Source organism: Pseudaquabacterium terrae, from assembly GCF_013266755.1.
Lineage (GTDB): Bacteria > Pseudomonadota > Gammaproteobacteria > Burkholderiales > Burkholderiaceae_C > Pseudaquabacterium > Pseudaquabacterium terrae.
In genome coordinates, this window is record NZ_JABRWJ010000010.1 from 108,227 (window position 1) to 165,897 (window position 57,671).

Sequence of the window (57,671 nt, forward strand, 5' to 3'; positions counted from 1 at the left end):
GTTCTTCTCGAGCTTGGCGGCCAGGCCCGCGACCATGCGCTCGACGTCCGGCGTGCCGGTGGCAGCGGTGCTTTCGGGGCCGGTGGGGCTGGCGGGGCCGGCGGCCATGCCGCGGTGCGTGGCGTCGTCCGGCGCGCCGCGCGCCGCCAGCGCGGGCGGCGCCGCCTGGGCCAGCATCGCGGCCGGCGTGCCGAGCAGCGCGTAGAGGCCGCTCGCACCCAGCGGCAGTGCCAGCGCGAGCAGCAGCATGGTTGCCGCAGGCGTGCCGCGTGCCGCAGGCGTGCCGCGTGCCGCAGCCGCGGCGCCGGTCGCGCCGTTGTCGTCGAGCAGCCGGCGCTGCAATTCGTCGCGCGCTTCGCGCGCATCGGCCGGCGCCAGCACGCCGGCGGCGAGGTCGCGTTCGAGCTCGGCCAGCTGGTCGCGCACCACGGCGACGTTCAATGCCGCGGCGCTGGAGCGGCCGGTGCCGGCGCGTGCCGCCAGCCATGGCCGCAGCAACACCAGCAGCGTGATCGAGATCAGCCCGACCGCGGCAAACAGGAAGGTCCCCATCACGCATCTCCTCGCAGCAGCCGCGCGGCGCGGGCGCGGTCAACGTCGTTCAAGGGCGCCGGCCCGGTGTTTTCGCGGCGGCGCAGGATCGCCACCATCGCACCGGCGCCGATCACCAGCAGCAGCCCCGGTCCTCCCCACAGCAGCCAGGTGCTGGGTTTCAGTGGCGGGCGATAACGCACGAAATCCCCGTAGCGGGTGACGAGGAAGTCCATCACCTCGGCGTCGCTCTTGCCGGCCTTGATCAGCGTGCGGATCTCGCGCCGCAGGTCCTGCGCCAGCTCGGCGCGCGAGCCGGCGAGCGACTCGTTCTGGCACACCAGGCAGCGCAGCTCGTCGGCGATGCCGATCAGGCGCTGCTCGACGGCTTCGTCGTCGGCGAGCGGCTCGGCCGGCTTGGCCGATACGGCCAGTGCGCAGGCGGCCAGCAGCGCTGCGAGCCAAGCGGCCGCCGCGGATCCGGCTCTGCCGGTCCGCTGGCGTGCCTTGCAGGCCGCGCTGGTCCTTGCGGCCCAGCTCCTCGCCAGGCGCGAAAGGTCCACTGGACCTTTCGCGTCCGGGCTCGGCCCCCTCGAGGGGGAGAGGGCGAAGCCCGAGGGGGCATCGCCGAAGGCGCTTCGGGGGTGGGTCATTTCCTTAGCTCCTTGACCAGCGGCATCAGCTTGTCGCGCAGCACCGCTTCGGTCAGCGGGCCGACCTGCTTGAAGCGGATGATGCCGTCGCGGTCGATCAGGTAGGTCTCGGGCACGCCGTAGACGCCGTAGTCCATGCCGGCGCGGCCGTCGCGGTCGACCGCCGACAAGCGGTAGGGATCGCCGTGTTGCGCCAGCAGGCGCTGCGCGTCGGCCGGCGCGTCCTTGTAGTCGAGGCCGACCAGCGGTACGTCGCCGCGCTTGGCCAGTGCCATCAGCACCGGATGCTCCTGGCGGCACGCGCCGCACCACGATGCCCAGACGTTGAGCAGCCAGACCTGGCCGCGCATCGAGGCCGGCGTGAACGATGCCGCGGTGGCCTGCAGCTGCGGCAGCTCGAACAGCGGCGCCTGGCGGCCGATCAGCGGCGAAGGCAGCTCGTGCGGGTCCCTCGTCAGGCCCCGGGCCAGGAAGCCGGCCAGCGCGAGGAACAGCGCCAGCGGGATCAGGTAGCGCTTCATGCGGTGACTCCTTGCGGGACGGCGGCCTCGCGTTGCAGCGTGCGCTTGAGTCGATAGCGCCGATCTGACGCGGCCACCGCGCCGCCCAGCGCCATCAGCACGCAGCCGGCCCAGATCCACGAGACGAAGGGCTTGATGTAGGCCCGCACGCTCCACGCGCCGTGCTCGTCGAGCTTTTCGCCGAGCGAGACGTAGACGTCGCGCGTGAAGCCGCTGTCGATCGCGCTCTCGGTCATCGGCATCTGCGAGGACGCATAGGCGCGCTTCTCCGGCTGCAGCACGCGCAGCACGCGGCCGTCCTGCGCCAGCTCGAGCTCGCCGCGCTGCGCCGTGTAGTTGGGCCCCGGCACGCTCTGCACGCGCAGCATCTTCAGCGTGTAGCCGCCGATCGCCAGCGTGTCGCCGGGCGCCATCTTCACATCCTTCTCGATCTCGTAGCCCTTGACCAGCGTGATGCCGGCCACCAGCACGGCCAGGCCGAGGTGCGCCAGGTGCATGCCCCAGAACGACGCCGGCGGCCGGCCGGCGCGCAGCCGCTCGCGCAGTTGCACCGCGGTGGAGGCGGCGATCCACAAGGCGGCCAGCAGGCCCAGCCCGACCAGCGGCGTCCAGTGGCCCATCGCCACCGGGATGCCGATGGCACCGGCCACCGCCAGCAGCGCGGCCCAGCGCAGCCGGCGCGCCATGTCGCGAGCGTCGAGCCGCTTCCACTTGGCCAGCGGGCCCAGCGCCACCAGCGCCAGCAGCGGCAGCATGATCGGCAGCAGCACGGTGTTGAAGTAGGGCGGGCCGACCGAGAGCTTGCCCAGCCCCAGCGCATCGATGAACAGCGGGTACAGCGTGCCCAGCAGCACCGAGCCGGCGGCCACCAGCAGCAGCACGTTGTTGGCCAGCAGCAGCGTCTCGCGCGAGAGCAGCGCGAACACGCCGCCTGAGCCGACCTTCGGCGCGCGCCAGGCGAACAGCGCGAGCGAGCCGCCGACCACCGCGACCAGGAAGGCGAGGATGAAGACGCCGCGTTTCGGATCGCTGGCGAAGGCGTGCACCGAGGTCAGCACGCCGGAGCGCACGAGGAAGGTGCCCAGCAGCGACAGCGAGAACGCGGTGATCGCCAGCAGCACGGTCCAGTTGCGGAAGACGCCGCGCTTCTCGGTGACGGCCAGCGAATGGATCAGCGCGGTGCCCACCAGCCAGGGCATCAGCGAGGCGTTTTCCACCGGGTCCCAGAACCACCAGCCGCCCCAGCCGAGCTCGTAGTAGGCCCACCACGAGCCGAGGCCGATGCCCAGCGTCAGGTTGAGCCACGCCACTGTCGTCCATGGCCGTGACCAGCGCGCCCACGCGGCGTCCAGCCGGCCGGCCAGCAGCGCCGCGATCGCGAAGCCGAAGGCCACCGAGAAACCGACATACCCCATGTAGAGCATCGGCGGGTGGAACACGAGGCCCGGATCCTGCAGCAGCGGATTGAGGTCACGCCCGTCGGCCGCCGCCGGCAGCAGGCGCTCGAACGGGTTCGAGCTCAGCAGGATGAAGAGCAGGAAGCCGCTGGCCACCAGGCCGAGCACCCCGATCACGCGCGCGACCATCTGATCGGGCAGCTGGCGCGACAGCAGGCTCAGGGCCAGCGTCCAGCCGTTGAGCATCAGCAGCCACAGCAGCAGCGAGCCCTCGTGGCCGCCCCACACGGCGGCGGCGCGGTACAGCGCGGGCAGCTGCGAGTTCGAGTGCTGCGCGACGTAGAGCACCGAGAAGTCGTTGGCCAGGAAGGCCAGCATCAGGCAGCCGAAGGCGAAGGCCACCAGCGCGGCCTGCGCCTGCGCGGCCGGCCGCGCGAGTGCAATCCAGCCGCCGACGCCGCGCTGCGCGCCGACCAGCGGCAGCGTGCCCTGCACCAGCGCAACGAGCAGCGCGAGGATCAGGGCCAGGTGGCCGAGCTCGGTGGTCATGGACGGGCTCCCTTCTTGTGCGCCTGATCAACCGCGTGCTGCGCTTCCGGCGGCATGTAGTTCTCGTCGTGCTTGGCCAGCACCTCGCTGGCGGCGAAGCGGTCGCCAGCGAGGCGACCCTGCACGACGGTGCCTTTGCCCTCGCGGAACAGGTCCGGCAGGATGCCGGTGTAGTGCACCGGGATCTCCTGGGCCGTGTCGGTGACGACGAAGTGCACCGTCATCTGCTCGCGCCGGACGCTGCCCGGCTTGACCAGGCCGCCGACGCGGAACGCGCGGTCCTTCGGCGCCTCGCCGGCGCTGATCTGCGTCGGCGTGTAGAAGAAGGCGACGTTGCTGTTCAGCGCATTGAGCACCAGCGCCGACGCGGCGCTGACGCCGGCCAGGCCGCCGGCGATCAGGGCCAGCCGCAGGTGGCGCGGCTTCATCGCGCGGCTCCGAGGCGGCGCTCGCGCTGCACGGCACGCAGCGCGGCGCGGCGGCGCTGCCGCAGCTGCCACGGCTCGATCAGCATCGCCAGCGCGCAGGCGCCGACGCTGCCCCAGACGTAGAAGGCGTAACCGCCCATCGCGAAGAAGTCGCCGACGCTAAGCCACTGCATGGTGCTGCACCCATTCGGTATGACGCTCGCGCTCGAGGATGATGCTGCGCACCCGGGCCAGCGCGACGGCCACCGAGTACAGCCAGAAGGCCAGTGCCATCAGCAGCATGGCCCAGAGCATGGTCTGCGCCATCGACGGCGAGCGCGTCATCGACACCGACGCGCCCTGGTGCAGCGTGCTCCACCACTGCACCGAGAAATAGATGATCGGCACGTTGACCACGCCGACGATCGCCAGGATCGCGCCGGCCTTGTCGGCGCGCCGCGGCTCGTCGATCGCCGACTGCAGCGCGAGGAAGCCGAGGTACAGGAACAACAGCACCAGCTCCGAGGTCAGCCGCGCGTCCCACACCCACCAGGTGCCCCACATCGGCTTGCCCCACAGCGCGCCGGTCCACAGCGACAGCGCGGCGAACAGCGCGCCGGTGGGCGCCAGCGCCGAGGCCATCATCGACGCCAGCCGGATGTTGAACACCAGCCCCACCGCGGCCCAGAAGGCCATCGCCAGGTAGATGAACATCGACAGCCAGCTCGCCGGCACGTGCACGAAGATGATGCGGTAGCCCTGGCCCTGCTGCGCATCGGTGGGCGCGACGAAGAAGCCGAGCCACAGGCCCGCGGCGGCGAGCACCAGCGCGGCCAGCGCGAACCACGGCTGCAGCCGGCCCGCCAGCGGGTAGAAGCTGCTCGGCGACGAGAAATGGTTGAGTCGCATGCTTGCTCACTCCATCGCAATGCGCAGGGCGGCGGTGGTCGCCCAGGGCGCGAACATCGCGGCCAGCACCAGCATCGCGCCCAGCACCGACCAGTGGGCATTGACCTGCAAACCCGCGATGTACGCGTCCACCGAGCCGGCGCCGAACACCAGCGCCGGCACGAACAGCGGCAGCACCAGCAGCGACAGCACGACGGCCGCGCCGCGCACGCCCAGCGTCAGCGCCGCGCCGATCGCGCCGACCAGGCTCAACAGCGGCGTGCCGATCAGCAGCGAGGTCATCAGCACCAGCAGCTCGTCGCCGTGCAGGCCGAACTGCAGGCCCAGCAGCGGCGCCAGCAGCACCAGCGGCAGGCCGCAGGTGAGCCAGTGCGCCGCCACCTTGCCCAGCACCTGCATCGTGAACGGCTGCGAGGACAGGGCCATCTGCTCGAGCGTGCCGTCGGCATGGTCGGCCGCGAACAGGCGCGGCAGGCCGAGCAGCGTGGCCAGCAGCGCGGCGACCCACAACACGCCGGGCGCGATGCGCCGCAGCTGCTCGGGCTCGGGCCCGATGCCGAGCGGGAACAGGCTGACGACGACGACGAAGAAGAACAGCGTCGTCAGCAGCTCGCTGCGCCGGCGCGTGGCGAGCAGCAGGTCGCGTTGCAGCGCGATCAACGCAGCGTTCACAGTTGCAGCTCCCGGCCGTTCGGCAGCGCCACCGGCTGGTGGCTGGTCAGCACGACGATGCCGCCGCCGGCCAGCTGCTCGCCGATCAGACCGCACAGCAGCACGATGCCCTCGGCATCGAGCGCGGCGAAGGGCTCGTCGAGCAGCCAGAGCGCGGCCGGGCGCAGCAGCAGCCGCGCCAGCAGCACGCGGCGCTTCTGCCCGGCCGAAAGCTGGCGCACCGGCAGCGTCTCGCGGCCGCTCAAGCCGACGCGCCGCAGCGCGGTGACGAGCGCCATCTCGCCGGCGGCCATGCCGTCCAGCGACAGCGCGAGCGCCAGGTTCTCCAGCGCCGTCAGCTCGTCCTTCAGCGCCGCCGGATGACCGAGGTAGACCAGCGCGCGGCGATAAGCGGCGTTGTCCGGTCGCACCTCGTCGCCATACCAGCACACCACGCCGCGATCGGCCGGCGCCAGGCCGGCCAGCGTGCGCAGCAGCGTCGTCTTGCCGGCGCCGTTCTCACCCTTGACGTGCAGCCAGCCGCCGGCGCCGATCGTGAAGCTCAGGCTGTCGAACAACGGGCGTTCGCCGCGGCAGCAGACCAAGTCGGTGGCAGTCAGCATGGTGGGCGTTGGGGTGATCCTTGGGACGCATCATTTCGCCGCTGCGGGGCCGAAGGGTTGATCTCCGTCAAATGCGGGTGGTCGATGTTTTCGGTGGCCGAGGCGGCAAAGCCGGGCGCGGGCTGCGCGGCCCGCACCCGGCTTTGCAGAACCACCGAGGTGCGCGAAGGGCGTCAAGACCGCGGCGTGCGGCCGCAGCCGCACCAGCTTTCAGAACCCGATCGCCAGCAGCCACGCCGCGGCGGCCAGCGTGATCGCCAGCGCTCCGCCGTAGCAGGCGAGCTTCGACAACACGCCAGTGCGGATCCCGACGTCGTGCAGGCTGTGGAAGATGCGGTGCGCGGCATGCCACGCGAACAGCGCGATCAGCGCGAACAGCAGGCCCTTGCCGGCCCAGTGCTGTGCGAAGGCCAGCATGCGCGGGTAACTCATCAGCTCGCGCGGCAGCAGCCACCCGAGCGGCACCAGCACGCCGGTGATCAGCACCAGCACCGGCCCGAACAGCGCCGAGAGCATGCCGCCGGCGCCGAACAGCGCCCAGAAGATCGGGGCGTTGGAGCGTTTGCTCATCGCGTTCCCCAGGCCAGCGCCAGCACCACCAGCGTGACCAGCAGCGCGGCGGCGAGGCCGGCGCGCGTGATCGTGCTCGCCGGCACGCGTTCGCCGCGCACGAACAGCAGCGGCATCGTCTTCGGCATGATCTGGAACCAGCTCAGCGTGTGGTAGGCCATGCCGAGCAGCAGCAGCAGGTGAAAGGCGATCGACCACGGGCTGCGCAGCCATTGCAGCCAGCCCTCGAACGCGGCCTGCCCCTGCGCCAGCCGCCAGACGCCGGCGAGCAGCACCAGCGCATAGGCCGCGACGCCGAGCGCCGTCGCTTCGCGCACCATGTAGCGCATGAAGAACGGATCGCGCCGCCACCAGCCGGCCATCGGCCGCACATAGGGCTTCGGCCTCATCGCGAGTCTCCGCGCGGCGCCACGAAGCGCAGGAAGTAGTCCTTCGCGCTGGCGACCTTGTTCTGGTTCACCGCGTTCGCCGGGTCGACCCCCTTGGGGCAGACCCCGCTGCAATAGCCCACCGCCGTGCAGCTCCAGACGCCTTCCTCGGCGTTGACGAGCGCCATGCGCTGCGGCCGCGCGCCATCGCGCGAGTCGGCGTTGTAGCGGTGCAGCAGCGCCATCGCCGCCGGGCCGATGAACTGGCTGTCCAGCCCGTACTGCGGGCAGGCGGAATAACACAGCAGGCAGTTGATGCACGAGCTGAACTGCTCGAACTGCGCCAGCTGCTGCGGCGTCTGCAGGTATTCGCCTTGATCCGGCGTGCGCGCTTCCTTCGGCACGATGTAGGGCGTGATGCTCTGCAGCTTGCCAATGAAGTCGCCGATGTCGACCACCAGGTCGCGCTGGATCGGAAAGTGCGCCAGCGGCTCGATGCGCAGCGTGCCGGCGGCCGCGTAGTCGCGCAGGAAGGTCTGGCAGCCCAGGCGCGGCTTGCCGTTCACCATCACGCCGCAGCTGCCGCAGATCGCCATCCGGCACGACCAGCGGAAGCTCAAGGAACCGTCGATGTCGTCCTTGATCGCCTGCAGCCCTTGCAGCACCGACATGTCGTCGGTCCAGGGCACGTCGAAGGCATCGAGGTGCGGGTGCGCGTCGCGCTCGGGGTTGTAGCGCAGCACTTCGATGCGGATCGTCGGTTTCATCGTGCGGCCTCCGCGGCGTGGCGTTCGGCTTCGGCGCGCTCGCCGGCCGCACCGTAGGCGCGCGTGCCGGGCGGGCTGCGGGTGATGGTCACGTCGGCGTAGTCGATGCGCGGCGGTGCGTCCGCGCCGCTGTAGCGGGCGAGGGTGTGCTTCAGGAATTTCTGATCGTCGCGGGTCTCGAAGCCGTCGAGCCGCTGGTGCGAGCCGCGCGATTCGCGCCGCTCCAGGGCCGAGTGCGCCATCGACTGCGCGACGTCGAGCTGGAAGCCGAGCTCGATCGCCAGCAGCCACTCGGTGTTCCAGGCGCGCGAGCGGTCGTCGACGTGCACGCGGCGATAGCGTTGCTTCAGATCGGCCAGCGTGTCGCAGGTGGCCTGCATCTCGGGCCCGCTGCGGTAGATGCCGCAGCCGTTCTCCATGCTGCGCGCCATCTCGCCGCGCAGCGCGGCGATGCGCTCGCTGCCGGCCTGGCCGACCAGCGCCAGCGCGCGCGCTTCGACATCGGCGGCTTGGGCTTCGAGCAGCGCGCTGTTCGGCACCGCAGCGCTGCGCGCGTAACGTGCGGCCTCGATGCCGGCCACTTTGCCGAAGACCAGCAGCTCGGTCAGCGAGTTCGAGCCGAGCCGGTTGGCACCGTGCAGGCCGACGCTGGAGCATTCGCCGGCCGAGTACAGCCCCGGCAGCGGCGACGCGGTGCGCGCATCGGCGGCGATGCCGCCCATCGTGTAGTGCACCGCCGGCAGCACGGGAATGGGCGCTTTCGCCGGGTCGATGCCGAGGTATTGCTCGGCCAGCTCGCAGATCTGCGGCAGCCGTTCGCGCAGCTTGCGGTGGCCGAGGTGGCGCAGGTCCAGGTGCACCGATTCGCCGTGCGGCCCGTGCACGGTGCGGCCCTTGCGCTTCTCGTGCCAGTAGGCCTGGCTCAGGCGGTCGCGCGGCCCGAGCTCCATCGCCTTGTTGCGCGGCGTCGGCTCGGCCGGCCCGAGGCCGTAGTCCTGCAGGTAGCGGTAGCCGTCCTTGTTGACCAGGAAGCCGCCTTCGCCGCGGCAGGCCTCGGTGAACAGCAGGCCGGTGCCCGGCATGCAGGTCGGGTGGTACTGCACGAACTCCATGTCGCGCAGCGGCACGCCGTGGCGGTAGGCCAGCGCCATGCCGTCGCCGGTGACAATGCCGCCGTTGGTGTTCTCGCGGAAGACGCGGCCGGCGCCGCCGGTGGCAATGATCACCGCCCGGGCCTCGATGCGCCGGAACTCGCCGCTGGCGATATCGATCGCGACGATGCCTTGCGCGCGGCCGTCGTCGACCAGCAGGTCGACGACGAAGTGCTCGTCCAGGCGCTCGATCCGCGGGTACTTGATCGAGGTCTGGAACAGCGTGTGCAGCATGTGGAAGCCGGTCTTGTCGGCGGCAAACCAGGTGCGCTCGATCTTCATGCCGCCGAAGGCCCGCACGTTGACGTGGCCGTCGTCGGTGCGGCTCCACGGGCAGCCCCAGTGCTCCATCTGCACCAGCTCGCGATGCGCCTCGGCGACGAACGTCTCCACGACGTCCTGGTCGCTGAGCCAGTCGCCGCCGGACACGGTGTCGTTGAAGTGGTGCTCGAGGCTGTCGTGCGCCTGCGTCACCGCCGCGGCGCCGCCTTCGGCCGCCACCGTGTGGCTGCGCATCGGGTAGACCTTGGAGACCAGCGTGATGCGCAGGCCGGCGTCGGCCTCGGCGACGGCGATCGCCGCGCGCAGGCCGGCACCGCCGGCGCCGACGATCACGACATCGCTGCGCAGGGTTTCCATTTCAGTTGCTCCAGCGCCGTACCGCGCATGCAGAGACCGAGCGAGCCAAGGCCACGGGGTACCCGCTGCCGCTCGTGTCCCCCGGTCGCTCCGCTCCCTCCTCCTCTTACCTCGCTGCAGCGGGCACCCCATGCCCTTGGCAAGCGCGATGCTGTGGCGTGCGAAGGATGAATACCAGAGACGTGCCGGATCAGGACGGCAGGGTGCCCTGTGGAGCGAGGTAAGAGGAGGAGGGAGCGGAGCGACCGGGGGACACGAGCGCAACAGGGCGCCCTGGCGGCCTGATCTCGCTGAGGCCTCAATCGCAATGGCAGCTTCATTTCAGCGCCGATAGACGAGCTGCTGGTACAGGCCGCCGAACCAGGTGCGCTTCGATTGCGGCTGCGGCGTGCCGGCCGGCAGGAAGGACTGCACGTCGTTGCGCCACAGGTCGATAGCATACGGCTCGAGCTTGTCGAACACCAGCCGCATCAGCGGGCGCAGCGGATGCAGAGCGATCGGGCGGTGGTAGTCGACGATTACCAGCTTGCCGCCCGGCTTGAGCACGCGCATCGCTTCGCTCAAGGTAGCGCGGCGCACCGCCTCGGGTTGCTCGTGCAGCAGAAAGAACAGCAGCACCTGGTCGTAGCGGGCGTCGTCGCAGTCGAGCGACGACGAGTCGCCCTGCAGCAGCGCGACGCGCCGGTCGGCGGGCAGCTTCTGCGCCAGGTTGCTCAGCTGCACCGGCAGGATGTCGACCACGTCGAGCGAGGCGTCGGGCGCCAGGCGCTGGCGCAGCTTGGGCGTCAGGTTGCCGTAGACGCAGGCCACCTGCAGGGTACGGCCGCTCACTTCATGGCCTATTGCGTCCAGCGCTGCGTCCCGCAGCCGGCCGTAGTGGTTGAACAGGATCAGGTTGACCAGCCACTCGCGCTCGAACACTTGCACCGCGTTGGGATGCACGTAGGCCCACCAGTAGACCTGCTCGAGGTAGCGCGGGATGGGTTGCGTGCGCGGTGCGACGAGGCCCATCGGTTCGAGGGCGGCTTCGATCGGAGGAGGTGACATCGGACAACCTTTCCGGTGGTGGCGCTTCACGGCGCCGGCGTTGAAGTGACTGCAGCGTAGGCCGCGCGCTGCGGCGGCGGTTGATCGGCATCAACAAACGAACGCCGACCGCAGCACCTACCGCGCGCCGTCGACCGCGCGCACTCAGAACCGATAGCGCAGCACCAGGCCCAGCAGGTGCACGGTGCCGCGCGGCGGCTGCTCGCCGAAAGCCAGCAGGTTCGGCACCGTGGCCGGCTGCACGCCGTCGAGCTGCCAGTCGCGCGCGGCGGTGCGCTCGTAGCGATAGCTGCCATGCAGGCTGAGCTGGTCATTGAAGCGCCACTGGGCGAACAGCTTCAGGCTGTCGAGCTCGGTGGTGGCGGCCGGGAAGGGCGGTGCCGAGGCGCCGGTGCGCACGATGGTTTCGCTGCGTGCGCGCGAGACCGCGAGGTTCGCGCCGAGCTCGAGCCGGCCCTTCAGCGCGCTGTACGTGACGCCCGCGCCAATGAGTGCGACGCGGTCTTTCACGCGACCCGTCCAGTCAGGGTTGCCGGCGCTCTGGCTGCCGGCCTGCACCGACTGCACCGCGTCGGCCTGCGCGAACAGGCTCAGCCGCGTCGCCTCGCTGACGGCATAGGCCAGGTCGGCCGAGACGTCGGCGCTGCGTGCATCGGTCAGGCCCACGGCCGAGCGGGTGTAGTCGTCGACCGCCACATCGACCGCAACGCCCAGCGCCAGGTTCTCGCCGAAGCTGAGATCGCTGCGCAGCGCGGCGCTGCTGCGCCGGCGGTCGGCCTGGTTGAACTTGCGCAGCAGCGGGTTCTCCGGCGGCTCGATGCCCTCGACCGGGCGGTAGTCGGACGCCTTGCGCTGGGCGTGCGCGAGCTTGAGCGTCATGCCCACGTTGTCGCGCACCTGCACGCTGCCGCGCAGCCACAGCGTGTCTTCACGCGTGATGCGCGCTGCCTGCAGCGTGCGCTCGATGCGCTCGTGCTCCAGGCCGCCGGCGAGCTTCAGGCTGCCGGGGCCGCGGTGGTCGGCGCCGAGCCTGAAGCGGTCGCGCGTGAAGCCGTGGGGCAGCGTGGTGCGGGTGCCGACGCCGCTGAAGAGGTCGGTCGCCACCAGCGGCATCGTCAGCGCCGGCGTGCGGTTGTCGCGCTGATTGCGCGTGACGCTGGCATGCACACGCAGCGCGGCCAGCGGCTGCGCGCTGACACGCAAGTTGGCGTCCAGCGTGTCGACGCGGCCGTGCAGCGAGGCCGCCGGTAGCGCGGGCACCGTCAGCGCAGGGTTCAGCGTCGCGGCGACGAAGGGTTCGTCCTGCGTCAAGCGGCCGAAGGCCAGGTCGCCGCTGAAGCGCAGGCTGCCGCCGGGCGACCAGGCCGCGGCGGCGATCAGCTGGTGCAGCTGGTTGTCCGGCGCCAGCGCGAGCTGGCCGGCCGGCGCGCTCAGCGTGCCCATGCTGAACGGGTTCGACCAGGTCAGCGCCGGCGTGTGACTGCGGAAGATCGACGCGTGGTAACCGAGCGTGGCCTGCAGCGCGTGGCCGCTGTACGCCGCGGCGAGCTCGAGCCGGTCGGTCACCTGGTCGACCGGCAACACCAGCTGCGAGGTGGTCGAGAAGAACGAGCCGGCACCGCGCTGCGTGCCTTCGCGCCGCTCGTGGCGCAGGTCGGCGCGCCAGCTCCACGGCCCGGCCGTCGGCAGCGTGGCGCCGAGGTCGAGGATCTTGCGGTCGTAGCCGATGTCGACCGGCTGCAGCGTCGCGGCCAGCGGCATCGCGGCCGTCGTCGGCGCCGGGAAGCCGGCCGGCAGCGTCAACACGGCGCCGCCGTGGCCGAGGAAGGGTGTTGTGGCGCTATCCGTCAAATGACGCGGCAGCTGGCTGTAGCCGAAGCGCAATGCATAGCGGCCCTCGCGGCCTAGCTCGGCGGCGAGCGAGCGGCTGTCGAGCCCGAGATCGGCGGCCGCGAGGTCGGCGAAGAGGCCGTCGGCGCCGCGGTGGCGCAGCGTGCCGCCAAGCAGCACGTGGGCGCCGGAGCGGTCGTAGCCGCTGTAGTCGGCGAACTTTGCCGACTTGCCCGACTGCAGCGCGAGGCCGGCGTCGATGCTGCCGCTCGAGCCGGCCTCGAACGGGCAGGTCTCGCACTTCCAGGCGGCGGTGTCGACGGCGAAGGCGGGTGCCGCCAGCGCGCCGAGCGCACCGAGCAGCCACAAGGGGGTGTGAGACTTCATCGCGCGCCCGTTCATCTCAGCAGCTTGGTGCCGGCAGGATGGTTCGAGCCGTGCACCTGCGAGTGGCAGTTGGTGCAGCTGCCGGCGAGCAGGAACACCGAGCCGCCGGCCGCGGTGCCGCCGCTGGCGGCGGGCAGCGCGGCGCCGGTGCGCGCCACCGCCGGATGCCCGGCGACGCTGTGGCATTGCTGGCACAGCAGCGGCGGGCTCTTCGTCAGCAGCGCGTTGCGCACCGAGCCGTGGGCGTTGTGGCATTGGGTGCAGTCCTCGGCCGCCGGCGCGTGTTCCCATAGGAACGGGCCGCGCTTGTCGGCATGGCAGCTCTGGCAGGTCTGCGTCACGGTCGGCCGCTTCAGCATCGCGGTCGCGCTGCCGGCGTTGTGCGTGTCGTGGCAATCGGAGCAGGCCATGCGGCCGGCCTTGACCGGGTGCGCCGAGGTCTTGTGGAAGTCGGCGCGCTGCTGCTTGTGGCAGGTGAAGCAGACCTCGGGCTGGCTGGCTTTCGTGCGCACCGCGTCGTTGCCGGTGTGCAGCTTGTGGCAATCGGTGCAGGCGACGTCGCTGCGCGCGTGGGCGCCGGCGTGCCAGGCGCTGCGCTGTTCGCCCTGGTGGCAGGCGAGGCAGGCGGCATTGCGCTCGGCCACCGGCAGGAAGGAATCGGGCTTGAAGCTGTTGGTGGTCAGCTTCTTCTTGCTGCCGCCGGCCGAGTGGCGGCCGCCCGGGCCGTGGCAGGCCTCGCATTGCAGCCCACCGGGGCCGAAGGGCGCGTGCGCATTGCCGCGCTGCGCGTGCTTGCCCTTGAAGATGGCGGCCGCGGTGAAGGTGTCGGTGTCGCTGTCGGCGTCGTGGCACTTCAGGCAGGTGTCGGCGCCCTTGGGGCTGTACTCGGTGTCGTGCCGGGTCCAGTCGGCAGCGTGAGCAGTGAGGCCGAGCGCGAGCAGCAGCAGCGTGATGAAGCGTCGAAGCAGGATCATGGCGCGGCCGCTCATTTCACGCGATGGACGGATTTGACATCGAAGACGCGGCCTTCGCCGTGGCACAGCACGCAGCCCTCCGGGTTGGCGGCGAGGGTCGCCGTCGTCGCGCCGAAGCTGCCGCCGTTGGCCGGGTCCTGCATGTGCAGCCGGGCGACCGCGCCGTCGTGGCAGGAGGCGCACACCGCCACCGTCGGCGACGTGCGCAGGTTGTCCGCCGCATCGGTGCGCGAGGCGCCGGTCGAGCTGGTCGAGCCGAGGATGCCGGCCGCGGCCGGCGCGGTCCACGCACCGGTGAGGCGGTAGGTTTCGCCGACGTGGCAGGTTGCGCAGTCGCTGAGCCTGCCGGGGAAGTTGACGTGGCCGAAATCGTTGACGCTGCCGCCGAAGCCGTAGACCACCAGGCCCTTGCTGCGGAAGCCGCCGGCGTGCAGCCCGTGGATCATCGTCTTGAAGTCGATCGACTCCTCGGCCTTGCCGTCGGCGCCGCCGCTCAACACGCCGTTGCTCGACGGCCGCCGCGCCGCGTCGGTGGCGTTCGGGTTGTGGCAGACGGTGCAGGCGCCGATCTCGTTGCTGCGGTTGTTGCCGTGCAGGCTCAGGCTGTCATGGCAGACGTTGCACCGGGCGATGTCGACGACGCTGCGCCGCGCGACGACGCTGCCGCTGACCGCGGCGTCCCTGAACGCCGTCTTCACGGCGAGGCGGTCGGTGTACTGGCCGCGCGTCGTGACGTCACCGGCGGGGTGGCCTTCGAGCGTGACGCGCAAGGTCCCCGCCAGGCCCGCGGGCAGCGCGACCGGCGACGTGACGGTGTAGGTGCCTGCGGCACCGGCCGGCACCGCGGCGGTCAACGCGTTGATCGTCACCGGCTGGCCGAAGGGCTGGCCGCTGCCGTCATTGCCGAACTCGGCGGTGGTCCAGGCGATCTTGATCGCCAGCGTGCTGGCGCCGCCGGAGGCCGTGAAATGCGGGTCGGTCTTCAGGTCGTAGGGCGCGCCGCCGGCCGTCGGATCGGTCACCGAGAAATTCACGACCGGCTTCGCGCCCGGCGTGGTGCCGCTGACCGACACGATGTTCAGCTGGAAGCGCGCCGCGGCGGCCTTCAGCCGGGCCGGGAAGTCGTGCGCGATCGCGACGTCCTTCGCGTCCTTGAACTTGCCCGCGGCGTGGCACAGCACGCAGCCGGCGTTGTCGGTGGCGACGCCGCCCGGGTGTGCCTTGGTCTGGTAGGGCCTGGTGGGGTCGGGTGCGCTGCCGAAGTAGACGTTGTCGTGGCAGCTGCCGCAGGCTTCGATGCTGGGCTGGCTCTTCCAGTGGTCACCCTGCGGCGTCGCATTGGCGGCGCCCGGCGTGCCGTCGTGGCAACGCGTGCAGTTGCGCACGTCCTGCGTGAAACGCACGGAGGAGAAATCGGCACTGCCGACCTTGTACGGCACGCCCGCACGCACGCTGGGCAGCGCGGCGCCGGCGGCGTTGTAGTGGATGCGGTGCACCATCACCTTGAAGTCGACGTTGGCGCCGCCCGCGGCCGAAGTGCCGCCGTTGTGGCAGGTCACGCACAGCTTCGTATCGGTGCGGTTGCCGTGCGCCTTCAGCACGTTGTGGCAGGAATTGCAGGTGACGCTGGCGGCGATGTCGCGCTGCAGGTTCACCGCGCCTCCGGCGGGCACGAGGTCGAGCACGCCGGTGGCCTCCGGGTAGCTGCGGTTGGCCTGCTGCACCGTCACGCGGTGCGTCAGGCCGGCGTCGAAGCGCAGGTCGATCGGCTTGCCGTCGGCGCCGGTGCAGGGCGCCGGGCAGGCGTTGGCGGCGGGGCTCGTGATGTCGGTGGCAAACGTGTATTTGTAGCGGCCACTGCCCAGGCGTTCGAGCATGCCGAAGGCATAACCGTTGGCAACGCGCTCCTGGCTGCCCTGCACCAGGCCGCCGCTCGAGCGGTTGATGTAGTTCTGCCAGCGCGCTGGCTCGCCATCGCCGATCGGCATCAACTTGGCGATGTTGAAGCGCAGGTCGGCCGGCTGCAGGCCGGTCATGCCGGCGCCGGCGTGGTTGGTCACGGTGAATTCGATCACCGGCTTGCCGGCGAAGCGGGCGCTGTCGACGCGGATCGTGATCGACTCGGCGGCGGCGAGCGCGGCGGGGCCGGTGTCGATGGTCGGCGGCCGCACCGGGTCGGGCGGGGGCGTGCCGGCCGCCCCGCCGCCACCGCCGCAGGCCACGAGGGTGGCAGCCAGCCAGGCCGCTGACAACAGCCTAAGCACGCGGCTTTCCTTTCTGCCTGGCGATCACGCGACCCTTGATCTGCAGGTACACGCCCGCCGGCAGCGCCTTCGTCAGCACCAGGTCGGCCTTGGTCAGGTACGGCCGGTGCGCGACGATGCGCTCGGCCTCGGCGTCGCCGATGCCGGGCAACGTCTTCAGCTCGGCGCGGCCGGCGCTGTTGATGTCCACCAGCGCCGGGGCTGCCGGAAGCCTGGCCGCCGGCGCGGCGGCCAGGGCGCCGCCCGCGGCCAGCACCAGTGCGGCGAGCACAGCGCGAACGATCGTGCGTTGCATGGCTGCCTCACTTCTCGTGCATCACCTTGATGTCGGCGACCTTGCCTTGCGCGTGGCACAGCATGCACTGCTCGCCGCGGGCCAGCGCCTCGCTGCGCGGCGCGTAGAACGAGCCGCCGTTGGTGCGCATGTGCGAGATCGCGAGGCTCGAGTCGTGGCAGGCGACGCAGGCGGTGGCGATCGGCGAGTTCACCAGCGTCGTCGGTGCCGCCGCGGTGGTGGCGCCGGTGCCGACGTTGAAGCTGAAGCCGCCGCCGTAGGCGAAGTCCTTGGTGATGTACGGCGACATCGAGAACAGGCTCAGCGCCGATGCCGTCGAGCTGAACGTGCCGGTGGCCGCGCCGCGGTGCAGCCGGTTCGGCAGCGCATTGGCCGATGCCGTGGCACTGAAGTCGTAGGTGCCGGGCAGGTGGCAGCCCTCGCACTGCTTGAGCACGCCCGGGTACTTGATGTCGGCGAACGATTCGGTGGTGCTCAGCGCGTGCCAGGTGAAGGGCACCTCGCGCTTGTTGCCGCCGTGGATCGAATGCACGAAGCTCGTCGAATCGGCCGCCCAGCCGCTGCTGGTGCGGTTGGGCGTGTGGCACCACGAGCAGGTCGTGCCGTCGTTGCGCTGGCCGCCGTGGAAGGCCTCTTCGGTGAAAGTGCCGAGCTCCTGGTGGCAGTTGTTGCAGCGCTTGTCCTCGACCACCGCGCGCCGGCCGCTGAAGCCGTCCGCCACCTTCTGCGCATTGGGCGCGATGACGATCAGGCCGCCGGTCTTGTTCGGCATCGCCGGGTTCAGGCCGCTGGTCGCGGTGGCCGCGGCGACCGGATAGTCCGCCAGGTTGGTCTGCGTCAGCGGCAGCGTGTTGATCACGCTGTACGAGTAGCCGAGGCCACCGGTCAGCATCACCGCGCTGGCGGGAATGGTCGCGCCGGTGAGCGTGGCGGTGTAGTAGCCGTCGGCATCGGGGCCGGCCAGCGTGCCCTTGGCGGTGCCGCTGGCGCTGCCGTTCCACAGGCTGCGCAGGTAGCTCGAGACGCTGGCGTTGAAGTCGGCCGGCGCCGCGACGCCGTCCTGCGGCACCGCGAAGACGAAGTACACGCTGGGCGCGCCCATGAAGTTGTCCCACAGCTCGGCCTTGGCGCCGGTGTTGAAGTCGGCGCGCGCGCCGTTCTGCAGCATGCGGAACACCATCACCGGATTGCGGCCCGCATTCAGCGCCACGCTCTTGATGTCGTAGCTGACCTTGATCGCGCCCGGCGGCAGCCGGCTGGTATTCGACGCGATCCACGCCGCATTGGTATTGCTGTTGGTGCCGCCGGCGAGCAGTGAATTGCTCGCGCTGGGCGGCGTCACCGGAAGGTGCGCCAGGTCGATCGCGGCGGGCTTGTGGCACAACGCGCACAACGAATCGTCGCCCTGCGCACCGCCGACGTGGCCGTGCGTGCTCGACGCCAGCCCCTTGGCCGCGTCGGCGATCGTCACCCCCTTGCCGGTGGCGAAGTTGATGCCGTCGTGGCAGGCGCCGCAGGCCAGCCGGCTCGGCACGTTCTTCCAGTTGTCGCCCTGCGCGGTTTTCGCCGTGGAGGTCGTGCTGCCGTCATGGCACTTGGTGCAGTTGCGGATGTCCTGCGGGAACTTCACGTGGTTGTACTGAACGCCGCCGTAGTTGTAGTTCTGCTTCGCGAGGTGCGCACCCATGTGCGTCTTGTGGATGTGGTTCGGCAGGTCGCCGACCGCGCGGCCGTCGACCACCTCGGTGTTCGACGTGAACTTGCGCGTTGCCGCGTCGTACTTCGCTTCGCTGCGGCCGTACTTGCGCTGGTCGGTGTGGCAGACGACGCAGTAGCGCGTCTCGTTGCGGCTGCCGCCGTGGAAGCCGGCGCCGGAGCTCTCGGGGCTGTCGCCGGGAATGCCGCCGAGCTTCTGGTGGCATTCGTTGCATTTGGCGGTGGCGACGATCTCGCGGCTGGCATCACCCGCACCGACCGGCTTGCCGGTGGCCGGGATGAAGTCGTGGATCGCATCGACCGGCTTGACCAGCGGCACGCCGGGCGTCACCTGCACGGCGTTGGCGGTGTTGGTGCCGGTGCCGGGCGCGTTGCCCGACAGCTGCAGCGTCAGCCGGTGCGTCAGGTTCGCGTCGTACGTCAGGTCGCCCAGGTCGGCCTTGTTGTTGCTGCCGCTGACCGTCATCGCCGCCACGGCGTCCTTGACCTTGGTGACGTCGCGGTAGAACATGTACTTGTAGGTGCCGTTGCGGTTGTCGACCAGCGTGCCGGTGTTGTCGGTCGTCGGTCGCGTCGGTGCGGCGGCCGCGGTGGTCGACGGCACGGTTGTCACGATGTAGCTGACCCACTTGCTCGGGCTGCCGTTGCTGCCGGGGACCAGCTTGGCGAGCGAGAACGCGATGTTCGGATAACTCGCAACGGACGCGGTGGCGGACTTGGCCGTGCTGCCAAGCCCGATGATCGCGTTGCCGTCGACGTCGGTGACCGCGAAGTCGACCGTCGGCGGTCCTCCGGCGATCGTCACCTTGCCGATCGTCACCTTCGGCGCCAATGCGGCGAAGGTGGCTGGCGGCGTGTTCGCCGTCAGCGTGACCGGCGAGGTGCCGGTGGGCATGGCGACCGGCGGTGGCTCCGCGGTGGGCGGTGGCGTGGTCGGCGGGGGCGGTGTCGATTCACCGCCGCCACCGCCGCCGCAACCGGCGATCAGGGCGAAGGCCAGGGCGGCAAACCCGAAGCGGGCGGAGCGGGCGAAGGCTGGCTTCATGGCGTCCTCCAGGACGGAGTTACTTCGTTGCGTGGACCGACAGTTCCTGCGGACCGGGGCCTTCCGGCTCCTTGTGCGCGATGCCGAAATGGCAATCGATGCAGGTCTTGCCGTCGGTCTTGGCCTTCTCGTGGCGCGCCCAGGCCTTGGGCGATTGCGCGTCCTGGCTCATTGCCGCCGCCGTGTGGCAGTTGCGACATTCGAGCGAGTCGGTGCGCTTCATGCGGGCCCACACCCGCTTGGCCATCTCGTAGCGATGGGCCTCGAACTTCTCTTTGGTGTCGATCTTGCCGACCATCGCGCCATAGAGCTCGCCGGTCGCTTCGATCTTGCGATAGATCTTCGGCCAGAACTCCTTGGGCACGTGGCAGTCGGAACACACCGCGCGCACGCCGCTGCGGTTGGTGTCGTGGATCGTGCCCTTGAATTCCGCATACACGTTGTCGCGCATCTCGTGGCAACCGGTGCAGAACTTCTCGGTGTTGGTCCACGACAGGCCGGCGGTGGCGCCGGCCATGCCGCCGATGCCGACCACCAGGCCGAGCACGGTGGCGACGAGCGCCAGTTTCAGCGGCGCGTGGCGCCCGAGGCGCGCACGCAGCCGATCGAGCAGCTTGAAGCCCATCGCCCACTCACTGCGACAGGATCCACTGCACGACGTTCTTCACGTCGGCCTCGTTCTTGGTCTTCAGGTTGTCGTGTTCCTCGTCCTTGCCGTCGACCTTGACCTTCGGGCTGGTGGTCAGGTGCACGACGAGCTTCTGCTCCGCGTCGCCCTTGCCCTTGTACTTGGCGGCGGTTTCCTTGAACGAAGGCCCTTCCTTCTTCGCCGCAACCGAGTGGCATTTCATGCAGTTGCTCTTCTTGGCCAGGGCCTCGGCGGCGGCCACGTCGGCGGCCTGTGCTGGCAGCGACAGCGCGACAAGGGCTGCGGCGAGCAGGGCGAGGGCGGACGGTCTGGCGTTCATAGGTTCTCTCCGATCAGTTAAGGCGTTAGACATCGATGTGAACCATGCCCTCTTGCTGCAGGACATTGTTCGGGATGGGGTGTGCAGGTGCCTTGCGGCACGTCAATGGATCACCAGCAAGGTGAACGGGTAGACGTAGGCCTGCAGCGTCACGAGGATGCCGACCAGGCAGGCCAGCGCCAGCGAGTGCATGAAGACGTAGCGCAGGATGTCGCCCTCGTGGTTGAACCAGCCGGTGGCGGTGGAGGCGACGACGATCGATTGCGCGTCGATCATCTTGCCCATCACGCCGCCGGAGCTGTTGGCCGCGCCCATCAGGTTCGGGCTCAGGCCGAGCTGCTCGGCCGCCACCTTCTGCATGCCGCCGAAGAGCACGTTCGACGCGGTGTCCGAGCCGGTCAGCGCGACGCCGAGCCAGCCCATCAGCGTGCCGAAGAACGGGTACAGCGCGCCGGTGCCGGCGAAGGCCAGGCCGAGCGTGGTGTCGAGGCCCGAGTAGCGCGTCAGCGTGCCCAGGCCCAGCATCAGCACGATCGTCAGCAGCGAGTAGCGCACCCGCCACAGCGTGGCGCCGTAGGTCTTGAGGATCTGCAGCGGCTGGTACTTCATCAGGAAGCCGCCGATCAGCGCCGCCAGCAGGATGCCGGTGCCGGTGGCCGACAGCAGGTTGAAGGTGTAGACCGCGCTCTCGGCGGTGGCCTTGGGCACCACGGGCGGCACCTTCTCGATCAGCTTGTGCAGGCCGTCGATCGGGAAGGCCGGCGCGAACAGGCCGTTGAGCGCGTTCTTCACCGGCGGCAGGCCCCAGATGAAGACGAACACCGTCAGCACCAGCCACGGCAGCCATGCCCGCAGCACCGCCGCGCGCGGGTGCTTCGTGAACTGCTTGACGCCCAGCGGTGCCGGCCCGGGCGCGGGTTGCGCCGCGGCGCCGGTCGTCTGCTGCATCGCGAACGCCGGGCCGCCGGCACCCGCGAGCGCGAGCCCCGGCGCGCCGGATCCGCCTGTGGCGCGCTGCGCCTGCTCGGCCGCGGCCTCTTGCGCGCGGTGCTGCTTCAGCGAGGTCGAGGTCCACACCGTCTTCGGCTTCCACACGCGCAGGAAGGCGACCAGGCAGACCATCGAGCTGATCGCCGCGATCACGTCGACCAGCTCGGGTCCGATGTAGTTCGAGACCAGGAACTGCGGGATCGCGAAGCTCACGCCCGAGACCAGGATCGCGGGCCAGATCTCCCACATCGCCTTGCGACCGGCAAAGGCCCAGATCAGCCAGAACGGCACCAGCACCGAGAAGAACGGCAGCTGGCGGCCGACCATCGCCGAGATCTCCATCACGTCGTAGCCGTGCACCTTGGCCAGCGTGATGATCGGCGTGCCCAGTGCCCCGTAGGCCACCGGCGCGGTGTTCGCGATCAGCGACAGGCCCGAGGCGGCCAGCGGCGAGAAGCCCAGGCCGATCAGGATCGCGGCGGTCACCGCCACCGGCGTGCCGAAGCCGGCCGCGCCCTCGAAGAACGCGCCGTACGAGAAGGCGATCAGCAGCAGTTGCAGCCGCCGGTCGTTGGTGATGTTGGCGATCGAGTCTTCCTGGATCTTGCACATGCCGCTGTCGTCGGCCAGGCGGTGCAGGAAGATGATGTTCAGCACGATCCAGCCGATCGGCAGCAGCCCGGTGAAGCCGCCGAGCATCGCGGCCTTGCCGGCCATCTCGGCCGGCATGCCGTAGGCGAAGATGGCGATCGCCAGCGCGGCGACGAGGCCCGCCGCCGCGGCGATGTGCGCCTTCAGGTGAAGAAAACCCAGGCCCACGAGCATCACGACCACCGGCACCGCGGCCAGCGTGGTCGAGATCAGCATGCTGCCGAACGGGTCGTAGATCTGCTGCCAGGTCATTGCGCGCTCCTCTGTCCTGCTTGCGGAATCACGGTGAGCGTGCGAATGCCCTGCGCGCCGCGGACCAGCACGCCCTCGATGTCCGCGGTGGCCGAAGGTCCGGTCATCAGCACCGCGTAGCGCGCGCCGAAGAACGCCTGGTCGCGGTAGACCTGGTGCAGGTCGGCGACGATGGCGGCCGGATCGAGCAGCACGACCAGGTGCTGCGACAAGAAGCCGAGCGCGTTGACGCCGAACTCACATTCGCTCAAGCCGACCGAGCCGGTCTCGGCGACGCCGAAGGCCGCGCGCACGACGCCGACGTCGACGTCGTCGAGCGCCGCCGGCGGTTGCGTCGGATCGGGCCGGCGCGTGCCTTCGGCTTCGGGCACGGCCGAGCAGATCACGCGTGCATCGGCGAAGCGTTCACGCAGCCAGGCGTCGAGCGACTGGTCCGGCGCCGGCGCGGCGACCGTGCCGCCCATGCGCGCCAGCGCGGCCGCGAAGTCATCCCACGGCGAATCGATGACGCGCGGGAACTCGGGGCTCGCCGGCAGCGCTTCGGCTGCCGGATGGTTGGCGCGCACGCGCGCCAGGATCAGGCCGCGGCTGTCGATCATGCCGAGCCTCCGCGCGTCTTCAGGTACCACTGGCGGAAGGTCAGCGGCGGCGCGGCCGGCACCTCGCGCTGGCGGCCCCAGGCGTTGAACGGGTTGTAGATCAGCGTGCGCGGCAGGTGGTCGATTCCGGCGGCCGCGGCCTCGACGGCGGCGCGGTACAGGCGCGGGCGCGCCAGGATCTTGCCGGCCACGCGCATCGCCTCGCGCTTGACCAGCGGCAGCTGGCGCCGCTCGGCGATGACCTGGCGCCACTTGTAGATCTGCTCGTGGATGTTGATCTTCACCGGGCACACGCTGGTGCAGCTGCCGTTGAGCGTGGAAGCGAACGGCAGCGCGCTGTACTTGCGCAGGTTGAAGGTCGGGTCGATGATCACGCCGATCGGGCCCGAGTAGGTGGCGCCATAGGACAGGCCGCCCGAGCGCCGGTACACCGGGCAGGTGTTCATGCAGGCGCCGCAGCGGATGCACTTGAGCGAATACCAGAAGTCGGGCATGCCGAGCCGCTCCGATCGACCGTTATCCACCAGCACCACGTGCAGCTCGGCGCCGGGGCGCGGTGCGCGGAAGTGCGAGGTGATCTGCGTGATCGGCGAGCCGAGCGCGCTGCGCGACAGCATGCGCACGAAGACGCCCAGGTGCTCGAGCTTCGGGATCAGCTTCTCGATGCCGATCGAGGCGATGTGCAGCGGCGGCAGGTTGGCGCTCAGGTCCGCATTGCCCTCGTTGGTGCAGACTACGAAGCTGCCGGTCTCGGCCACCGCGAAGTTGGCGCCCGTCATGCCGGCGCCGGCGGCCAGGTACGAAGGCCGCGTGTGGCGGCGCTGGCTCTCGGCGAGGTAGGGCACGTCGTGGTTGGCCGGGTCGGTGCCGATCGTGCGGGCGAATACTGCGGCGACATCGCTGCGCAGCTTGTGCACCGCCGGCACGACGATGTGGCTCGGCGGCTCGTCGTCGAGCTGCTGGATGCGCTCGCCGAGGTCGGTCTCCATCACGCTGATGCCGCGCTGCTCGAGGTAGGGCCGCATCTCGCACTCGTCGGTCAGCATCGACTTGCTCTTGACCAGCAGCGTGACGCCGCGCGCGGCGAGCAGCCGGTGCACGACCTCGTTGTGCTCGGCCGCATCGCGTGCCCAATGCACGACGATGCCGTTGGCCTGCGCGTTGCGCTCGAACTGCTCGAGGTAGTCGGCCAGGTGCGTCAGCGTGTGCGCCTTGATTGCCGAGGCCAGCTCGCGCAGCGTCTCCCACTCGGGCAGGCCATGGGCTTCATGGTCGCGCTTGCCGCGCAGGTCCCACAACCGCTTGTCGTGGAACTCGACGTGGCGGGTCGCGGCGATGAAGGTCGACGACGCCTCGGCGTGGTCGATGCGCTTCATGAATGATCCCCGTTCAGGATCTGCGCGATATGCCGGAATTGCAGCGGCAGGCCGGCGCGCTCGGCGCAGCCTTTCTGGTGCATCAGGCAGGACATGTCCGGCGAGACGATGTAGTCGGCGCCGGCGCCGCGGTGGTCGGCCACCTTGTCGTGGCCCATGCGGCCCGACACCGGCTCCTCGAACACCGAGAAGCTGCCGCCGAAGCCGCAGCATTCGTCGGGCCGCTGTGGCGCGACGAGCTGGATGCCGCGCACGCTCTCGAGCAGCGCGCGCGGCTTGTTCCATTGCGGGCTGCCGATCTCCGAGCACTGCGCCTCGTTGAGCCCGCGCAGCGTCGCGCAGCCGATGTGCAGGCCCACCTTGTGGGGGAACGCGGCCCACGGGAATTCGCGCACCTCGAGCACGTCGTGCAGGAACTCGACCAGCTCCCAGGTGCGTGCGCGCACCCGCGCCACCTCGGGGGTCTGCTCGATCGCCGTCAGGTGCTTGCGCACGTGGTGCGCGCAGCTGCCCGAGGGCGTGACGATGAAGTCGTGCGCCGCGAAGTTGCGCACGAAGAGCGCCTCGGCGCCGCGGGCATCCTCTTCGCAGCCGCTGTTGGCCATCGGCTGGCCGCAGCAGGTCTGGTGCAACGGGTAGTCGACCTCGCAGCCCAGCCGCTCGAGCAGCTCGAGCGTCGCGATGCCGACCTCGGGGAAGAAGGCATCGACGTAGCAGGGGATGAACAGACCGACTTTCATCCGGGGCTCCCGGGGTGTCGGGCCACTGTGACGGCAGCGGGCGGCGGGTGGCTTGCGAATTCGCAAGAGCGGCGCGGCGCCTGCTCGACCGCGATCTCCCGGCTCACCGGATCGGCGAAAACTCAGTCCAGTGACGCGGTTGCGCAGGAGCGCGTGGCGGGGTCGGGTTCATCGTCGTCTGCACATGTCTGACGTCTCCGATCACCCGGTGGTGAGCGTCGTCCAGCCAGTGGCGCTCGCGCTGCGCCAACGAATGGCTGCGAAGGAAGCCAGACCTCGAACTGGCAGCCCCCGTCGGGACGCCGATGCACTTCGAGGCGTCCGCTCATCGCCTGCACCAGCTGCTTCGAGATGACGAGGCCGAGGCCGGTGCCGGGGACGCGGCCGTCCTTCGCGGCCAGGCGCTCGAAGGGCCGGAACAGCCGCGCGCGCTGCTCCGCGGACAGGCCCTGGCCCTCGTCGCCGATGCCGATGGCCACCTCGGCGCCGACGCTGCGCAGCTCGACCCAGAGCCGGCCGCGCTCGCGGTTGTACTTGATTGCGTTGGACAGCAGGTTCAGCAGCACCTGACCCAGCGCACGGCGGTCCGCCAGCGCGACGGCGGCGTCAGGGCCGCGTACCGGCATCACGCGGATGCCGCGCTCGAGCGCAAGCGGTTCGACCAGCGCCAGGTTCGACTGCAGCACGCCGCGCACGTCGAGCGGCTGCGGCTCGATGGCGCGCCCGCCGTATTCGATGCGCGCCAGGTCGAGGATGTCGTCGACCAGGGCGAGCAGGTGGTCGCACGCGGCGGCGATGTGCTGCAGCTGACCCCGGGCGCGCTCGGGCAGCTGCCCGTCGGCCTGCATCAGCTGCGTGAACCCGAGCACGGCATTCAACGGCGTCCGCAGCTCGTGACTGACCTGCGCCACGAATGCGGTCTTCGCCCGGCTCGCGCGCTCGCAGACGAGCTTGTCGCGGCGCAGTTGCTCGAGATCGCGGCTGGCGATGCGCTGCTCGACGGCGCGCGCCAGGTCGCGCAGCAGCGCGCGCTGCTGCGCGTCGAGCTGCCGCGGCCGGTGGTCGATCACGCACAGCGCGCCGATGCGCTGCCCGCCGCTGCCGATCGGCACGCCGGCACAGAAGCGCAGGCGCGGTTCAGCGCTGACCAGCGGGTGGCCGGCATGGCGCGGATCGACCGACGCATCGGGCACTTCGAACGGCTCGTCGCCGGGCAGCGCATGCACGCCGAATGCCGCGTCGAACGCGGCCTTGTCGAAGTCTGCGCCGACGCGCGCCTCGAAGCCAGGTCGATCGACCGCGCTCACGACGGCGATCGGGCAGCCGGCCAGCGCTGCGGCGCAGCGCAGCAGGCCATCGAGCACCGGGTCCACGGGCGTGCCGGGCGGGTGCAGGTCAGGAATCATGAAGTGCCTCTGTGACGCGGAAGGAACGGTTGCGGGCCGGCGGCCCGGAGTGCATCGATCGCCCGCCGCAGCGCCGCTTGCGCATCGGTCCAGCAGTGGACGTCGTAGGGCCGGATCGGCAGGCACGTGGCGGCCTCGTCGAAGGCGACGACCACGGTCGCTGGAGCGACGCGCGCGAGGTGGTGGATCAGCGCGAGCGGCCGGCCCTGCGCGACGGCGAGCTCCAGCACCAGCAGCTCGGCCCGCTCGCGCGCCAGGTGCGCCGACGCTTCGCCGGCGCTCGCCGCGCTGGCGACCCGGCAGCGCGGTGCGATGCTGCCCAGCAGCCCGCGCAGCCGCTGCCGCTGCGCGACGTGCGCCACCAGCAGGATGACCTGCAGCGGGTGGGTCGAAGGGTTCGATGCCGGCATGGCCGCCCTGAGGCCGGGAGGTGCGTCCGGCGGACGCGAAGAACCTTCCCGGTAGCCGTCAATCTAGGCGGCGGCGGGGCCCGCGTCTGCGGGGGATCCTGGATCGGCGCTGGCAGGCGGTCGTGCAGGCGCTGCGCGCCTTCAGTCGTCGTCGGCATCGATCAGGCCGGCCCGGATCGCGAACCGCACCAGCGCGGGCAGGTCGGCAACGCCCAGCTTGGCCATCAAGCGGCTGCGGTAGGAGTCGACCGTCTTCGGCGACAGGTGCAGCAGCCGGCCGATCTCGGGGCTCGACTGGCCGCGCACGACCAGCGCGACGATCTGCCGCTCGCGGGCCGACAGGCTGGCGAGCGCGGCATCGCCGTCGCGCTCGGTCAGCCCCTGCACGGCGAGCTCGGCAACGTCGCTGCCCAGGTGGCGGCGGCCCTGCAGCACCGTGTCGATGGCGCTCAGCAGCTCGGCCGCGGACGCGCCTTTCAGGACATAGCCCGCGGCGCCGAGGCGCAGCGCCTCCGCGACATGGCGCGGCTGCGCGGACATCGTCAGGACGATCGTGCGGGCATCGAGCCTGCGGCGTTGCAGCTCGGTGAGCAGCTCGAATCCGGAGCGCAGGCCCAGGTGCAGGTCGAGCAGCAGCACGGCCGGCGCCAGCCGCTGCAGATCGGCCAGCGCCTGCGTCGGGTCGGCCGATTCCCCGGTGACCCGGTGGCCCGCCGCGGCCAGCACCGAGCGCAGCCCGTCACGCATCATCGCGTGGTCGTCGACGAGGTAGACGTCGGTCATGGACGACGGCCCTCCCAGCACAGCGACACGCGGGTGCCGCCGTCGGGCTCGGCGTCGACACCGAAGCGCGCGCCGATCGCGATCGAGCGCTCGCGCATCCCGACGATGCCCAGGTGGCCGGGGCGGCCGCGCATCAGTGGCGCCGGGATGCCGCCGCCGTCGTCGATGACATCGAGCCTGAGAGAATCCGCGTCGCCACCGAGCACCACGCGGATCAGCGACGCGCCGGCATGCTGCTGGGCGTTGGCGATCGCCTCGCGCGCCACCATGAACGCGCCGTACTCGACATCGTCGGGCCAACGGCACGCGGCAAGCTCGTCGGACGTCTCCAGCAGCAGGTCCGCGCTGCCATCGGCGATGGTGCGCACGCGGATCTCGTTGTCGAGCGCTGCGGCCAGCCCCTGCTCCTCGAGCAGCGGCGGGCGCAGGTCGGTCAGCACCTGGCGCACTTCGCTCACGGCCTGCTCGAGCAGTGCGGCGATCCGGGTGCTCTGCTGCCTCAGCGGTGCGGGCATCGAGGCCGCATGCGTCGCGATGCAGGCGTCGAGGTTCAGGCGCGCCACCGCCAGCGTCTGGCCGAGATGGTCATGCAAGACCTGCGCGACCCGCTGCGTGGTGGTCTTCTCCTGGTTCAGCAGGCGTTGCGTCAGCTCGGACAGCTCGAACTGGAATGCCAACAGCGCTTGCTCGGACGCATGCCGCGTCGTGATGTCGCGCACCACCGCCAGCAGGCGGCGATCGTCGAGCGCGCGCGCATTGGCCTCGGCCGCAAAGCAGCTGCCGTCCTTGCGCACGATCTGCCATTCGGCCAGGTGCCGGCTGCCGCCCAGGACCGCCTGCACTTCTTCGGCCACGCGCCCCCGCTGCGCCGGCGGCACCAGGTCGTCCGCGACGAGTGCGAGCAGCTCCGTGCGCGCGTAGCCCAGCATCACCAGCGCCTGCGGGTTGGCATCGAGGATGCGATGCTGGCGGTCGATCAGCAGCACGGCATCGCTGAGCTGCTCGAACAGGCTGCGGCCGTAGGCCTCGGACTCGCGCAGCTGCGTCTCCACCTGCTTGCGCGCGCTGATGTCGGTGAGGTAGATCGACAGGCCGTCCGGCGAGGGATAGAGCCGGGCTTCGAACCAGCGCGCGTCCGCCCCGGGGCAGACTTCGACGACGCCGGCCTGCTGCGTCGCGGCCGCCTGCGCACAGGCGTGCTGGAACGGCGAGCCGGCGAGCTGCGGAGAGTCCGACCACGGATGGCGGCCGAGCAGCCCGTCCGCGTTGTCGCGGCCCAGCAGCCGTGCCGCGCGCGGGTTGACGTAGGTGCAGCGCTGCTCGGCATCGAGCGCGAGGAAACCGTCGTCCACCCGCGTCAGCACGTCCTGCAAGTGGGCGCGCGCGGCCTGGTTCTCGCGTTCGAGCGCGCGCCGTTGGGTCACGTCGTGCGCCAGCACCAGGCGCGCCGCACGGCCGTCGAGCACCAGGCCGGTCGACGAGATCTCGACCTCGATCGAACGGCCGTCCTTGCAACGATGGGTCCACACCCCGATCTCGTGCCGGGCCTGTGCGGTGTCGCGCGCCAGATCGGCCAGCACTCCTGCCAGCCGCGGCCGTTCCTCGGGCGGCCGGATGTCGGCGATCGTCATCGCCAGGAATTCGGCGCGGCTGAATCCGTAGTGCGCGATCGCGGCCGCGTTGACGGCGATGAAGCGCAGGTTGGCGCTGTCGACGATCCACATCGGCTGCGGGTTGGACTCGAACAGGAGCGGGTAGGGCAGGTTCGCAGTCAGGATGGCTGGCATCGGCAACGCTCTTGTCAGGGTGCAAGGAGCGTAGGCGCTGCCGCGAGCAGCCGCTTGACGGCGATCAAGCGGGAGCGCGCCGCACGGTGTCCTGTGTTGCAGTGTGCGTGCCGCTCATCGCAGCTCCGGCACCATCTCGATCGCCCCGCACGGGCATTCGGCAACGCACAGGCCGCAGCCCTTGCAGTAGTCGAGCTTGAATTCGAAGCCCTTGCCGGGGCCGAGCTTGATCACCGCGTTGTCGGGGCAGACGCCATAGCAGTTGTCGCACTCGAAGCAGTTGCCGCACGACAGGCAGCGGCGCGCCTCGAACAGCGCATTGCCTTCGTCGAGCCCGCCCTGCACCTCGTCGAAGCTCGACTGGCGGCGGATCAGGTCGAGCTGCGGGCGCACGGTCTTCGGTGCGTCGCTGTAGTACCAGGTGTTCAGCGTCTCGAAGCCAGCCGGCGGCGGCTTCGGCGCGGGCTTGAATTCGATGTAGCGCAGCCAGTCGTCGATGTGGCGCGCCGCCTTCTTGCCGTGACCGATGGCGACGGTGACGTTGCGCTCGGCGGGCACCATGTCGCCGCCGGCGAAGATGCCGGCGTGGCCGGTCATCATGCGTTGATCGACCTGCACCACGCCGTCCTCGATGCGAAGGCCGGGCACGCCATGCAGCAGCGACAGGTCGACGTCCTGGCCGAGCGCCAGCACCAGCGCATCGGCCGGCAGCGTCTCGAGCTCGCCGGTCGGCTGCGGGAAGCCGCTGGCATCGAGCACCATGCGCTCGACGGTGATGTCGTGGTCGCCGGCCTCGCGGATCGTCGACAGCCACTTGATCGTCACGCCTTCCTCGAGCGCCTCTTCGATCTCGAAGTCGTGCGCCGGCATCTTCTCGCGCGTGCGGCGGTAGACGATCACGGCTTCAGTCGCGCCGAGGCGGCGCGCGGTGCGCGCGACATCGATCGCGGTATTGCCGCCGCCGTAGACGACGACGCGCCGGCCGAGCAGCGGCGGTGCTTCGCCCTCCATCGAACGCAGCACGGCCACCGCATCGAGCACGCGCGCCGAATCGCCGGCCGGGATGAACGCGCGCTTGGCGATGTGCGCACCGACGGCGAGGAAGGCGGCATCGAAGCCGCCCTCGCGCATCGTGTCGATGATGTGCTCGACCTTGCGGCCGAGCTCGATGCGCACGCCGAGCGCGACGATGCGCTGCACCTCGGCATCGAGCACGTCGCGCGGCAGGCGGTACTTCGGAATGCCGAAGCGCATCATGCCGCCGGCGCGCGGGCCGGCCTCGTGGATCGTCACCGCGTGGCCGAGCCGCGCCAGGTGGTAGGCCGCCGAGAGCCCCGACGGCCCGGCACCGACGATCAGCACGCGCCGGCCGCTGGGCGCGGGCGGCGCATCGAAGGCCCAGCCGCGGCGGATCGCCTCGTCGCCGAGAAAACGCTCGACCGCGTTGATGCCCACCGGCGCGTCGAGCCGGCCGCGGTTGCAGCGGCTCTCGCAGCTGTGATAACAGACGCGGCCCATGACCGCCGGGAACGGGTTGTCGCGCACCAGCTGGCGCCAGGCGGCTTCGTAGCGGCCGGCTTCGGCCTCGTAGAGCCAGCCCTGGATGTCCTCGCCGGCGGGGCATTCCTGGTTGCACGGCGGCATGCGGTGCACATACACCGGCCGCTCGGTGCGCCACGAGCCGGTGTGATTGGCCAGCGAGGAGCCGACGTCCAGCGTGATGGCGAAGGGTTTGTGCCTGCTCATGCCGTGGCTCCTGCCGCGTCCACTTGCCGATAGCGCCGGATGTTGCGATCGGCCAGCGCCTGCAGCCGCTCGAGCGTCTCGGTGTCGGGCGCATCGCCGAACAGGTGGGCGAAGCGCTTCTGCGGCTTCAGGTAGTCCTGCACCGGCACCTGGCGCCGGATCTTCGAGCTGCCGGTCAGCTCGCCGCCGATGGCCTCGAACACCGGGAACAGCCCGCTCTCGTGGGCCAGCCGCGCGAGGCGGATGGTGTCGTGCGAGGCCGCGCCCCAGCCGAGCGGGCAGGGCACCAGCACGTGCAGGTAGCGCGCGCCGCGGATCGCCATCGCGGTGCGCACCTTGCGTTCCAGGTCGTGCAGCTCGGCGACCGTGGCGGTCGCGACATAGGGGATCTCGTGCGCCATCGCGATGCCCGGCAGGTACTTGCCCTGGCCGAACACGTTGCCCGGCCGCGCGCCGATGGCCGGCGTGGTCGCGGTGCGCGCGGCAGCCGGCGTGGCCGACGAGCGCTGCACGCCGGTGTTCATGTAGGCCTCGTTGTCATAACAGATGTAGAGCACGTCGTCGTTGCGCTCGAATAGGCCCGACAGGCAGCCGAAACCGATGTCGGTGGTGCCGCCGTCGCCACCCTGCGCGACCACGCGCACGTCGTCGCGCCCCTGCACGCGCAGCGCCGCGGCGATGCCGGTGCCCACCGCCGCGACGTTGCCGAACAGCGAGTGGATCCACGGGATCTGCCACGAGGTCTCGGGGTAGGGCGTCGAGAACACCTCGAGGCAGCCGGTGGCGTTGGCGGCGATCAGGCGGCCGCCGGTGGCGCGCATCGCGGCGTCGATGGCGTAGCGCGCGCCCAGCGCCTCGCCACAGCCCTGGCAGGCGCGGTGGCCGGAGTTCAGCGCATTGCTGCGCTGTTCCGATGCCTGGACCGTGCGCTGCTGCGGCGCGAGCAGGCGGTTGCCGACCGTGAAGGTGCCGGTCTGGTAGAACTTGATCGCGTCCATGGTTTTATCCGATGCGCGAGGCGACGGTGCCGATGTCGCGCAGCACGCCCTCGGCGATCGGGCCGGAGCGGCGCGTGGCGCGTTCGCGCGCCAGCACGCGCTCGACGAGCGGGTGGTCGAGGTCGAGGAAGGTCAGCGGCCCCAGCCGATCGGCCAGCGCATCGAGCAGCAACCGCCGCAGCGAGGCCTGCGTGATGGCGCGCCCGCCCAGGCCGGCCACCACCGCCAGCACCGGCAGCGGATGCTCGCGCAGCGCCATGCGCACGTCGCGCTCGACGATGCCGCCGATGCCGACCGCGAAGCACTTCTCGACCACCACGATGCGCCGCGCGCGGCCGAGCGCCGCCTGCAGCGCGGCGATCGGGAACGGGCGGAACGAGGTGATGCCGACGGCGCCGATGCGGTGGCCTTCGTCGCGCAGCGCATCGATCGTGTCCTTGATGGTGCCGAGCACCGAGCCGAGCGCGATCACCATGGTCTCGGCGTCGTCGCTGCGGTAGCGGCTGATCAGCCCGCCCGACACGCCGTCGACCCCGCGGCCGAAGCGGCAGCGGAAGTCATCGGCCACCTGCGGGATCAGGTCGAGTGCCTGCAGCTGCTTGGCATGCGCCAGGTAGCGCACCTCGGTGAAGGCCTCCGGCCCGACCATCGCGCCGATGCTCACCGGCTCGGCCGGGTCGAGCAGCTGGCGTGGTTCATAACGCGGCAGGAACGCGTCCACGGTGGCCTGATCTGGCAGGTCGATGCGCTCGACGGCATGCGTCAGGATGAAGCCGTCCATGCACACCATCACCGGCAGCGACAGCTCCTCGGCGATGCGGAAGGCCTGGATGTGCAGGTCGACCGCGTCCTGGTTCGATTCGGCGAAGAGCTGGATCCAGCCGGCGTCGCGCATCGCCATGCTGTCGCTGTGATCGTTCCAGATGTTGATCGGCGCGCCGATCGCGCGGTTGGCCACCGTCATGACGATCGGCAGCCCGAGGCCGGAGGCGTTGTAGACGGCCTCGGCCATGAACAGCAGCCCCTGGCTCGCGGTGGCGGTGTAGGCGCGCGCGCCGGCCGCCGAGGCGCCGATGGCCACGCTCATCGCGGCGAACTCGGATTCGACGTTGATGAACTCGCAGCGCTCGAGCGTGCCGTCCTTCACCAGCGCGCCCAGGCCCTCGACGATGTGCGTCTGCGGCGAGATCGGGTAGGCGCAGATCACCTCGGGGCGGCAGGCGGCCACCGCCTGCGCCACGGCAAACGAGCCTTCGCACTGTTCAAGCATCGGTGGCCTCCGCGGGCTGCCGCTGCTGCTGGCGGACCCATTGGTGGGCGGCGGTGGCGGCGGCGACGTTGCCGCGGGCCAGCGCGCCGCTGAAGCGCGCTTCGATCGCCGCCTGCACGTCTGCCAGTTGGATGAGGCCGCAGAGCGCCGCGAAGGCACCGAGCAGCGCGGCATTCGGCAGCGGGCGGCCGACGTGTTCGAGTGCCAGCTCGGTCGCCGGCACCGTCATCAGCCGTTCGGCCGGAAAGCCGGCCGCGAAGTCGCCGAGGCCCAGCGCCTCGAAGCTGCGCGCGCTGTTGATCAGGATCGCGCCGCCGCGATGCAGGCCGCTGAAGACATCGACCTGGTGCAGCAGCGTCGGGTCCTGGATGATCAGCGCGTCGGGCGCGACGATCGGCTCGCGCGAGCGGATCGGCGAGTCGGCGATGCGGCAGAAGGCCACCACCGGCGCGCCGGTGCGCTCGGAGCCGAAGCTCGGAAAGGCCTGCGCGTGCCGGCCGCCGACGAACGCGGCGACCGACAGCATCTCTGCCGCGGTGACCACGCCCTGGCCGCCGCGGCCGTGAATGCGTACCTGGAACATGCGGCCTCCGCGTCGCGTAGAGGGAGCCGATGCTCGGGCGAATGCGGTGGCGCCGGCTTGCGGATCGTCAAACCCGGCATCGCGCGGGTTGATGGGCATCAATCAGCCGGCCCGCCCAGCGCTGCACGATCACGCTCACGTCACCCACCCCGAGGAGCAGCGACATGAGCGACAAGGACCTGGAGCGCACCCAGTGCCTGGGCGTGATCGGCAGCATGCTGATCGCCGCGGTGATCGTGGCGCTCGCGCTGCCCGATGCGCCCGGCGACGCGCCGCCGAGCGCGCCGGCCGGCCCGGTGGTCCTGACATCGGCGGCGCGCTGAGCCGATCTCCCGAGCCCCAAGCCCGGGCTCCTGGTCATGGCGCGGTGCGCCGCCCCTGCTGGCGTTCCGCGCGCCGGCGCGCGGCCATCTCGCGCCCCATGTCGCACCGAGCGCGTTCACGCAGACGCTCGCGCGCCTGCGGATAGATCATCGATTCCTCGAGCGCGATGTGGTCGTGCAGAAGCGCGCTGAACACCGCCGCGCCGTCGCGCAGCACCTCGACATTGCACCAGGCCTGGCCGGCGGCGATCGCCGCGAGCTGCGGCTGCAGCTCCATCCAGTCCTCCTCCAGCCAGTCGTGATCCTGCGCCAGGCGCAGCACCGCCTGCACGGTGTCGGGGTCGCCCGCGGCGACCAGCGGCGGAAAGACGTGGCGCTCCTCGTCCTCGTGGTGGCGGCGCACGGTGGTGTCGAAGAAGTCGAACACTTCGCGCGCCAGGGCCTGCGCCTCCTCGTCCGGGCCGATGCCGGCGAGCCGCGTGATCAGCGCCGACAGCTTGCCCAGCGTGAACAGCATCTGGCGGTGGCAGGCGTCGAGCACGTCGAAGCCGTCGTCGGACACGACGGGCCGGGTGGCGGATACGGGCATGGCGGTCACGGTGGGTCTCCTCGGCTGGTGGCTTCAGCGTAGGCGAGCGTCGCGGGACGCGCCTTGACCGGGCGCAAGCTCGCCGCGGCCAGGGGCAGACCTGCCGGAAGCCGCTAGAAGCGGTACCGCTTGCCCACCGCGGTAGGAACGACAGCGTCGCCGAACGCACCCGCCAGCGCGTTCACCGCGCGCCAGCCGGTGCAGTGCCCGGCGGCAATGGTCTTCAGCTCGAAGGAACGCAACGCGGCCACGGTGTCGGGGATGACGCGCTCGTTGCCGCCGGACAGATGGAAGCCGCCGATCACGCCATGCAGCGCCCGCCCCGCGAAGCATTCGCGCGCATGCGTCATCACGTTGACGACGCCGGCGTGCGAGCAGGCGGTGAGAACGATGACGCCCTTGTCCTTCACGCTGATCGCCACGAAGCGCTCGTCGATCAGCAGGGGGTCGGGTTCCCAGTCCTGGCCGTCCTCGGTGCGTCGCATCTGCCCCGGCATCCCGGTCTCGAAGGGCGTGACGCGCGGGATCTCGCCGCTCAGGTAGAACAGGTCGTCCAGCAGCAGCTGCGGCTCGGTGGCGTGGATCACGCGCGCGCCTGCCTGCTCGAGCTGCGCGGCGCTCGGCACGTCGCCGAAGGGCCGCATGGAGCCGTCTGGCGCCTTCATGGCGCGCGTGCGGTACATGCCGGGATGCATGTAGGTGGGAATCGCACAGCCGCCGTTGCGCAGGGCGATCATTTCGAGCGCGCGCAGCATGGCGCCGGCATGGTCCCAGTGCCCGTGCGACAGCACCAGCGCCTCCACGCTGCCCATGTCGAAGCCCAGCCGCTCGACGTTGCGCTCGAACACCCAGTCGTCGGGGCCGGTGTCGAAGAGCAGCGTGCGGACCGTGTCGCCGCGCGTGGCCGTGATCGCGCACGACAGCCCGTGCGCCGCACAACACATGCACCGGCCCGACCACAACCGCAGTCCGCGCTTCCACAGCCGCGGCACCTCGTTGTCCACGTAGTCGGGCACGGAGGAGAGGTTGTCGGTCACGTTGTCGACCAGCACCAGGATCTCGACGTGGTCGGCTTCGGCGAGCTGGAGCATGGGAGGTCTCCCGACGGTGGTCCTCGGCCAAGTCTAGGCCTGTCGACAGGCCGTGCGCAGCTCGCCGGCTACGCTGCAACCCCGCGGCTGGCCAGCGCGCGCAGCTTGTCGGTGTCGAGCACATCGATGCGGTAGCCGTGGATGTCGATGATCACCTGCGTGCCGCCGGGTGTCCGGCTCATCGAGTCCAGCAGCCACGAGGCCAGGCGCTCGAGCACGTCCTTGGCGACGAGGTCGCGCGCCGCTTCGGTCGCTCGCCAGCGTGACCTCGTTGTCCGCCAGCACCTGCACGAGCTTGGGCAGCGCGGGCGAACCCGGAGGCACGTTGCGCGCGACGTTGCCGAACAAGCGCGCCGCGCCGCCCGCGTCGGCCGCGCCGAGGCTCAGCTCGAGCATGCGGCCGCCGCCCACGCCGAACCGGTAGCCGTGCACGGCGCCCGCCGGAACGATGCGAAGGATCGCCAGCTGACGGGGCGGCTGCGCGTCAGCGTGCCGCTGCACCTGGGCCGCCGCCTCGCCGCGCCGATCCTCGCGCGGCTGCTGGTCGAGCACCCGCGGCTCGACCTGGAGATCTCGTTCAGCGACCGTGTCGTCGATCTGCTCGAGGAGGGATTCGACCTCGGCGTGCGGCTGGGCCCGCTGCGCGACAGCAGCACGCTGGCGGCACGCTCGCTGGGACATTTCGAGTTCGTGCTGTGCGCTGCGCCGAAATACCTGCGGCGGCACGGCACACCGAAGACGGCAGACGACTTCGAGCGCCACGTCGGCATCGTCTATGCGCGCACCGGCCCTGAGTCGCCGTGGCTGGCGAGCGGCGCCGATGGCGTGGAACAGGTGCTGCGCGTGCAGCGCCGCCTGCGCATGGACGATCTCGATGCGATCGCCGACGCGGCACTGGCCGGCCGCGGCCTGGCGCGCCTGCCGCGCTGGCTGGCTGCCGCCCATGTGCGCGCGGGCGCGCTGCGCTGGGTCTGGGAGGGGCGCCATGCACAGCGCGTCGACGTGCACGCCATCTGGCCCCACACGCCGTTCCTGCCGATGAAGACGCGGGTGGCCATCGACCGCCTGGCCGCCGACATTCCCGAGGCATTGCGCACGGGACTCGACGGACACGCTTGAGCGTTTGCCAGCGGGGCATGCAAGCCGGCGAACAGGCGAACGACGCGGGGTCGATCACCACCTCGTCAAGCCTTCAGCGCCCTTGCGCACCGGCCTGGATGAAATCGGTCATCGCGTCGAACGGCAGCGGGCGGCAGACCAGGAAGCCCTGCATCTGGTCGCAGCGCAGCAGGCGCAGCAGCTTGGCCTGCTCGGGCGTCTCGACGCCCTCGGCCACCGACTTCATGCGCAGCGAATGCGCCAGCGAGATAACGGTCGAGATCAGCGACATGTGATTCGGGTCGTCGAGCATCGTCGAGACGAACGCGCGGTCGATCTTGACGATCTGCGCCGGCAGCCGCGCCAGGTAGGCCAGCGACGAGTAGCCGGTGCCGAAATCGTCGATCGCCAGCTCGATGCCCAGCTCGTTCAGCGCCTGCAGCTTGCCGATGTTGGCCTGCACGTCCTCCATGATGACGCTTTCCGTCAGCTCGAAGTCGATGCCGTGCGGGTGCTCGCCCGCATCGAGGGCCCGCTCCACGCGCGCCAGGAAATCCGGCTCGCGCAGCTGCACGGCCGAGACGTTGACGGCAATTCGCGGCGCGGCGAGCTGCATGTCGCGCCAGGCGGCATGGTCGGCCACCGCCTGGCGCAGCACCCAGGCCCCGACCTCGACGATCAGGCCGGTCTGCTCCAGCAAGGGGATGAAGCGGTCCGGCGCCACCAGGCCGCGCTCCGGACTGTTCCAGCGGATCAGCGCCTCGACACCGAGAAGGCGGCGCGTCTCGAGGTCGACCTTCGGCTGGTAGTGCAGCACGAACTCGCCGCGCTCCAGCGCGCGGCGCAACTGCTCCTCGAGCGCCAGCTCGCCGGCCACGCTCTCGGCCATCCGGGCGTCGAAGAACACCACCCGCTCGGCGCCGCGCTTGGCCTTGCGCACCGCGGCCTCGGCATGGCGCAACAGCGTTTCCGCGTCCTCGCCATCGCCGGGATACAGCGCGATGCCGACACGGGCGGCGACGCGCAACTCGTGGCCCGCGATGACCTGCGGCGGTTCGAACCAGCGCCGGTACTGCTCGGCCAGCTGGCGGCCCACGAGTGCCGCATCGCGCACGTCGTGCAGCAACAGTGCAAAGTGATCGGCGTCCAGGCGCGCCAGCCGTGCGCGGGCATCGAGCCCTTCACTCATCCGCGCCGCCACCTGCTTGAGCAGCGCATCCCCGCCATGGCGGCCGAGCGAGTGGTTGAAGGTCCTGAACCGCTCCAGGTCCACCAGCGCCAGCGCCAGCAACTGCCCTTCGGCGGCGGCCGCCGCGATGCCCTGCGCCAGGTGCTGGTTCAGCAGGCTGGCGTTGGCCAGGCCGGTGAGCGCGTCGTAGTAGGCCAGGTGGTCGAGTCGCTCGGCCTTGTGCAGGTGGTCGAAGGCGAAGGCGATGTCATCGGCCAGCTCGCCCAGCAGCGCGGTCTCCTGGTCGTCGAAGGTGTCGAGCTCCTGCGAGCACAGCGTCAGCACGCCGATCGACCGGCCGTCGACGAGCAGCGGGAAGCAGGCCTGCGAGCGCAGGCCGAGGCCGAGCAGCGCGTCGCGCACGGGCGCGTCCAGCGTGGCATCAGCGGGGATGTCGTTGGAGAGCACCGGCCGCATCAGCCGCATCGCGCGGTTGGCCGGCCGGTCCCGGGTCGGCGCATCGGCGTGCACGCTCAGCCGCACCGTGACCGCGAAATCGTCGTCGGCGCCGTGCCAGGCCACGATCCGCCCTTGCCCGGTGGCCGCGTCGACGGTGCCGATCCAGGCCAGCTTGTACTCGCCGACCTCCACTGCGATGCGGCAGGCCTCGCGGAACAGCTCGTCGCGGCTGCGCACGCGCACGATCAGCGCGTTGATGCCGCTGAGCACGGCGTGCACGCGGTTCAGGTGCGCGATCCGCTGCTCGACCAGCTTCTGCCCGGTCACGTCCTGCAGCGTGCTGAACCAGCGGCCGGGCCGATCGAGGTCGCCCAGCGGCTCGATCTCCTGGTGCACGTGGATCCAGCGGGTGTCGCGGCAAAGGCGATAGTCGACCTGGACCTTCACGCCCTGCGCCGCGGCCCGGATGCACGTGGCGCGGAACAGCGCCTGGTCGTCGGGATGCACCCGCGCCAGCCAGGCCCGCGTGGTGGGCGGCAGGTCGACCGGCGTCACCCCGGCCAGCACCGGCAGCGAGTCGGACCAGCTCTCGAACGAGCCGTCCGGCCGGGTGATCACGTGTGCCAGGTGCGCCACCGCCTGCGCGTGTGCCAGGCCGGCGGCGCGCTCCTGCAGCTCGGCGGCCAGGCGCACCCGCTCGGTGATGTCCTCGGCGATGCCGGCGATGCGGTAGACCTTGCCCGCGGCGTCGCGGATCGGAAAGCCGCGGGTGCCGATCCAGCGCACGCCGCCATCCGGGCGCACGATGCGGTACTCGTAGTCGAACGGCGCAGCGGCATCGGCCTGCTGCTGCAGACTCTGCACGCGCGCGCGGTCATCGGGGTGGATGGTGCCGACATCGTGCTGCGGCGCGCAGCGCAGGCTGGCGGTGCTGCGGCCCCACACCTGCGCGTAAGCCGGGCTGACGTACAGCAGCTGCGACGGCTCGGCGCCGGTCAGGAAGAACACCTCGCGGATGTTCTCGGCCAGCTGGCGGAAGCGCAGCTCGCTCTCGTGCAGCTTCTCCGCCGCGGCACGTCGTTCGGCTATCTCGGCTCGCAATCGGTCGGTGTTGACCTGCAGCTGGCGGTACAGACTGCCGCTTTCGTAGATGCGCCCGGCCTGCGCCGCATGGATGCCCAGCAGACGCTCGTCGTCCGCGTCGAAGCTGTCGGCCCCGAGCTTGTCGATCAGCAGGATCCAGCCGTGCACCCGCGTCAGCGAGCCCACCGGCACGATCAGCGCCGAGTGCACCGGCGGGTAGGCGCCCGACAGCCCCGCCGCCGCCGGGTCGCCGCCGGGGTTGAAGATGCGCCGCGCCACGCGCTCCTCCATCACCCGGCGCGGCAGCCCGACGTCGACCTGCAGTTGCTTGACCGGCGCGGCCTCCGAATCGGCCATGCCCGACGTGGTGACGCGGGTCAGCACGGCATGCGCCATGTCCTTGACGCCGAGCACGGCGTAGCGCGCGCCGATCAGCGTGCGCGCCCCGCGGCAGACCTTCTCGAGCAAGGCGTCGGGGTCGCTTTCGGAGGCCAGCTGCAGGTTCAGCTCGGTCAGCGCGGCCAGCCGCAGGTTGGCGCGCTCGAGCTGGTCGGCCTTCTGCGTCAGCTGATCGGACGTCTGCGCCAGTTGGTCCGACTTCTGCACCAGCTTGTCGGCCAGCAGCTGGCGGTGCTGCCGCTCGAAGCCCGCGGCGTCGGCCACCGGTGCGGGCGGCCCGGCGTGGGCCAGCGCGCGATCGATCACCGCCAGCGCGTGTTCCGCCTCGCACGGCTTCAGCAGCACCTGCGAGACGCCGCAGCTCAGGGCCAGGTTGCGCGCTTCCTGCTCGAGGAAGGTGGCGGTGTAGAACACCACCTCGGTGGCGGCGATCGCGCTGTCGGCGCGCAGCTGGCGCACGAACTCGTAGCCGTCCATGTTGGGCATCAGCACGTCGCAGATCACCAGGTCGGGGTGGCTGCCGCGCACCGCGTCGAGCGCCTCGACGCCGTCGGCGGCTTCGACCGATTCGTGCCCGCGATGCCGCAGCAGGTCGACGATCAGTTCGCGATTCGGCGCATGGTCGTCGACGACCAGGACCTTCGCCATGATCAGTCCCCGGGCAACAGCAACGAAAAGACGCTGCCGCCGCCGCTTTCGCTGCTGAACTCGATGCGCCCGCCGAGCAGGCCCGCGAGCTTCTGGCTCAGGTGCAGGCCGAGCCCGGTGCCCTCGGGCATGCCTGCGCCGGCCTTGCCGACGCGTGCGAATGCGCCGAACAGCTTGCCCTGCTCGCTGGCCGGGATGCCGATGCCGCTGTCCTCGACGCGGATCTCGGTGCTGCCCGACGGCTCGCCGGCCGCGCGCAGCAGCCGCACGCGAACCGTGCCGTGCGGCGTGAACTTGATCGCGTTGCCGGCCAGGTTCAGCACGATCTGCTGCAGCGCCCGGCGGTCCGTGTGCAGCACGGCTTCGTCCGGCAGCTCGACGCTCAGCGTGAGCCCCTTGGCCTCGGCCTGCGGCCGCAGCGATGCGACGATGTCGCCGATCAGTGCCGCGCAATCGATCGCCTCGCGGCTCAGCTCGACCTTGCCGGCCTCGATCTTCGCCACGTCGAGCAGGTCGTTGATCAGTGCCAGCAGGTGGCGCGCGCTCGAACGCACGGTGTTGAGCTGGCGCTGCTGTTCGTCGTTCAACGGCCCCGGCAGCTGCATCAGCAGCGTGCCGGTGAAACCGATGATGGCGTTGAGCGGCGTGCGCAGCTCGTGGCTCATGCTGGCCAGGAAGCGGTCCTTGGCCTGGTTCGCGGCCGCCAGCTCGACATTCTTCTCCTGCAGCGCGAGCTCGAAGCGCTTGCGCTCGCTGATGTCGCGGATCGCGCTCAGCACGAACGCGCTCTCCTCGGTGCGCAACGGGCTCAGGCTGATCTCGATCGGAAACTCGCTGCCGTCCTTGCGCAGGCCGGCCAAGTCCAGCCCGGAGCCCATCGCGCGCTTGCGCGGCTGCAGGAAATAACTCGAGCGGTGGCCGACATGGGCGCGCCGGAAACGCTCGGGCAGCAGCGAGTCGACTGAGCGGCCGCGCAGCTCGCCGGCGTCATAACCGAACAGGCGCTCGGCCTGCGTGTTGGCGATGACGATGTGGCCGCTCGGATTGGCCATGACGATGCCGTCGGGCGTCGATTCCAGCAGGTCGCGGAAGCGCGCCTCCATCAGCTTGGCGTCGCGCCGCACCTTCAGGTGGGTGACGTCCTTCTCGGCCGACAGCACCAGCGGCGCGCCGCCGGTGCCCTGCAGCAGGCGCGTCGACACGTCGACGTAGAGCAGCGAACCGTCCTTGCGGCGGCGCATCGCCTCGTAGGTGGTCGCGCCCTTGGCCTGCGTCTCCTGCAGCCGCGCGGCGTGTTCCTCCTGCTGGTCGGCCGGCACCAGCAGCGCGGCGAAGTCCTGGCCGCAGGCATCGTCGTCGGCGTAGCCGAAGATCTCCGCCGCGCCGCGGCTCCAGTGCTCGACGCGCCCCTGCAGCGTCGACAGCACCAGCGCGTCGGGCGATTCGCTTGCCAGCAGCAGGGATGCATCCACGGCCATCGTCGGCCCCTCCCGGAACGCCTTTCCGGCCCATTAGAGCAGGCATTCGCCGCGCGCGGACGCGAAATCGCTACCGCTCGCGACGCGCGTCAGGCCGGCGCCAGCGCGGGCTCGCCTTCGATGATCCGCTGCGCGAGCTCGGCCGCCGGCATGGGCCGGCCGCACAGGTAGCCCTGCATCTGGTCGCAGCGCAACAGGTGAAGCAGCCGGGCCTGCTCCTCGGTTTCCACGCCCTCGGCCACGACCTTCAGCCGCAGCGAGTGGGCCAGCGTGATCATCGTCGAGACCAGCGTCATGCTGTTCGGGTCGTCGACCATCGAGTGCACGAAGCCGCGGTCGATCTTCAGCACCTGCACCGGCAGCTTGGCCAGGTAGGCGAGCGACGAATAGCCGGTGCCGAAGTCGTCGATCGCGAGGTCGATGCCGAGCCTGCGCAGCGCGTGCAGCTTGGCGATCGTGCTGCCGATGTCGGCCATCAGCAGGCTCTCGGTGATCTCGACATCGATGCCGTGCGCCGTTCCGCCGGGCTGCAGCACGGTTTCGACCGTGCTGACGAAATCGGCGCGGGCCAGTTGCACCGCCGAGACGTTGACGGCGATGCGCGGCGCCGCATGGCCGGCATCGCGCCAGGCCCGGTGCTGGCGCGCGGCGGCGTCGAGCACCCACAGCCCGACGTCGGCGATCAGCCCGGTTTCTTCGAGCAGCGGGATGAAGGTGCCGGGCGCCACCAACCCGCGCTCGGGACTGTTCCAGCGCAGCAGCGCCTCGACCGCGACGATGCGGCGGCTGCGCAGGTCGATCTTCGGCTGGTAGAACAGCACGAACTCGTCGTTGGCCAGCGCGCGCCGCAGCTCGCTCTCGAGCGCCAGGCGCTGCGCGACCGCCTCGGTCATGCGCGGGTTGTAGAACAGCATGTGCTCGGACTCCGCCTTGGCCTTCTTCAGCGCCGCCTCGGCGTTGCGGTAGAGGGTTTCGACGTCGCTGCCGTCGTCGGGATAGACCGCGATGCCGATGCGCGCCGATGCGCTCAGCTCGCAACTGCCCAGCATGAACGGCACGCCGAAGCAGTGCTCGGCACCGCGGCGGAACTGCCGCGCGACGTCGCTCTCGGCACCCAGGCCGGGCATCGTCACGGCAAAGACGTCGCCGCCGATGCGCGCCACGTGTCCCGCATCGCCGGTGCACTCCACCAGCCGGCCGGCCGTCTGCTGCAGCAGCGCATCGCCGGCCTGCCGGCCCTGCGTTTCATTGACGTAGCGGAAACGATCCAGGTCCAGCAGCCCGAAGGCCACGCGCTCGTTGGCCTGAGCCGCCTCGGCGATGTGCTGCCGCAGGCGCTCGCGCAGCAGGCTGCTGTTGGCCAGGCCGGTCAGCGGGTCGAAGTGCGCCAGCCGGTGCAGTTGCTCCTCCTTCTGCAGGTGGTCGACCGCGAACGCGACGTCGCCCGCCAGCTCGTTCAGCAGCCGCAGCTCGGCGGCGTCGAACACCCCGGCATCCTCGGCCAGCAGCGAGAGCACGGCATCGACGCGGCCGTCGACGATGATCGGCAAGCAGGCCAGCGCGCGGTAGCCGGCCTGCAGCAGGCTGTCGCGCAGCGTGACACGTGCGCCGAAGTCCGCATGCAGGTCGTTGCAGATCAGCGGCACCGCGGCCAGCGCGGCGGCGCGCACCGGGTGGCCGTCGTCGGGCGCGCCGTCGAGGGCCGGCAGCGCGAACGCCGCCAGCGGCGCGGCTTCGCTGCCGTGCCAGGCCGCGATGCTGGCCGCGCCGCTACCGGGCGCGATGGCCGCGATCCAGGCCAGCTTGAACGCCCCGGCCTCGACGGCGATGCGGCAGGCCTCGCGGAACAGCTCGTCGCGGCTGCGCACCCGCACGATCAGCGTGTTGATGCCGCTCAGCACGGCGTAGACCCGGTTCAGCCGCGCGATGCGGCGCTCGGCGCGGCGCTGCTCGGTCACGTCCTGCAGCGTGCTGAACCAGCGGCCCGCCGCGGCGTCGCCCTCGGCGACGATCGGCTCCATCGACTGGCGAACGTGGATCGGCGTGTCGTCACTCGGGTGGCGCACGCGGTACTCCAGGTCGGCGGCACGGCCGTCGCGCGCGGCGGCGCGGCAGCCCTCGCGGAAGTGCTCGCGGTCGCGCGGGTCCACCAGTGCCAGCCAGTCCTGCGTGCTGCGCGGCAGGCCGTCGGCGTGCGTGCCGACCAGCGCGGGCAGGGTCTCGGACCAGCGCTCGAACGAGCCGTCCGGCCGCGTGATCACGTGGCCCAGGTGGGCCATCTTCTGCGCCCGCAGCAGCGCCACCTCGCGCTCGTGCACGGCCTGCTGCAGCGCCACGCGCTCGCCGATGTCGCGCGCGATCTGCGAGATGCCGGTCACGCGGCCTTCGGCATCGCGGATCGGCGAGATCGTCAGCGCCACGTGCACCATGCTGCCGTCGCGGCGCAGGCGCTGGGTCTCGAGGCCGTCGATCGATTCGCCGCGCTGCAGCGCGGCGAGGATGCGCTGCTCCTCGGCCAGCCGCTCGGGCGGCAGCAGCATCGTCATCGGCTGCCCGATCGCCTCGGCGGCGGCATGGCCGAACAGGCGCTGCGCGCCGGCGTTCCAGCTGGTGATGATGCCGTCCAGCGTCTTGCCGATGATCGCGTCGCTGGAGGACTGCACGATCGCCGCCAGCTCCGAACGCGCCCGGTCGCTGCGCTCGCGTTCGGTGACGTCGCGCACGATGGCGGTGAAGAGGGTCTCGCCGGCGGCCTCGAAGCGCGACAGCGACACCTCGATCGGGAATTCCTCGCCGTTCGCGCGCAGGCCCTTGATCGGGCGCAGCGCACCCATGCGGCGGTTGGTGGTGCCCGCGCGGCCGTACTCGGCGGCGTGGTCGTGGTGCGCATGGCGCCAGGCCTGCGGGATCAGCCGGTCGAGCGGGCCACCGCAGACCGCTGCGGCGGCATGGCCGAACATGCGCTCGGCGGCCGGGTTGAAGACCACGATGCGCAGGGCGCCGTCCACCGTGACCACCGCGTCCATCGCCGAGTCGATCAGGCCCGCCAGCCGGGCCTGGCTGGCCTGCAGCTGGTTCGTCCGCTGCCGGGTTTCCTCGGCGGCGATCTGCAGCTGCGCCGCATGGCCCTGCACCAGGTCGTACAGCTGCACGTTCTCGTAGGCCACCGCGAACTGCGCCGCCATCGCGCTGGCGACGCGGCTGTCGTCGGCGTCGAAAGCGCTGCCGTCGAGCTTGTCGCCGAAGCACAGCCAGCCATGCAGCTGCGTTCCGCCGCGGATCGCCAGGCCGAGCAGCTCGCTGCTGCCGCCCAGGGCCTGCGGCCAGGCGGCGCCGGCGGTGCCGGCGCTCAGCGTCTGCGGTTCGGCGGCGTCGAGCAAGGCACCGGGCCAGCTGCCACGCTCGAGCGCGCCGGCACGCAGCGCCTGGGCATCGGCACCTTCGGCCAGCAGCTGGGCGACGCGCTGCTCGGTCGGGTCGAGCAGGCAGATCGCCACCGTCCGGGCACCCAGGATGCGCAGCGCGGCGCGCAGGAACAGCGCCACCATCTCCGCCGGGCTGCGCTCGGCCATCAGGCGCAGGCCCAGCTCCTCCAGTGCGGTCAGACGCGCGGTGATGCTTTGCAGGTGGCCCAGGTTGCGCTCGAAGCGCAGCGACAGCTCGGTCATGCGGCCGCGGTCCTGCGCCAGCGCCTGGCCATGGCCGATGATGCGCTCGATCATGCGGCGCGCCACGTCCAGGTCGTCGAGGTAGAGGCCGATCTTGTCGCCGATGCGGTGCAGCTCGTGCAGCTCGACCGAGCCATGCACCAGGTCGCCCGGCGGCAGCGCGACGGGCAACGCGTCGAGGCCCAGCTCATGGTTCACGGCAGCGAGGATCGCCTGCGGCTCCGAAGGCTTGGGCAGCACGGTGCCGACACCGCAGCGCGCGGCCATCGCGCGGGCCTGCGGCTCCGCGTAGGTGGCGCTGTAGAAGATCACCCGGGTGGCGGCCAGCTCGGCATCGGCGCGCAACGCCTTGACGAACTCGAAGCCGTCCATCCCCGGCATCAGGATGTCGGTGATCACCAGGTCGGGCCGCTCGGCGCGCACCGCCGCGAGCGCCTGCGCGCCGTCGGCGGCTTCGAGCAGGCGGTGCCGGGCGTAGCCCAGCAGCGTCAGCAGGAACTGGCGGTTGGTCGGGCGGTCGTCGACGACGAGGATGGTGCTCATGAATGCCTCGGTTCGGAGGGCGGCAGCAGCGCTGCCAGCTCGCGCAGCAGCGCCTGGGGCTCGATCGGGCGCAGCAGGAAGCGCGCGGCACCCTTGTCGAGGGCCTCGCGTTCATCCTTGTCGCCGTAGACCGACGAGGTGATGAAGACAAACGGAATCGTCGCCAGCGCCGGGTCGGCCTTGACCGACTCGAGCAGGGACATGCCGTCCTGGCCCGGCATGTGCATGTCCGACAGGATCAGGTCGGGCCGCTGCGCCCGCGCCGCCTGCAGGCCCGCGGCCACGCTGTCGGCCAGCGTCACCTGGTAGCCGAAGGGGCGCAGCGTGCACTCGATGAGGTTGCGGTTGGTCGCCGAATCGTCGATCACCAGCACCACCGCCCGCCGGCCCGGGGAGGGGTGGGGCGGCGCTGGCGATGGCGCTTCGACCGCGGTGTTCTCGTGCGGTGCGAGGCCGAGAAAGGTCTCCACCTGCCCGACGAAACGCTCCGGCTCGATCGGCTTGCTGAGGTAGTCGTCGAACCCGGCCGCCAGCACCTTGGCGCGGTCGCCCAGCATCGCCAGCGCCGTCACCGCGACGCAGCGCACGCGCGCGAGCGCCGGATCGGCGCGCAGGCGTTGCAGCACGCCGAAGCCGTCGAGCCGCGGCATGTGGATGTCGCACAGCACCAGGTCCGGCCGCTCGCGCTGCGCCAGCAGCAGCCCTTCCTCGCCGCTCTGGGCGGCCAGCGGCTCGTGCCCGAAGGCGCGCAGCAGGTAGACCATCAGGTCGAGGTTCTCGGGGTTGTCTTCGATGACCAGGATGCGGGCCATGGCGTCCTCAGGCGGGGATGCGCAGCGTGAAGCAGCTGCCGCGGCCGAACTCGCTGTGCAGCGTGATGCGCCCGCCGATCAGCTGCGCCAGCTTCTGCGACAGGTGCAGGCCGAGGCCGGTGCCTTCGTGGCGGCGCATCGAGCCCGAGTCGAGCTGGCTGAAGGCCTGGAACAGCCTGTCGGCGTCCTCGGGCTTGATGCCGATGCCGGTATCGGTGATGCGCACCTCGGTGCACGCCTGGGCGCCATCGCCGATCTGCAGCAGCTCGACCGTGACGCCGCCGGTCTCGGTGAACTTGATCGCGTTGCCGATCAGGTTGATCGCGATCTGCGACAGCGTGCGCCGGTCGGTGCGCAGCGACAGCGGCTGCGCCGGCAGGCGCAGCTCGAAGACCAGGCCCTTCTGCTGTGCCAGCGGGCGCAGCGTGGCGGCCACTTCGTCCAGCACCTCGGCCCACACCACCGGCTCGAGCTTCAGCTCGACCTTGCCGGACTCGATCTTGGTCAGGTCCAGCAGGTCGTTGATCAGCGACAGCAGGTGGCGCGCGCTGCCCTGCACGGTGCGCAGCTGCTTGTCCTGGTCGGCGTTCAGCGGCCCGGCCAGCTTCATCAGCAGCGTGCCGGTGAAGCCGATGATCGCGTTCAGCGGCGTGCGCAGCTCGTGCGACATGCTCGACAGGAAGCGGTCCTTCGACTGGCTGGCGCTCTCGAGCTCGAGGTTCTTCTCCTGCAGCGTCAGCTCGAAGCGCTTGCGCTCGGTGATGTCGCGCGCCGCGGCGAACACGCCCTGCAGCTTGCCCTCGCGGTCGTAGAAGGTGGTGGCGTTGTACGACACCACGGTCTCGGTGCCGCCCTTGGCGCGCGCGGTCAGCTCGTAGTTGGTGACCTTGCTCTCGCGCAGCACCAGCTTGATGCCTTCCTCGGCGAGGCCGGGGTCGGTGAAGTAGTCCTTGAACGGCGTGCCGATCAGCTCCTCGCGGGTGCAGCCGGTCAGCGCCTCCATCTGCTGGTTGACGTCGCTGATCACGCCCACCGGGTCGGTGGTCATCAGCGCGTCGACGTTCGATTCGATCAGCGAGCGGGAATAGAACTGCTGGTCGCGCAGCTGCTGCTCGAGCGCCTTCTGGTCGGTGATGTCGCGCGCCGCGGCCAGGATGCCCAGCGGCGCGCTGGCGGCGTCGGTGAACACGCCGGCGTTGAAGCTCACCGCGATGCGCCGCCCCTGGCGCGTGATCAGCACCAGCTCGTAGCCGAGCACGCGGCTGTCGCGCATCGTCTGCTCGACGCCGGCGCCGGCCTGGGCGGGGGCGGTGAAGTACTCGGCGAAGCGCGAGTTCACCAGGTGCTTGCGCGAATAGCCGGTGAGCCGCGTCGCGGCCTCGTTGACGTCGGTGATCACGCCGTCGGGCGCGATCGCGAAGAGGGCATCGGCCGAGGCCTCGATCAGCGAGCGGTTGTAGGCCTGCTGCTCGTTGAGCTGGTTCTGCAGCCGCGCCTGGTCGGAGATGTCGCGCGCGCTGGCGAAGATGCCCTGCAGCATGCCGTCGGCGGCGCGGAACACCGAGGCGTTGAACGACACCGTGGCCTTGCGCCCGCCCTTGTGGCGCAGCGTCAGCTCGTAGTTGGTGACGATGCCGTCGGCCAGCGTGCGCTTGACGCCCAGGTCGGCGCGCTCGGCCTCGGTGAAGTACTTCTTGAACTGCGAGCCGATCAGCTCGCCGCGCGCGAAGCCGCTCATGCGGCACATCTGCTCGTTGACGTCGGTGATGAAGCCCTCGGGGTCCACCGTCACCAGCCCGTCGACCGAGGACTCGATCAAGCCGCGCAGGTAGGTCTGCTGCTCGCGCATCTGCTCCTCGAGCCGCACGCGGTCGGTGACGTCGCGCGCGCTGGCGAAGATGCCGCGCACCTGGCCGGCCTCGTCCTTGAACACCGAGGCGTTGAACGACACCTGCAAGAGGCGCCGCGAGCGCGCGATCAGCGTCAGCGCGTACTCGGTGACGACGCCCTTGTCGAAGGTCTGCGCCACGCCGTCGCGCGCACGCAGCGGCTCGGTGAAGTAGTCGGTGAACGGCGTGCCGACCAGTTCGCCGCGCGCGTAGCCGGTCATCTGGCACATGCGGTCGTTGACGTCGCTGATCGTGCCCGACGGGTCCACCGTGACCAGGCCGTCGACCGAGGCCTCGATCAACCCGCGGTTGTAGGCCTGCGACTGGCGCAGCTGCTCCTCGAGCTTCTTCTGCTCGGTGATGTCGCGCGCCGCGGCGAACACGCCCTGCAGCTTGCCCTGCGCATCGTTGAAGGTGACGGCGTTGTACGAGACCACCGTCTCGCGCCCGTCCTTGGCCCGCGCGGTGAGCTCGTAGTTGGTGACGCGGCCCTCGCGCAGCACGCGCTTGATGCCTTCCTCGGCGCGCTTCGAATCGGTGAAGTAGTCCTTGAACGCGGTGCCGATCAGCTCGGCGCGCGAACGGCCGGTGAGCGCCTCCATCTGCTCGTTGACGTCGCTGATGATGCCCAGCGAGTCGGTCGTCATCAGCGCGTCGATGTTCGATTCGATCAGCGAGCGGGTGTAGAACTGCGACGACTGCAGCTGCATCTCCAGCTGCTGCTGCGCGGTGATGTCGCGCGCGCTGGCGAAGATGCCGCGCACCTTGCCGGCCACGTCCTTGAACACCGCGGCGTTGAACGACACCGGCACCTGGCGGCCGTCGGCGGCCTGCAGCGTCAGCACGTAGTTGGTCACCGCACCTTCGCGGAAGGTCAGGCGCACGCCGTTCTCGGCCCGCTCGCGCTCGGTGAAGTAGGCGGCGAACGGCGAGCCGATCAGCTGGTCGCGCTTGCGCCCGGCCATGCGGCACATCGTGTCGTTGACGTCGGTGACGATCATCGCCTCGTCCACCGTCACCAGGCCGTCGACCGAGGCTTCGATCAGGCCGCGGTTGTAGGCGCGTTCCTCGGCCAGCTGGTCCTGCAGCCGGCTCTGCTCGGTGATGTCGCGGGCGCTGGCGAAGATGCCGCGCACGGTGCCGGCCTGGTCCTTGAAGATCGCGGCATTGAACGACACCAGCTGCTCGCGCCCGTCCTGGCTGCGCAGCACCAGCTGGTAGTTGGTGACGGCGCCCTTGTCGAAGGTCAGCCGCACGCCGTCGGCGGCCTGGCGCGCATCGGTGAAGTACTGCGGGAACGGCGAGCCGACCAGCTCGGCGCGGCTGTAGCCGGCCATGCGGCACATGGTCTCGTTGACGTCGGTGATCACCAGCATCGGGTCGACGGTGATCAGCCCGTCGAGCGAAGCCTCGATCAGGCCGCGGTTGTAGGTGCGCTCGTCGCCGAGCTGGCTCTGCAGCCGCGCCTGCTCGGTGATGTCGCGGGCGCTGGCGAAGATGCCGCCGACCTCGCCGGCCTCGTTGCGGAACACCGAGGCGTTGAACGAGACGGCCAGCTGCGCGCCGCTGCGCATCGCCAGCGTCAGCACGTAGTCGGTGACGACACCCTTGTCGAAGGTCTCGCGCACCCCGGCGAGCGCACGCTCGGCGTCGACGAAATAGTCGACGAAGGGGGTGCCGATCAGCTCCTCGCGCGCATAGCCGCTCATCTGGCACATGCGGGCGTTGACGTCGCTGATGGTGCCCGACGGATCGACCGTGATCAGCCCGTCGACCGAGGCCTCGATCAGCCCGCGGTTGTACGACTGCGATTCGCGCAGCTGCTCTTCCAGCTGCTTCTGCTCGGTGATGTCGCGCGCGGCGGCGAACACGCCCTGCAGCTTGCCCTCGGCGTCCTTGAAGGTCGAGGCGTTGTACGACACCAGCGTGCGGCGGCCGTCCTTGGCGCGCGCGGTGAGCTCGTAGTTGGTGACCTTGCCTTCGCGCAGCACCAGCTTGATGCCTTCCTCGGCGCGCTGCGGGTCGGTGAAGCAGCCCTTGAACGGCGTGCCGATCAGCTCCTCGCGGGTGCGACCGGTGAGTGCCTCCATCTGCTGGTTGACGTCGGTGATCACGCCGACGGAGTCGGTGGTCATCAGCGCGTCGATGTTCGATTCGATCAGCGAGCGGGTGTAGAACTGCGTCGCCTTGAGCTGCTCGGTGAGGCGGATCTCGTCGGAGATGTCCTTCGAGATCAGCAGGTAGCCCACCGCCTTGCCGGCGGCGTCGCGCCGCGGCGTGATGACCACGCGGGCAATGAAGCGCTCGCCGTTCTTGCGCAGCCGGCCGATCGTGCCTTCCCACTTGCCGGCGCCGAGCGCCACGTCGAGGATCTGGCGCGGCTGGTTCGCCGCCACGTCCTCGGGCAGGTGCAGGATGTTCGAGTTGGCCTTGCCGACGACCTCCTCGGGCTCGTAGCCGTAGAGGCGCCGCGCGCCCTCGTTCCACAGCAGGATCTTGCCGTCGAGGTCCTTGCCGATCACCGAGTACTCGGTCGACGACTCGAGGATGTTGCCGATGAAGTCGAGCGCTTCCTGCGCGTTGCCGACGATCGCGTTGTCGAACAGCTTGGTGCGGTGCGGGGCTTCGTTGCCGCGCAGCTCGTGTGAGGGCCTGTCGGACATGGTTGCTCCCTGACCGGGACGGTTGCCCGGCATCGAATGATGCGCCTGTGAAGTCATGCGAGGGCGGCGCTGTGCGGCGGCAGCAGGTCGAGGGCCATGTAGTCGGACGACAGCTGCGCCTGGTCGCGGCCGGCCTGCTTGACGCGGTAGAGCGCCCGGTCGGCGGCCTGCAGCATCGCCGTGACGCTGCGCCGCGACGTCGTCATCGAGGCCACGCCGATCGACAGCGTGACCGGCGGCAGCGCGCTGCCTTCCTGCACGATCTGCAGCTCGCGCATGCGCGAGCGAAGGCGGTCGGCGCAGTCGCGCGCCGCCACCGGCGTGGTGCCCGGCATCAGCACGACGAACTCGTCGCCGCCGTAGCGGCACACCGTGTCCTCCTCGCGGAAAGCGGCCCGCAGGTGCGTGCTGACGGCGCGCAGCATCGCGTCGCCGGCGGCATGGCCGAAGCGGTCGTTGCACTGCTTGAAGTGATCGATGTCGATCAGCAGGAGGCTGAGGCTTCGCTCGTGGCGCACCGCCTGCGCGATCTCGCGCTGCAGCACCTCGTCCAGGCAGCGCCGGTTGTACAGGCCGGTCAGGCCGTCGCGCAGCGATTCCTCGCGCAGGCGGCGGTTGGCCGCGTCGAGCGCCTGCTGGGCCTGCTGGCGCTCGCGAACCTCGCGCTGCAATTCGCGCGTGCGGTCCTCGACGCGACGCTCGAGCTCGCCCTGCAGGCGCTCCAGCTCGGCGATCTTCTGGTGCAGCTTGTCGCCGACGACGCCGAGCTGTTCGTCCGTCACCGGCGTGCCGGCCGGGGACACCTCGCGCGGCCGGGTCTCGCGCAGCGCCTGCTCGACGACGTCGAGCACCAGCTCCGGCTCGCACGGCTTGGCCAGCAGCCGCCACACGCCGCAGTGCCGCACCAGGGCCCGCGCCTCCTTCTCGTCGTATGCGGCCGAGCACAGGATGACCTGGGTCTCGCGCAGCTGCGGGTAGTCGGCCAGGCGCCGCGCCAGCGAGTAGCCGTCGAGGCGCGGCATCACGATGTCGGCGATGACGAGCTTCGGCCGTTCGCGGCGGGCGATCTCGAGCGCCTCGACACCGTCGCCGGCTTCCAGCAGCCGGTGGCCGCGGCCGCGCAGCAGCGTGATCAGGAATTCCCGGTTGGCCGGCAGGTCGTCGACGATGAGGATGGTGTGCATGATGGCCTTGCGGTCGGGTGTTGGCGTCAGCGGCGGCCGGCGTGGCTGCAACGTTTGCAAGGAGTTTCGAAGGCGAGCGGACGCGCGAGCTGATCTGCATCAAGTCAGGCTGTAGGGAGATATCGCCGGTTCGCGCGGCGTGCAGTGGTTCACGAACGGCCGACTGCGCGCGCCGCTGGGCTCGGGACACGCATCGGCGCGCTGCGCCGCGCTTGCGCCCGGTCAACCCCGCGCCCCCGGTTCCCCGGCACGCTGGCGCCACGGTGGCCGTCCGCGCCGTTCGAGCGGGCGACAGGGCTGCGGCCAGGAGCGACAGCGGTGGCACACGGACTCGGCGATTGGAAGCGGTGGGTCCTGTGGGGTGCGGGGCTGGCCCTGGTCATCGCGCTGCTCGCCGGCGTGCTGCGCCAGGCCGCGCAGGAGCAGCTCGAGCGCGACACGCGGCACTCGGCGCTGAACTGGGCGCACCTGGCCGGATCGACGGTGCCCGACCTGGAGGCGTTGTTCGAAGGCCGCGGCGTCAGTCCCGGTGCGCGCCAGCAGCTCGAACGGCTGCGCCACGCGTCGCAGGTGTTCCGCTTCAAGCTGTTCGATCGCCGGGGCATCCTGCTGCTGGTGTCCGACGAGCTCGATCGCGACGCCGCCAGCGGCGGCCCAGCGGCGGCAGGGCCCAGGCCGGACGCCTACTCGGCGCCGGCGGCTGCGCTGGCCGGCAGCAGCCTGATCGTCTTGAAGCGCGAGCAGCGGCCGGATCGGCCCGCGGTGTACAGCGAAGCCTACGTGCCGCTGCTGCGCGACGGCCGCGTGCTCGGCATCGTCGAGGTCTACGTCGATCAGGTGGCGCAGGCGGCCAGCATCGAGCGGGCCTTCGCGCGCGTGGCCGGCGCGGTGGCCGCGCTGCTGTCGCTGCTGGTGGCGCTGGCCGGGTGGCAGCTCTGGTGCCGCGGCCGGCAGCAGCGTGCGGCCGAGGCACGCATGCGTTATCTGGCACATCACGACGTGCTGAGCGGCGTGATGAACCGCACCAGCTTTCACGAGGCCCTGCGCCAGGCCAGCTGGCGCCATGGCGAGGGCGGGCCCGGCTTCGCGCTGCTGTGCATCGACCTCGATCACTTCAAGGACGTCAACGACTCGCTCGGCCACGCCGCCGGCGACGAGGTGCTGCGCCAGGCCGCGCAGCGCCTGGGCGATGCGGTGCGCCACGGCGACCACGTGGCCCGGCTGGGCGGCGACGAGTTCGCGGTGCTGCAGACGGGGGTGGCCGGCGCGGCCGACGTCACGACGCTGGCCGAGCGCATCGTGCAGGCGCTGGCCGCGCCCTACGAGGCCGGCGGCGCGCAGGTGCACTGCAGCGGCAGTGTCGGCGCGGCGATCCATGGGGTCGACGCCACCGGGCTGAAGGACCTGCTGCACAAGGCCGACCTGGCGCTGTACCGCGCCAAGTCCACCGGCCGCAGCACGTTCAGCTTCTACGACGCGACGATGGACGAGCAGCTGCAGGACCGGCGCATGCTGACGCGCGAGCTGCGCGACGCCATCGCCGGCAACCAGTTGACGCTGGCCTACCAGCCGCTGCATGCGGCCAACGGCCTGACCTTGACCGGCTACGAGGCGCTGCTGCGCTGGCAGCACCCGAGCCGCGGCGCCGTGGGGCCGGCCGAGTTCATTCCGCTGGCCGAGGACAGCGGGCTGATCGACGCGCTCGGGCGCTGGGTGCTGCGGCGCGCGTGCGCCGACGCCGCCGGCTGGCCCGAGCCGCTGAGCGTGGCGGTGAACCTGTCGGCCGCGCAGTTCGGCCGCGGCGAGCTGGTGGCGGTGGTCAGCGCCGCGCTCGCCGATGCCGGCCTGGCGCCTCATCGGCTGGAGCTGGAGATCACCGAGTCGCTGCTGATGAGCAACACCGAGCAGACCCTGGGCACGCTGCAGGTGCTGTCGGCGATGGGCATCGCCATCGCGATGGACGACTTCGGCACCGGCTATTCGAGCCTGGCCTACCTGTGGCGCTTTCCGTTCGACAAGGTCAAGATCGACCGCGCTTTCACGCAGAACCTCGGCAGTGATCCGAAGGTGAGCCTGATCGTGCACTCGATCATTTCGCTGGCGCATTCGCTGAACATCCGCGTCAACGCCGAAGGCGTGGAAACGCCGGCCCAGATGGCCGCGCTGCAGGCCCACGGCTGCGACGAGCTGCAGGGTTTCCTGCTCGGACACCCGCGCCCGCTGGCGGCACTCGCGCCCCGGCCCGCGGTCTTGCCGCCGCGGCAGGCGCCACGGCGCGGTGCCGCCGGGCATTCGATCTGGGACACGCCGCCGACCGTGCCGCTGCCGCCGGCGGTCCGGCCCACGCGCCCGGCACCGCTGGGCTGATCGGCGGGTCAGCGGCCGCGTCGATCGATCACGCCAGCGCAGTGCTGCCGCGCCCGATGCCTTGGTCCGGCGCCGGCGATGCTGCATTCGCGGCCGTCGCGACCCGGTTGCGTCCGGCGGCCTTGGCGCGGTAGAGCGCCTGGTCTGCCCGGGCCAGCAGCGTCTGCGGCGTGTCGGCGGCGCCGGGCAGGGGCTGCGCGGCCAGCGTGGCCACGCCCAGGCTCACGGTCACGCACGCGGCCGTCTCCGAGGCCCCATGCGGCAGCGCGAGCGCAGCGACAGCGGCGCGAATCCGCTCGGCCACCAGCGCGGCCGCCGCGGCGTCGGTGTTCGGCAGGACGACGGCGAATTCCTCGCCGCCGTAGCGCGCCGCCAGGTCGCCGACACGGCCCACCGCGGTGGCGATCGCCCGCGCCACCTGGCGCAGGCAGTCGTCGCCGGCCTGGTGGCCATGGCGGTCGTTGTAGCGCTTGAAGTGGTCGATGTCGGCCATCACCAACGACAAGGGCGGGCCACTGCGTTGGGCGCGCTGGCACTCGCGCGCCAGCACCTCGTCGAAGACGCGCCGGTTCGCGATGCCGGTCAGCCCGTCCACCGAGGCCAGCTCGCGCAGCCGCGCTTCGAGGCGGTGGCGCTCGGTGCTGTCGCTGAAGACGGCCGCGTAGTGGCTGACCCGCCCGTCGGCGTCGCGCAGCAGGCTGATCGAGGTCTGCTGCGGATAGACCTCGCCGCTGCGACGGCGATTCCAGATCTCGCCGTGCCAGTGGCCGGTGGTATCTGCCGCCTCGCGGATGCGCCGGAAGAATTCGTCGTCGTGGCGGCCCGAGAACAGCAGCCGCGGCGTCCGCCCCAACGACTCGGCCGGCGAGAAGCCGGTGATGTGCCCGAACGCCGGGTTGATCGATTCGATGCGCAACTCGGCGTCGAGGACCATCACGCCTTCGGCGGCGCTGGTGATCACGGCGGCGGCAACGGCATTCGATTCGCCCAGCGCGCGCAGCGCTTCATGGCTGTCCTGCATCGCCCGCTGGGACGCGACGATGCGCTCGGCCATGCGGTTGAACGAACGCGCCAGCCCGTCGAGCTCGGAAACACCGGACGCGGCACCGGCGCGGGCCGATGCATCACCTTCGCCCAGCCGTGTCGCCGCGGCGGACAGCTCGCGCACCGGCCGGTAGATCGAACGCGCCAGCTTCAGGCCCAGCAGCACGGCCGCGCCGGCCATCGTTGCCGCGACAGTCGCGACGAAGCCGAACAGGCGATGCATCGGCTCGAGCACCTCGCGCGCGGGCACCGCGTGCACCAGCGTCCAGTCGGCGAACCGGTTGTCGCCGAACGGTCCGAGGCGGGCATAGCTGCTGAGCAGGCGTTCGGGCGGCAGCGGAGAGGTTCCGGCGTGGGCGAGCGGCAGATCGAACGAGCCGCGCTGCGCCGTCGCCGTGCGCAGCGCGGCCGCCAGCGGGTGGACCGTCTCGCGCGTCACGTCGGGGTCCACGCTGGCGACGATGCGGCCCTGGCCATCGAGCAGGTAGGCGTACTCGTCGCCGTCGCCGTCGCCGCTGCCCTCGCCGACGTCGGCGATGCGCTGCAGCAGGTGGCGGCGGTCGAGCGTGGCGACCAGCACCGCGAACGAGCGCCCGGCGCCGTCGGCCGCGCCGCTCAGTGCATGCAGCGCACTTTCGCTGCGCTGGACGTCGATGAACAGCGCATCCGGCGGCTCGTCCTGCGCCTGGCGGCGCAAGGCCTCGAGGGCCGCGTCGTGCAGCTGCGCGAACCGCCGGCCGCGATTCTCGGGCCGCGTGGTCGCGACGATCACGCCGTCGCGGTCCACCAGCTCGAAGGAGGCCAGCATCGGCAGGTAGTTCAGCGTCTCGCGGAAATGCGCCTCGAGCTCCGGCACGCTCGCCTTGTGCAGCACCGGGTTGACACTCAGCACGCGCAGGCTGTTTGCGAAGGTGTTCACCAGCTCGTCGAGGTGCTTCGCCGCCAGCACCACCTTGCCCTCGACCTCGCGCACCGCGTTGGCGGTGGCCGCCTGGCGCATCTGCAGGTAGGTGATGGACAGCGTCACCGCCAGCGATGGCAGCGTCAACGCCAGCAGCGCCAGCGACAGGCGCCGGCGCAGCGACAGCTGCAGCGCGACGCTGCTCCAGGGCTCGACGCGCCAGTCGAGCCACAGCGCGAGCGCCAGCAGCACGAAGCCGCTGGCGGTGGGCAGCGCGACCTGCGACAGGAAGTAGAAGTCGAGCGTGCCGGGCAGCCCGAGCAGGTAGCCGATCAGCGCGAGCAGGCCGAGTGCGCCCAGCATCGCGGCGAGCGTGCCCACGCCGAGCCGGTGCAGTGCGGTGCGTGCCCG

General features: G+C 70.9%; 46 protein-coding genes (2 of these 46 running past the window's edge). 3 read left to right on the forward strand and 43 right to left on the reverse strand.

Annotation, left to right across the window (positions count from 1 at the left end; genetic code table 11):
* The 33 genes from ccmI to HLB44_RS29220 all read right to left on the reverse strand — a co-directional run.
* On the reverse strand, positions 1–552 hold the 5' portion of the coding sequence (gene ccmI, locus HLB44_RS29055; protein ID WP_173131483.1) for a c-type cytochrome biogenesis protein CcmI. The gene continues 393 nt to the left of window position 1, outside the view; the window shows 552 of its 945 coding nt (coding positions 1–552); the start codon lies at positions 550–552; its stop codon lies off the left edge, out of view.
* A complete protein-coding gene (locus tag HLB44_RS29060) occupies positions 552–1,094 on the reverse strand; it encodes a cytochrome c-type biogenesis protein (protein WP_343051613.1) in 543 nt (180 codons plus the stop codon). The genes ccmI and HLB44_RS29060 overlap by 1 nt, the downstream gene beginning before the upstream one ends.
* Positions 1,095–1,180: 86 nt before the next feature.
* Positions 1,181–1,705, reverse strand: coding sequence for a DsbE family thiol:disulfide interchange protein (locus tag HLB44_RS29065; protein ID WP_173131486.1), 525 nt, complete (start codon positions 1,703–1,705; stop codon positions 1,181–1,183).
* Positions 1,702–3,651 carry a heme lyase CcmF/NrfE family subunit gene (locus tag HLB44_RS29070; RefSeq protein ID WP_173131489.1) on the reverse strand — a complete coding sequence of 650 codons (1,950 nt, stop codon included), beginning with the start codon at positions 3,649–3,651 and terminating at the stop codon, positions 1,702–1,704. Before HLB44_RS29070 ends, HLB44_RS29065 begins: the two co-directional genes overlap by 4 nt.
* Positions 3,648–4,079 (reverse strand): cytochrome c maturation protein CcmE, encoded by a 432-nt coding sequence (ccmE, locus tag HLB44_RS29075; protein WP_173131492.1) that lies wholly within the window; start codon positions 4,077–4,079, stop codon positions 3,648–3,650. The genes HLB44_RS29070 and ccmE overlap by 4 nt, the downstream gene beginning before the upstream one ends.
* Positions 4,076–4,252, reverse strand: a complete 177-nt coding sequence (gene ccmD, locus HLB44_RS29080; RefSeq protein WP_173131495.1) for a heme exporter protein CcmD — start codon at positions 4,250–4,252, stop codon at positions 4,076–4,078. Before ccmD ends, ccmE begins: the two co-directional genes overlap by 4 nt.
* Positions 4,239–4,967 carry a heme ABC transporter permease CcmC gene (gene ccmC, locus HLB44_RS29085; RefSeq protein ID WP_173131508.1) on the reverse strand — a complete coding sequence of 243 codons (729 nt, stop codon included), beginning with the start codon at positions 4,965–4,967 and terminating at the stop codon, positions 4,239–4,241. The genes ccmD and ccmC overlap by 14 nt, the downstream gene beginning before the upstream one ends.
* Before the next feature lie 6 nt (positions 4,968–4,973).
* Positions 4,974–5,639: a heme exporter protein CcmB gene (ccmB, locus tag HLB44_RS29090; protein ID WP_173131511.1), complete on the reverse strand. Its 666-nt coding sequence runs from the start codon at positions 5,637–5,639 to the stop codon at positions 4,974–4,976.
* On the reverse strand, positions 5,636–6,241 hold the full coding sequence (ccmA, locus tag HLB44_RS29095) for a cytochrome c biogenesis heme-transporting ATPase CcmA (RefSeq protein WP_173131514.1): 606 nt from the start codon (positions 6,239–6,241) through the stop codon (positions 5,636–5,638). The genes ccmB and ccmA overlap by 4 nt, the downstream gene beginning before the upstream one ends.
* Before the next feature lie 210 nt (positions 6,242–6,451).
* Complete coding sequence (frdD, locus tag HLB44_RS29100) at positions 6,452–6,811, reverse strand: fumarate reductase subunit FrdD (RefSeq protein WP_173131517.1); 360 nt, start codon at positions 6,809–6,811, stop codon at positions 6,452–6,454.
* On the reverse strand, positions 6,808–7,200 hold the full coding sequence (locus tag HLB44_RS29105) for a fumarate reductase subunit C (RefSeq protein WP_173131520.1): 393 nt from the start codon (positions 7,198–7,200) through the stop codon (positions 6,808–6,810). Before HLB44_RS29105 ends, frdD begins: the two co-directional genes overlap by 4 nt.
* Positions 7,197–7,946, reverse strand: coding sequence for a succinate dehydrogenase/fumarate reductase iron-sulfur subunit (locus HLB44_RS29110; RefSeq protein ID WP_173131523.1), 750 nt, complete (start codon positions 7,944–7,946; stop codon positions 7,197–7,199). The genes HLB44_RS29105 and HLB44_RS29110 overlap by 4 nt, the downstream gene beginning before the upstream one ends.
* A complete protein-coding gene (gene frdA, locus HLB44_RS29115; RefSeq protein ID WP_173131526.1) occupies positions 7,943–9,736 on the reverse strand; it encodes a fumarate reductase (quinol) flavoprotein subunit in 1,794 nt (597 codons plus the stop codon). The genes HLB44_RS29110 and frdA overlap by 4 nt, the downstream gene beginning before the upstream one ends.
* Before the next feature lie 321 nt (positions 9,737–10,057).
* On the reverse strand, positions 10,058–10,783 hold the full coding sequence (gene rquA / locus HLB44_RS29120; protein WP_246312530.1) for a rhodoquinone biosynthesis methyltransferase RquA: 726 nt from the start codon (positions 10,781–10,783) through the stop codon (positions 10,058–10,060).
* 144 nt (positions 10,784–10,927) lie between these two features.
* A complete protein-coding gene (locus HLB44_RS29125; RefSeq protein WP_173131529.1) occupies positions 10,928–13,000 on the reverse strand; it encodes an MtrB/PioB family decaheme-associated outer membrane protein in 2,073 nt (690 codons plus the stop codon).
* An 11-nt stretch (positions 13,001–13,011) separates the two neighbouring features.
* Positions 13,012–13,974: a DmsE family decaheme c-type cytochrome gene (locus HLB44_RS29130; RefSeq protein WP_173131532.1), complete on the reverse strand. Its 963-nt coding sequence runs from the start codon at positions 13,972–13,974 to the stop codon at positions 13,012–13,014.
* 11 nt (positions 13,975–13,985) lie between these two features.
* Positions 13,986–16,238, reverse strand: a complete 2,253-nt coding sequence (locus tag HLB44_RS29135) for an OmcA/MtrC family decaheme c-type cytochrome (protein ID WP_173131535.1) — start codon at positions 16,236–16,238, stop codon at positions 13,986–13,988.
* A complete protein-coding gene (locus HLB44_RS29140) occupies positions 16,231–16,533 on the reverse strand; it encodes a ComEA family DNA-binding protein (protein WP_173131537.1) in 303 nt (100 codons plus the stop codon). The genes HLB44_RS29135 and HLB44_RS29140 overlap by 8 nt, the downstream gene beginning before the upstream one ends.
* 7 nt (positions 16,534–16,540) lie before the next feature.
* A complete protein-coding gene (locus HLB44_RS29145; protein ID WP_173131539.1) occupies positions 16,541–19,294 on the reverse strand; it encodes an OmcA/MtrC family decaheme c-type cytochrome in 2,754 nt (917 codons plus the stop codon).
* A gap of 19 nt (positions 19,295–19,313) precedes the next feature.
* On the reverse strand, positions 19,314–19,919 hold the full coding sequence (locus HLB44_RS29150; RefSeq protein WP_173131542.1) for a NapC/NirT family cytochrome c: 606 nt from the start codon (positions 19,917–19,919) through the stop codon (positions 19,314–19,316).
* A gap of 7 nt (positions 19,920–19,926) precedes the next feature.
* Positions 19,927–20,262 (reverse strand): c-type cytochrome, encoded by a 336-nt coding sequence (locus HLB44_RS29155; RefSeq protein ID WP_173131545.1) that lies wholly within the window; start codon positions 20,260–20,262, stop codon positions 19,927–19,929.
* A 102-nt stretch (positions 20,263–20,364) separates the two neighbouring features.
* Positions 20,365–22,155 (reverse strand): L-lactate permease, encoded by a 1,791-nt coding sequence (locus HLB44_RS37495; protein WP_246312531.1) that lies wholly within the window; start codon positions 22,153–22,155, stop codon positions 20,365–20,367.
* Positions 22,152–22,751 carry a LutC/YkgG family protein gene (locus tag HLB44_RS29170; RefSeq protein WP_343051632.1) on the reverse strand — a complete coding sequence of 200 codons (600 nt, stop codon included), beginning with the start codon at positions 22,749–22,751 and terminating at the stop codon, positions 22,152–22,154. The genes HLB44_RS37495 and HLB44_RS29170 overlap by 4 nt, the downstream gene beginning before the upstream one ends.
* Entirely contained in the window at positions 22,751–24,130 is a 1,380-nt protein-coding gene (locus tag HLB44_RS29175; RefSeq protein WP_173131549.1) for a lactate utilization protein B, read from the reverse strand. The genes HLB44_RS29170 and HLB44_RS29175 overlap by 1 nt, the downstream gene beginning before the upstream one ends.
* Complete coding sequence (locus tag HLB44_RS29180) at positions 24,127–24,870, reverse strand: (Fe-S)-binding protein (RefSeq protein ID WP_173131551.1); 744 nt, start codon at positions 24,868–24,870, stop codon at positions 24,127–24,129. The genes HLB44_RS29175 and HLB44_RS29180 overlap by 4 nt, the downstream gene beginning before the upstream one ends.
* A 122-nt stretch (positions 24,871–24,992) precedes the next feature.
* Positions 24,993–26,276, reverse strand: coding sequence for a GAF domain-containing sensor histidine kinase (locus HLB44_RS29185; protein WP_173131553.1), 1,284 nt, complete (start codon positions 26,274–26,276; stop codon positions 24,993–24,995).
* On the reverse strand, positions 26,273–26,686 hold the full coding sequence (locus HLB44_RS29190; RefSeq protein ID WP_173131555.1) for a hypothetical protein: 414 nt from the start codon (positions 26,684–26,686) through the stop codon (positions 26,273–26,275). Before HLB44_RS29190 ends, HLB44_RS29185 begins: the two co-directional genes overlap by 4 nt.
* 141 nt (positions 26,687–26,827) lie before the next feature.
* The gene (locus tag HLB44_RS29195) at positions 26,828–27,469 is read right to left on the reverse strand and encodes a response regulator (RefSeq protein ID WP_173131557.1); all 642 of its coding nucleotides are present in this window, start codon (positions 27,467–27,469) and stop codon (positions 26,828–26,830) included.
* Positions 27,466–29,256: a PAS domain-containing sensor histidine kinase gene (locus HLB44_RS29200; RefSeq protein ID WP_173131559.1), complete on the reverse strand. Its 1,791-nt coding sequence runs from the start codon at positions 29,254–29,256 to the stop codon at positions 27,466–27,468. The genes HLB44_RS29195 and HLB44_RS29200 overlap by 4 nt, the downstream gene beginning before the upstream one ends.
* Before the next feature lie 114 nt (positions 29,257–29,370).
* Entirely contained in the window at positions 29,371–31,002 is a 1,632-nt protein-coding gene (locus HLB44_RS29205) for an NAD(P)-binding protein (RefSeq protein WP_173131562.1), read from the reverse strand.
* The gene (locus HLB44_RS29210; protein ID WP_173131564.1) at positions 30,999–32,000 is read right to left on the reverse strand and encodes a thiamine pyrophosphate-dependent enzyme; all 1,002 of its coding nucleotides are present in this window, start codon (positions 31,998–32,000) and stop codon (positions 30,999–31,001) included. Before HLB44_RS29210 ends, HLB44_RS29205 begins: the two co-directional genes overlap by 4 nt.
* A 4-nt stretch (positions 32,001–32,004) precedes the next feature.
* Positions 32,005–33,270, reverse strand: a complete 1,266-nt coding sequence (gene porA / locus HLB44_RS29215) for a pyruvate ferredoxin oxidoreductase (protein ID WP_173131567.1) — start codon at positions 33,268–33,270, stop codon at positions 32,005–32,007.
* On the reverse strand, positions 33,263–33,853 hold the full coding sequence (locus HLB44_RS29220; RefSeq protein WP_173131570.1) for a 2-oxoacid:acceptor oxidoreductase family protein: 591 nt from the start codon (positions 33,851–33,853) through the stop codon (positions 33,263–33,265). Before HLB44_RS29220 ends, porA begins: the two co-directional genes overlap by 8 nt.
* Before the next feature lie 164 nt (positions 33,854–34,017).
* Between HLB44_RS29220 and HLB44_RS29225 the strand changes: the two genes are divergently transcribed.
* Positions 34,018–34,176 (forward strand): hypothetical protein, encoded by a 159-nt coding sequence (locus tag HLB44_RS29225; protein WP_173131573.1) that lies wholly within the window; start codon positions 34,018–34,020, stop codon positions 34,174–34,176.
* A gap of 34 nt (positions 34,177–34,210) precedes the next feature.
* On the opposite strand, the gene HLB44_RS29230 is transcribed toward HLB44_RS29225, so the two are convergent.
* The 3 genes from HLB44_RS29230 to HLB44_RS29240 form a co-directional block, all read right to left on the reverse strand.
* Entirely contained in the window at positions 34,211–34,765 is a 555-nt protein-coding gene (locus HLB44_RS29230; RefSeq protein WP_173131921.1) for a hemerythrin domain-containing protein, read from the reverse strand.
* A gap of 113 nt (positions 34,766–34,878) precedes the next feature.
* Positions 34,879–35,856: an MBL fold metallo-hydrolase gene (locus HLB44_RS29235; protein ID WP_173131576.1), complete on the reverse strand. Its 978-nt coding sequence runs from the start codon at positions 35,854–35,856 to the stop codon at positions 34,879–34,881.
* Positions 35,857–35,924: 68 nt separating this feature from the next.
* The gene (locus HLB44_RS29240; protein WP_173131579.1) at positions 35,925–36,074 is read right to left on the reverse strand and encodes a hypothetical protein; all 150 of its coding nucleotides are present in this window, start codon (positions 36,072–36,074) and stop codon (positions 35,925–35,927) included.
* 4 nt (positions 36,075–36,078) lie between these two features.
* On the opposite strand from HLB44_RS29240, the gene HLB44_RS29245 reads away from it, so the two are divergent.
* Entirely contained in the window at positions 36,079–36,975 is an 897-nt protein-coding gene (locus HLB44_RS29245; RefSeq protein WP_173131582.1) for a LysR substrate-binding domain-containing protein, read from the forward strand.
* Positions 36,976–37,048: 73 nt separating this feature from the next.
* On the opposite strand, the gene HLB44_RS29250 is transcribed toward HLB44_RS29245, so the two are convergent.
* The 6 genes from HLB44_RS29250 to HLB44_RS29305 all read right to left on the reverse strand — a co-directional run bounded on the left by HLB44_RS29250 (position 37,049) and on the right by HLB44_RS29305 (position 52,948).
* On the reverse strand, positions 37,049–40,711 hold the full coding sequence (locus HLB44_RS29250; RefSeq protein WP_173131585.1) for an EAL domain-containing protein: 3,663 nt from the start codon (positions 40,709–40,711) through the stop codon (positions 37,049–37,051).
* A 2-nt stretch (positions 40,712–40,713) separates the two neighbouring features.
* Positions 40,714–42,189, reverse strand: coding sequence for a PAS domain-containing sensor histidine kinase (locus tag HLB44_RS29255; RefSeq protein WP_173131588.1), 1,476 nt, complete (start codon positions 42,187–42,189; stop codon positions 40,714–40,716).
* Positions 42,190–42,278: 89 nt separating this feature from the next.
* A complete protein-coding gene (locus tag HLB44_RS29260) occupies positions 42,279–46,400 on the reverse strand; it encodes an EAL domain-containing protein (RefSeq protein WP_173131591.1) in 4,122 nt (1,373 codons plus the stop codon).
* On the reverse strand, positions 46,397–47,212 hold the full coding sequence (locus tag HLB44_RS29265; RefSeq protein ID WP_173131594.1) for a response regulator: 816 nt from the start codon (positions 47,210–47,212) through the stop codon (positions 46,397–46,399). Before HLB44_RS29265 ends, HLB44_RS29260 begins: the two co-directional genes overlap by 4 nt.
* Before the next feature lie 7 nt (positions 47,213–47,219).
* Entirely contained in the window at positions 47,220–51,764 is a 4,545-nt protein-coding gene (locus tag HLB44_RS36835) for a PAS domain S-box protein (RefSeq protein WP_217283845.1), read from the reverse strand.
* Between the two features lie 53 nt (positions 51,765–51,817).
* Entirely contained in the window at positions 51,818–52,948 is a 1,131-nt protein-coding gene (locus HLB44_RS29305; RefSeq protein WP_173131597.1) for a GGDEF domain-containing response regulator, read from the reverse strand.
* A 318-nt stretch (positions 52,949–53,266) separates the two neighbouring features.
* On the opposite strand from HLB44_RS29305, the gene HLB44_RS29310 reads away from it, so the two are divergent.
* Positions 53,267–55,315 carry a putative bifunctional diguanylate cyclase/phosphodiesterase gene (locus HLB44_RS29310; RefSeq protein ID WP_343051619.1) on the forward strand — a complete coding sequence of 683 codons (2,049 nt, stop codon included), beginning with the start codon at positions 53,267–53,269 and terminating at the stop codon, positions 55,313–55,315.
* Positions 55,316–55,343: 28 nt separating this feature from the next.
* Here HLB44_RS29310 and HLB44_RS29315 read toward each other — a convergent pair whose 3' ends face one another.
* Positions 55,344–57,671: the 3' portion of a diguanylate cyclase gene (locus HLB44_RS29315; RefSeq protein ID WP_173131600.1), read on the reverse strand. The gene runs 426 nt beyond the window's last position; the window shows 2,328 of its 2,754 coding nt (coding positions 427–2,754); its start codon lies off the right edge, out of view; its stop codon occupies positions 55,344–55,346.

Excerpts from the sequence above, each read along its gene's own strand:
- HLB44_RS29190 (WP_173131555.1), bottom strand. The coding sequence starts at position 26,686 with ATGCCGGCATCGAACCCTTCGACCCACCCGCTGCAGGTCATCCTGCTG.
- HLB44_RS29255 (WP_173131588.1), bottom strand. The coding sequence starts at position 42,189 with ATGGCCGTGGATGCATCCCTGCTGCTGGCAAGCGAATCGCCCGACGCG.
- frdA (WP_173131526.1), bottom strand. The coding sequence starts at position 9,736 with ATGGAAACCCTGCGCAGCGATGTCGTGATCGTCGGCGCCGGCGGTGCC.
- HLB44_RS29180 (WP_173131551.1), bottom strand. The coding sequence starts at position 24,870 with ATGAAAGTCGGTCTGTTCATCCCCTGCTACGTCGATGCCTTCTTCCCC.
- ccmA (WP_173131514.1), bottom strand. The coding sequence starts at position 6,241 with ATGCTGACTGCCACCGACTTGGTCTGCTGCCGCGGCGAACGCCCGTTG.
- ccmC (WP_173131508.1), bottom strand. The coding sequence starts at position 4,967 with ATGCGACTCAACCATTTCTCGTCGCCGAGCAGCTTCTACCCGCTGGCG.
- HLB44_RS29145 (WP_173131539.1), bottom strand. The coding sequence starts at position 19,294 with ATGAAGCCAGCCTTCGCCCGCTCCGCCCGCTTCGGGTTTGCCGCCCTG.
- HLB44_RS29110 (WP_173131523.1), bottom strand. The coding sequence starts at position 7,946 with ATGAAACCGACGATCCGCATCGAAGTGCTGCGCTACAACCCCGAGCGC.
- HLB44_RS29260 (WP_173131591.1), bottom strand. The coding sequence starts at position 46,400 with ATGAGCACCATCCTCGTCGTCGACGACCGCCCGACCAACCGCCAGTTC.
- HLB44_RS36835 (WP_217283845.1), bottom strand. The coding sequence starts at position 51,764 with ATGTCCGACAGGCCCTCACACGAGCTGCGCGGCAACGAAGCCCCGCAC.
- HLB44_RS29070 (WP_173131489.1), bottom strand. The coding sequence starts at position 3,651 with ATGACCACCGAGCTCGGCCACCTGGCCCTGATCCTCGCGCTGCTCGTT.
- HLB44_RS29220 (WP_173131570.1), bottom strand. The coding sequence starts at position 33,853 with ATGTTCCAGGTACGCATTCACGGCCGCGGCGGCCAGGGCGTGGTCACC.
- HLB44_RS29125 (WP_173131529.1), bottom strand. The coding sequence starts at position 13,000 with ATGAAGTCTCACACCCCCTTGTGGCTGCTCGGTGCGCTCGGCGCGCTG.
- HLB44_RS29140 (WP_173131537.1), bottom strand. The coding sequence starts at position 16,533 with ATGCAACGCACGATCGTTCGCGCTGTGCTCGCCGCACTGGTGCTGGCC.
- HLB44_RS29200 (WP_173131559.1), bottom strand. The coding sequence starts at position 29,256 with ATGCCAGCCATCCTGACTGCGAACCTGCCCTACCCGCTCCTGTTCGAG.
- HLB44_RS29225 (WP_173131573.1), top strand. The coding sequence starts at position 34,018 with ATGAGCGACAAGGACCTGGAGCGCACCCAGTGCCTGGGCGTGATCGGC.
- frdD (WP_173131517.1), bottom strand. The coding sequence starts at position 6,811 with ATGAGCAAACGCTCCAACGCCCCGATCTTCTGGGCGCTGTTCGGCGCC.
- HLB44_RS29250 (WP_173131585.1), bottom strand. The coding sequence starts at position 40,711 with ATGGCGAAGGTCCTGGTCGTCGACGACCATGCGCCGAATCGCGAACTG.
- HLB44_RS29205 (WP_173131562.1), bottom strand. The coding sequence starts at position 31,002 with ATGAGCAGGCACAAACCCTTCGCCATCACGCTGGACGTCGGCTCCTCG.
- HLB44_RS29105 (WP_173131520.1), bottom strand. The coding sequence starts at position 7,200 with ATGAGGCCGAAGCCCTATGTGCGGCCGATGGCCGGCTGGTGGCGGCGC.
- HLB44_RS29130 (WP_173131532.1), bottom strand. The coding sequence starts at position 13,974 with ATGATCCTGCTTCGACGCTTCATCACGCTGCTGCTGCTCGCGCTCGGC.
- ccmD (WP_173131495.1), bottom strand. The coding sequence starts at position 4,252 with ATGCAGTGGCTTAGCGTCGGCGACTTCTTCGCGATGGGCGGTTACGCC.
- porA (WP_173131567.1), bottom strand. The coding sequence starts at position 33,270 with ATGCTTGAACAGTGCGAAGGCTCGTTTGCCGTGGCGCAGGCGGTGGCC.
- HLB44_RS29305 (WP_173131597.1), bottom strand. The coding sequence starts at position 52,948 with ATGCACACCATCCTCATCGTCGACGACCTGCCGGCCAACCGGGAATTC.
- HLB44_RS37495 (WP_246312531.1), bottom strand. The coding sequence starts at position 22,155 with ATGACCTGGCAGCAGATCTACGACCCGTTCGGCAGCATGCTGATCTCG.
- HLB44_RS29235 (WP_173131576.1), bottom strand. The coding sequence starts at position 35,856 with ATGCTCCAGCTCGCCGAAGCCGACCACGTCGAGATCCTGGTGCTGGTC.
- HLB44_RS29150 (WP_173131542.1), bottom strand. The coding sequence starts at position 19,919 with ATGGGCTTCAAGCTGCTCGATCGGCTGCGTGCGCGCCTCGGGCGCCAC.
- HLB44_RS29210 (WP_173131564.1), bottom strand. The coding sequence starts at position 32,000 with ATGGACGCGATCAAGTTCTACCAGACCGGCACCTTCACGGTCGGCAAC.
- HLB44_RS29185 (WP_173131553.1), bottom strand. The coding sequence starts at position 26,276 with ATGATTCCTGACCTGCACCCGCCCGGCACGCCCGTGGACCCGGTGCTC.
- HLB44_RS29195 (WP_173131557.1), bottom strand. The coding sequence starts at position 27,469 with ATGACCGACGTCTACCTCGTCGACGACCACGCGATGATGCGTGACGGG.
- HLB44_RS29175 (WP_173131549.1), bottom strand. The coding sequence starts at position 24,130 with ATGAAGCGCATCGACCACGCCGAGGCGTCGTCGACCTTCATCGCCGCG.
- HLB44_RS29065 (WP_173131486.1), bottom strand. The coding sequence starts at position 1,705 with ATGAAGCGCTACCTGATCCCGCTGGCGCTGTTCCTCGCGCTGGCCGGC.
- ccmE (WP_173131492.1), bottom strand. The coding sequence starts at position 4,079 with ATGAAGCCGCGCCACCTGCGGCTGGCCCTGATCGCCGGCGGCCTGGCC.
- HLB44_RS29265 (WP_173131594.1), bottom strand. The coding sequence starts at position 47,212 with ATGGCCCGCATCCTGGTCATCGAAGACAACCCCGAGAACCTCGACCTG.
- HLB44_RS29230 (WP_173131921.1), bottom strand. The coding sequence starts at position 34,765 with ATGCCCGTATCCGCCACCCGGCCCGTCGTGTCCGACGACGGCTTCGAC.
- HLB44_RS29155 (WP_173131545.1), bottom strand. The coding sequence starts at position 20,262 with ATGAACGCCAGACCGTCCGCCCTCGCCCTGCTCGCCGCAGCCCTTGTC.
- rquA (WP_246312530.1), bottom strand. The coding sequence starts at position 10,783 with ATGTCACCTCCTCCGATCGAAGCCGCCCTCGAACCGATGGGCCTCGTC.